The 57330-nt window shown below is 63.6% G+C and carries 45 protein-coding genes and 4 pseudogenes (1 of these 49 only partly in view); 28 read left to right on the forward strand and 21 right to left on the reverse strand.

Features of this window, described 5'->3' with window-relative positions; translation table 11 throughout:
• From ABMD26_RS14750 to ABMD26_RS14765, 4 genes and pseudogenes are all read right to left on the reverse strand, one after another.
• Positions 1 to 606 carry the start of a 5-oxoprolinase subunit B/C family protein gene (locus tag ABMD26_RS14750; RefSeq protein ID WP_354310436.1) on the reverse strand. Its footprint begins 1014 nt before the window's first position, so only the first 606 of its 1620 coding nucleotides appear in the window; its start codon is at positions 604 to 606; its stop codon lies off the left edge, out of view.
• A gap of 9 nt (positions 607 to 615) precedes the next feature.
• Positions 616 to 1422, reverse strand: coding sequence for a putative hydro-lyase (locus ABMD26_RS14755; protein ID WP_354310438.1), 807 nt, complete (start codon positions 1420 to 1422; stop codon positions 616 to 618).
• Positions 1419 to 2189, reverse strand: a complete 771-nt coding sequence (locus tag ABMD26_RS14760) for a LamB/YcsF family protein (protein ID WP_354310441.1) — start codon at positions 2187 to 2189, stop codon at positions 1419 to 1421. The genes ABMD26_RS14755 and ABMD26_RS14760 overlap by 4 nt, the downstream gene beginning before the upstream one ends.
• Before the next feature lie 28 nt (positions 2190 to 2217).
• Positions 2218 to 3451, reverse strand: a pseudogene (locus ABMD26_RS14765) (NRAMP family divalent metal transporter).
• 270 nt (positions 3452 to 3721) lie between these two features.
• On the opposite strand from ABMD26_RS14765, the gene ABMD26_RS14770 reads away from it, so the two are divergent.
• The 4 genes and pseudogenes from ABMD26_RS14770 (at position 3722) to ABMD26_RS14785 (ending at position 6827) form a co-directional block, all read left to right on the forward strand.
• The gene (locus ABMD26_RS14770) at positions 3722 to 4387 is read left to right on the forward strand and encodes a GntR family transcriptional regulator (RefSeq protein ID WP_049860897.1); all 666 of its coding nucleotides are present in this window, start codon (positions 3722 to 3724) and stop codon (positions 4385 to 4387) included.
• Positions 4388 to 4540: 153 nt separating this feature from the next.
• Complete coding sequence (locus ABMD26_RS14775) at positions 4541 to 5101, forward strand: GNAT family N-acetyltransferase (RefSeq protein ID WP_354310443.1); 561 nt, start codon at positions 4541 to 4543, stop codon at positions 5099 to 5101.
• Between the two features lie 271 nt (positions 5102 to 5372).
• Positions 5373 to 6242, forward strand: coding sequence for an acyl-CoA thioesterase II (gene tesB / locus ABMD26_RS14780; protein WP_090360449.1), 870 nt, complete (start codon positions 5373 to 5375; stop codon positions 6240 to 6242).
• Positions 6239 to 6827 (forward strand): annotated as a pseudogene (locus ABMD26_RS14785) (HAD family hydrolase). The gene tesB and the pseudogene ABMD26_RS14785 overlap by 4 nt, the downstream one beginning before the upstream one ends.
• A gap of 77 nt (positions 6828 to 6904) precedes the next feature.
• On the opposite strand, the gene ypfJ reads toward ABMD26_RS14785, so the two are convergent.
• Complete coding sequence (ypfJ, locus tag ABMD26_RS14790) at positions 6905 to 7792, reverse strand: KPN_02809 family neutral zinc metallopeptidase (RefSeq protein WP_049860901.1); 888 nt, start codon at positions 7790 to 7792, stop codon at positions 6905 to 6907.
• Between the two features lie 143 nt (positions 7793 to 7935).
• On the opposite strand from ypfJ, the gene pcaH reads away from it, so the two are divergent.
• Together pcaH and pcaG are read left to right on the forward strand one after the other, a co-directional pair.
• Positions 7936 to 8655: a protocatechuate 3,4-dioxygenase subunit beta gene (gene pcaH / locus ABMD26_RS14795; RefSeq protein WP_043192756.1), complete on the forward strand. Its 720-nt coding sequence runs from the start codon at positions 7936 to 7938 to the stop codon at positions 8653 to 8655.
• A 12-nt stretch (positions 8656 to 8667) separates the two neighbouring features.
• The gene (gene pcaG / locus ABMD26_RS14800) at positions 8668 to 9273 is read left to right on the forward strand and encodes a protocatechuate 3,4-dioxygenase subunit alpha (protein ID WP_049860902.1); all 606 of its coding nucleotides are present in this window, start codon (positions 8668 to 8670) and stop codon (positions 9271 to 9273) included.
• 116 nt (positions 9274 to 9389) lie between these two features.
• Here the strand turns inward: pcaG and ABMD26_RS14805 are convergent, their stop codons facing one another.
• Both ABMD26_RS14805 and ABMD26_RS14810 read right to left on the reverse strand, forming a co-directional pair.
• Entirely contained in the window at positions 9390 to 10214 is an 825-nt protein-coding gene (locus ABMD26_RS14805) for an aldo/keto reductase (protein WP_049860903.1), read from the reverse strand.
• Positions 10215 to 10238: 24 nt separating this feature from the next.
• Positions 10239 to 11960, reverse strand: coding sequence for an FAD-dependent oxidoreductase (locus ABMD26_RS14810; protein WP_354310447.1), 1722 nt, complete (start codon positions 11958 to 11960; stop codon positions 10239 to 10241).
• A 139-nt stretch (positions 11961 to 12099) separates the two neighbouring features.
• Here ABMD26_RS14810 and ABMD26_RS14815 point away from each other — a divergent pair, with 139 nt between their 5' ends.
• From ABMD26_RS14815 to ABMD26_RS14825, 3 genes are all read left to right on the forward strand, one after another.
• The gene (locus ABMD26_RS14815; protein WP_354310450.1) at positions 12100 to 12876 is read left to right on the forward strand and encodes an IclR family transcriptional regulator; all 777 of its coding nucleotides are present in this window, start codon (positions 12100 to 12102) and stop codon (positions 12874 to 12876) included.
• A 126-nt stretch (positions 12877 to 13002) separates the two neighbouring features.
• Positions 13003 to 14064 (forward strand): Gfo/Idh/MocA family protein, encoded by a 1062-nt coding sequence (locus tag ABMD26_RS14820; protein ID WP_354310452.1) that lies wholly within the window; start codon positions 13003 to 13005, stop codon positions 14062 to 14064.
• A 54-nt stretch (positions 14065 to 14118) separates the two neighbouring features.
• Complete coding sequence (locus tag ABMD26_RS14825; RefSeq protein ID WP_354310454.1) at positions 14119 to 14934, forward strand: sugar phosphate isomerase/epimerase family protein; 816 nt, start codon at positions 14119 to 14121, stop codon at positions 14932 to 14934.
• Positions 14935 to 15070: 136 nt separating this feature from the next.
• On the opposite strand, the gene ABMD26_RS14830 is transcribed toward ABMD26_RS14825, so the two are convergent.
• The gene (locus tag ABMD26_RS14830; RefSeq protein ID WP_049860908.1) at positions 15071 to 16411 is read right to left on the reverse strand and encodes an MFS transporter; all 1341 of its coding nucleotides are present in this window, start codon (positions 16409 to 16411) and stop codon (positions 15071 to 15073) included.
• Between the two features lie 556 nt (positions 16412 to 16967).
• On the opposite strand from ABMD26_RS14830, the pseudogene quiC reads away from it, so the two are divergent.
• Positions 16968 to 18880, forward strand: a pseudogene (quiC, locus tag ABMD26_RS14835) (3-dehydroshikimate dehydratase QuiC).
• A 94-nt stretch (positions 18881 to 18974) separates the two neighbouring features.
• On the forward strand, positions 18975 to 19646 hold the full coding sequence (locus ABMD26_RS14840) for a TetR/AcrR family transcriptional regulator (protein WP_049860910.1): 672 nt from the start codon (positions 18975 to 18977) through the stop codon (positions 19644 to 19646).
• Between the two features lie 376 nt (positions 19647 to 20022).
• Here ABMD26_RS14840 and ABMD26_RS14845 read toward each other — a convergent pair whose 3' ends face one another.
• The 4 genes from ABMD26_RS14845 to ABMD26_RS14860 form a co-directional block, all read right to left on the reverse strand.
• Positions 20023 to 20874 (reverse strand): shikimate dehydrogenase, encoded by an 852-nt coding sequence (locus tag ABMD26_RS14845; RefSeq protein WP_049860911.1) that lies wholly within the window; start codon positions 20872 to 20874, stop codon positions 20023 to 20025.
• A 68-nt stretch (positions 20875 to 20942) separates the two neighbouring features.
• On the reverse strand, positions 20943 to 22316 hold the full coding sequence (locus ABMD26_RS14850; protein ID WP_354310457.1) for an MFS transporter: 1374 nt from the start codon (positions 22314 to 22316) through the stop codon (positions 20943 to 20945).
• A 219-nt stretch (positions 22317 to 22535) separates the two neighbouring features.
• Entirely contained in the window at positions 22536 to 23621 is a 1086-nt protein-coding gene (gene trmA, locus ABMD26_RS14855) for a tRNA (uridine(54)-C5)-methyltransferase TrmA (RefSeq protein WP_320498375.1), read from the reverse strand.
• Complete coding sequence (locus tag ABMD26_RS14860) at positions 23618 to 24910, reverse strand: NCS2 family permease (RefSeq protein WP_049860914.1); 1293 nt, start codon at positions 24908 to 24910, stop codon at positions 23618 to 23620. Before ABMD26_RS14860 ends, trmA begins: the two co-directional genes overlap by 4 nt.
• A 237-nt stretch (positions 24911 to 25147) precedes the next feature.
• On the opposite strand from ABMD26_RS14860, the gene ABMD26_RS14865 reads away from it, so the two are divergent.
• From ABMD26_RS14865 to ABMD26_RS14890, 6 genes are all read left to right on the forward strand, one after another.
• Positions 25148 to 25666, forward strand: coding sequence for a (2Fe-2S)-binding protein (locus ABMD26_RS14865; protein ID WP_049860915.1), 519 nt, complete (start codon positions 25148 to 25150; stop codon positions 25664 to 25666).
• A complete protein-coding gene (locus ABMD26_RS14870; RefSeq protein WP_049860916.1) occupies positions 25663 to 26652 on the forward strand; it encodes an FAD binding domain-containing protein in 990 nt (329 codons plus the stop codon). The genes ABMD26_RS14865 and ABMD26_RS14870 overlap by 4 nt, the downstream gene beginning before the upstream one ends.
• A complete protein-coding gene (locus ABMD26_RS14875; protein ID WP_354310461.1) occupies positions 26649 to 28838 on the forward strand; it encodes a xanthine dehydrogenase family protein molybdopterin-binding subunit in 2190 nt (729 codons plus the stop codon). Before ABMD26_RS14870 ends, ABMD26_RS14875 begins: the two co-directional genes overlap by 4 nt.
• A 330-nt stretch (positions 28839 to 29168) precedes the next feature.
• Complete coding sequence (locus tag ABMD26_RS14880; protein ID WP_090360407.1) at positions 29169 to 30605, forward strand: cytochrome ubiquinol oxidase subunit I; 1437 nt, start codon at positions 29169 to 29171, stop codon at positions 30603 to 30605.
• Between the two features lie 2 nt (positions 30606 to 30607).
• Positions 30608 to 31615 carry a cytochrome d ubiquinol oxidase subunit II gene (gene cydB, locus ABMD26_RS14885; protein ID WP_056844062.1) on the forward strand — a complete coding sequence of 336 codons (1008 nt, stop codon included), beginning with the start codon at positions 30608 to 30610 and terminating at the stop codon, positions 31613 to 31615.
• Between the two features lie 52 nt (positions 31616 to 31667).
• Positions 31668 to 31829, forward strand: a complete 162-nt coding sequence (locus ABMD26_RS14890) for a DUF2474 domain-containing protein (RefSeq protein WP_084139847.1) — start codon at positions 31668 to 31670, stop codon at positions 31827 to 31829.
• 85 nt (positions 31830 to 31914) lie between these two features.
• Here ABMD26_RS14890 and ABMD26_RS14895 read toward each other — a convergent pair whose 3' ends face one another.
• On the reverse strand, positions 31915 to 33039 hold the full coding sequence (locus ABMD26_RS14895) for a methyltransferase (protein WP_354310464.1): 1125 nt from the start codon (positions 33037 to 33039) through the stop codon (positions 31915 to 31917).
• Between the two features lie 307 nt (positions 33040 to 33346).
• On the opposite strand from ABMD26_RS14895, the gene ABMD26_RS14900 reads away from it, so the two are divergent.
• Positions 33347 to 34123 carry a ferredoxin--NADP reductase gene (locus ABMD26_RS14900; protein WP_134723737.1) on the forward strand — a complete coding sequence of 259 codons (777 nt, stop codon included), beginning with the start codon at positions 33347 to 33349 and terminating at the stop codon, positions 34121 to 34123.
• 159 nt (positions 34124 to 34282) lie between these two features.
• Here ABMD26_RS14900 and mscL read toward each other — a convergent pair whose 3' ends face one another.
• Positions 34283 to 34735, reverse strand: a complete 453-nt coding sequence (gene mscL / locus ABMD26_RS14905) for a large-conductance mechanosensitive channel protein MscL (protein ID WP_090360398.1) — start codon at positions 34733 to 34735, stop codon at positions 34283 to 34285.
• A gap of 211 nt (positions 34736 to 34946) precedes the next feature.
• Here mscL and radA point away from each other — a divergent pair, with 211 nt between their 5' ends.
• From radA to ABMD26_RS14920, 3 genes are all read left to right on the forward strand, one after another.
• Positions 34947 to 36314, forward strand: a complete 1368-nt coding sequence (gene radA, locus ABMD26_RS14910; protein ID WP_049860923.1) for a DNA repair protein RadA — start codon at positions 34947 to 34949, stop codon at positions 36312 to 36314.
• A 138-nt stretch (positions 36315 to 36452) separates the two neighbouring features.
• Positions 36453 to 37688: a M20/M25/M40 family metallo-hydrolase gene (locus tag ABMD26_RS14915; protein WP_122742601.1), complete on the forward strand. Its 1236-nt coding sequence runs from the start codon at positions 36453 to 36455 to the stop codon at positions 37686 to 37688.
• Positions 37689 to 37794: 106 nt separating this feature from the next.
• On the forward strand, positions 37795 to 38487 hold the full coding sequence (locus tag ABMD26_RS14920; protein WP_049860925.1) for an HAD-IA family hydrolase: 693 nt from the start codon (positions 37795 to 37797) through the stop codon (positions 38485 to 38487).
• A gap of 51 nt (positions 38488 to 38538) precedes the next feature.
• Here the strand turns inward: ABMD26_RS14920 and ABMD26_RS14925 are convergent, their stop codons facing one another.
• Complete coding sequence (locus ABMD26_RS14925; RefSeq protein ID WP_354310469.1) at positions 38539 to 38907, reverse strand: PilZ domain-containing protein; 369 nt, start codon at positions 38905 to 38907, stop codon at positions 38539 to 38541.
• Positions 38908 to 38947: 40 nt separating this feature from the next.
• Positions 38948 to 39409: a methyltransferase family protein gene (locus ABMD26_RS14930; RefSeq protein WP_122742599.1), complete on the reverse strand. Its 462-nt coding sequence runs from the start codon at positions 39407 to 39409 to the stop codon at positions 38948 to 38950.
• 173 nt (positions 39410 to 39582) lie between these two features.
• Between ABMD26_RS14930 and ABMD26_RS14935 the strand changes: the two genes are divergently transcribed.
• From ABMD26_RS14935 to yjiA, 3 genes are all read left to right on the forward strand, one after another.
• Positions 39583 to 41649 (forward strand): carbon starvation CstA family protein, encoded by a 2067-nt coding sequence (locus ABMD26_RS14935; protein WP_056844070.1) that lies wholly within the window; start codon positions 39583 to 39585, stop codon positions 41647 to 41649.
• A gap of 18 nt (positions 41650 to 41667) precedes the next feature.
• Entirely contained in the window at positions 41668 to 41865 is a 198-nt protein-coding gene (locus ABMD26_RS14940) for a YbdD/YjiX family protein (protein ID WP_043192786.1), read from the forward strand.
• A gap of 146 nt (positions 41866 to 42011) precedes the next feature.
• Positions 42012 to 42971: a GTPase gene (gene yjiA / locus ABMD26_RS14945; protein ID WP_354310473.1), complete on the forward strand. Its 960-nt coding sequence runs from the start codon at positions 42012 to 42014 to the stop codon at positions 42969 to 42971.
• Positions 42972 to 43346: 375 nt separating this feature from the next.
• On the opposite strand, the gene glyA is transcribed toward yjiA, so the two are convergent.
• Together glyA and ABMD26_RS14955 are read right to left on the reverse strand one after the other, a co-directional pair.
• On the reverse strand, positions 43347 to 44600 hold the full coding sequence (glyA, locus tag ABMD26_RS14950; protein WP_043192788.1) for a serine hydroxymethyltransferase: 1254 nt from the start codon (positions 44598 to 44600) through the stop codon (positions 43347 to 43349).
• A 234-nt stretch (positions 44601 to 44834) separates the two neighbouring features.
• Positions 44835 to 47453: pseudogene (locus ABMD26_RS14955) on the reverse strand (sensor domain-containing protein); the annotation flags it as partial.
• 1180 nt (positions 47454 to 48633) lie between these two features.
• On the opposite strand from ABMD26_RS14955, the gene ettA reads away from it, so the two are divergent.
• Complete coding sequence (gene ettA, locus ABMD26_RS14960) at positions 48634 to 50298, forward strand: energy-dependent translational throttle protein EttA (protein WP_049860932.1); 1665 nt, start codon at positions 48634 to 48636, stop codon at positions 50296 to 50298.
• 65 nt (positions 50299 to 50363) lie between these two features.
• On the opposite strand, the gene ABMD26_RS14965 is transcribed toward ettA, so the two are convergent.
• The 3 genes from ABMD26_RS14965 to ABMD26_RS14975 all read right to left on the reverse strand — a co-directional run bounded on the left by ABMD26_RS14965 (position 50364) and on the right by ABMD26_RS14975 (position 53481).
• Complete coding sequence (locus tag ABMD26_RS14965; protein WP_049860933.1) at positions 50364 to 50861, reverse strand: GreA/GreB family elongation factor; 498 nt, start codon at positions 50859 to 50861, stop codon at positions 50364 to 50366.
• A 207-nt stretch (positions 50862 to 51068) separates the two neighbouring features.
• Positions 51069 to 52922: an Lnb N-terminal periplasmic domain-containing protein gene (locus tag ABMD26_RS14970; RefSeq protein ID WP_320523123.1), complete on the reverse strand. Its 1854-nt coding sequence runs from the start codon at positions 52920 to 52922 to the stop codon at positions 51069 to 51071.
• A 70-nt stretch (positions 52923 to 52992) separates the two neighbouring features.
• The gene (locus ABMD26_RS14975) at positions 52993 to 53481 is read right to left on the reverse strand and encodes a DUF3015 domain-containing protein (RefSeq protein WP_049860935.1); all 489 of its coding nucleotides are present in this window, start codon (positions 53479 to 53481) and stop codon (positions 52993 to 52995) included.
• Between the two features lie 225 nt (positions 53482 to 53706).
• Here ABMD26_RS14975 and ABMD26_RS14980 point away from each other — a divergent pair, with 225 nt between their 5' ends.
• The 3 genes from ABMD26_RS14980 to ABMD26_RS14990 all read left to right on the forward strand — a co-directional run bounded on the left by ABMD26_RS14980 (position 53707) and on the right by ABMD26_RS14990 (position 57231).
• On the forward strand, positions 53707 to 56148 hold the full coding sequence (locus tag ABMD26_RS14980) for a Lon protease family protein (RefSeq protein ID WP_134723731.1): 2442 nt from the start codon (positions 53707 to 53709) through the stop codon (positions 56146 to 56148).
• A gap of 151 nt (positions 56149 to 56299) precedes the next feature.
• Complete coding sequence (locus tag ABMD26_RS14985) at positions 56300 to 56638, forward strand: PA4575 family protein (RefSeq protein ID WP_354310478.1); 339 nt, start codon at positions 56300 to 56302, stop codon at positions 56636 to 56638.
• A gap of 104 nt (positions 56639 to 56742) precedes the next feature.
• A complete protein-coding gene (locus tag ABMD26_RS14990; protein WP_056844077.1) occupies positions 56743 to 57231 on the forward strand; it encodes a TIGR00645 family protein in 489 nt (162 codons plus the stop codon).
• The last annotated feature ends 99 nt before the right edge of the window (positions 57232 to 57330 follow it).

A 57330-nucleotide genomic window follows, 5' to 3' on the forward strand; every position in this document is an offset into this window, starting at 1 on the left:
CCCGGCATCGACGAAACGCACCTTGTAACCGGGCCGCAACAGCGCCGGTTCGGCGCGCTCCAGGTCCCACATCTGCAACGGCGTAACGCCGATGATCTGCCAGCCACCGGGGCTGGCCTTGGGGTAGATGCCACTGAATTCACCTGCCAGCGCCACGGCGCCCGCAGGGATGCGCGTGCGCGGCGTCTTCCGGCGCGGCACCTGGAATCCGGCACCGCCGGTCAGGTAGCCGAATCCCGGGGCGAAGCCACAGAAGGCGACGCTGTAGTCCTCGGCGGTGTGGCGTCGGATCACTTCCTCGCGGCTGATCTGCAACAGTGCGGCCACCTCGTCCAGGTCTTCGCCGTTGTAGTGCACCGGGATCTCCACCCGCCGCTGCTCGACGGCACGGCGCTGGCTGGCATCGCGCCGGGCGAGGTGATCGACCAGCGTCTGCCGAGTGATGGCGCTGGGGCGGAACTGGATCAGCAGCGTCCGCGCGGCCGGAATGATTTCCTCCACGCCGGCGATCGGCTCGGCGCTCAAGGCGTCGAACAGGGCCAGGGTCTGCTCGAGGTCGTCGAGCTCGACCATCAGGGTGTCCAGGTTGACCGGTAGAAAACGCACGGCAATCTCCTAGACGTGGTACGTGCTGTCAGGCACGTCGGTGATGAACATATGGCCCGGCGAATGGGTGATGGCGAACGGCACACCCGAGGCCATGACCGCTGCCTGGGGCGTGACCCCACAGGCCCAGAACACCGGTACTTCGCCCGGTTCGATGCGCACGGCGTCGCCGAAATCGGGACGGGCCAGGTCGGCGATGCCCAGCAGCGCCGGGTCGCCCACGTGCACCGGCGCGCCATGCACCGAGGGATAGCGGGCGGTGATGGTGCAGGCTTCCGCCACACGGTCGGCGCGGATCGGGCGCATGGACACTACCATGTCACCGCGCAGCCGCCCGGCGGGGCGGCAGGCACGGTTGCTCAGGTACATCGGCACGTTGCTGCCATCGGCGATGTGCCGGACTTCGATGCCCGCTTCCTGCAGCGCGGTTTCGAAGGTGAAGCTGCAACCGATGAGAAAGGTCACCATGTCCTCGTGCTCGGCCCAGGCGTGGCGGGCGTCGCTGATCTCTTCGACCAATTGGCCGTTGCGCCAGACACGGTACAGCGGGAGGTCGGTGCGCAGGTCTGCGCCCTCGGCCAGTACGGTGTGCGGACTGCCGGCATCGGTGACGTCGAGGATCGGACAGGCTTTCGGATTGCGCTGGGCGTACAGCAGAAAATCGTAGGCCCAGTCGCGGGGCAGGGCGATCAGGTTGGCCTGGGTCATGCCTGGGGCGATGCCAGCGGAAGGCGCTACCCGCCCGCCGCGGTAGTCGGCGCGGGCTGCCCGAGCGGCCTCGATGGCGCTCTTCGCTGCGCGTTCGAGTGCGCTCATGGTCGGCCTCCGGCAAACGGCTGCAGTTGCATGTTCGCCTGCTCCAGCACGCGCCGCAGTTCGCGGGCCATGGCCACGGCGGCCGGGCTGTCGCCGTGCACGCAGATGGAATCGGCCTGGATGCGGGTGATGCTGCCGTCGATGGCCTCCAGGGTGCCTTCCTCGACCAGGCGCAGCATGCGTTGGCCGATGAGTTGCGGATCGTGCAGCACGGCACCGGGCTCGCGACGCGACACCAAGGTGCCTTCAGGCGTGTAGGCGCGATCGGCGAAGGCTTCGGCGACGCACGTCAGGCCTTCTTCACGGGCCAGTTCGATCAGGCTCGAACCGGCCAGGGCCACCAGTACCAGGCCAGGGTCGACCGCGCGGATCGCGGCGATCACGGCCAGCCCCTGGCGGCGATCGTGGGCGATGGTGTTGTACAGCGCGCCATGGGGCTTGACGTAGCTGACGCAGGTGCCCGCGGCCTGGGCCAGGCCCTGCAGCGCGCCGATCTGGTAGATGACGTCGGCGGTCAGCTCGTCGCTGGCCACGTCCATGTTGCGGCGACCGAAACCGACCTTGTCCGGGTAGGACACATGGGCGCCGATGCTGACCTGCCTGGCCGCAGCCGCCTGGAGGGTGCGCAGGATGCCGGCCGGATCGCCCGCATGGAAGCCGCAGGCGACGTTGGCGCTGGTCACGATGTCGAGCATGGCGTCGTCGTCGCCCATGCTCCAGGCGCCGAAGCTTTCACCCAGGTCGCTGTTGATATCTATGCTTGGCATTGGAGAGGTTCCTTGTGCGTTGTCCGGCTCATACGACAGAGAGGAAGGCGAAGATCGGCCCGACCGACTTGATCGCCATGTACCAGGTGAGCAGGCAGGTCAATACGCCCAGCACCAGCAGCCAGCGAGGGTAATGGTAGCCGTCCATGAGGTCGGACCGGCGCCATCCGACGTAGATAAAGATACTCAGCCCGATGGGCAGGATCAGACCGTTGAAACCGCCGGCGAAGAGCAGCAATGCGGCAGGTGGCGTACCCATCAGGACAAAGACGAGCAGCGACACGCCGATGAAAATGGTGGTGGCGCGGTTGCGCGCCTTCTCGCTGATGTTGGGCGAGAACACGGTGATGAACGAGATCGAGGTGTATGCCGCGCCGATTACGCTCGTAATGGCAGCCGCCCACAGGATCAAGCCGAAAATACGCAGGCCGAATTCACCTGCGGTGGCCTGAAAAGCCTGAGCCGCCGGATTGGCACCCTGGCCCGAGATGTCGATGACCACGCCACTGGCAACCACCCCGAGAATGGCGAGAAACAGGATGTAGCGCATCAGGCCGGTCACCAGGATGCCGCTCAGGGCAGCCTTGTTCACCGCCTGCAGGTTCTCGATCCCCGTAGTGCCACGGTCCAGCAGACGATGCGCACCGGCGTAGGTGATGTAACCACCTACCGTGCCGCCGACGATGGTGGTGATGATGGCAAAATCCACCGTCTCGGGCAGGATGGTCTGGTACAGCGCCTGACCCAGCGGCGGGTTCGAGGCAAAGGCAACGAACAGGGTCATGCCGATCATCACCAGGCCCAGCACGACGATGATACGGTCCACTGCCAGGCCAGCGCGGTGAGACATGAAGATACCGATGGCCAGCAACGCGCTCAGGGCGCCGCCCCATTTCGGATCCAGCCCGAGCAGCGCATTCAGGCCCAGCCCGGCCCCGGCAATGTTGCCGACGTTGAACACCACGCCGCCGAAAATGACCAGAACCGCCAGCAGGTAGCCGCTGCCTGGAATCGCTTTGTTGGCTACGTCGGCCGCCCGCATGCGCGTCAGTGTGACGATACGCCAGATATTCAACTGGACCACGAAGTCGATGAGGATCGAAGCCAGGATGCCGAACGCGAACGCCGCGCCGCATCTTGGCCGTGAAGGTCGCGGTCTGGGTAATGAAGCCTGGGCCGATGGCCGAAGTGGCCATCATGAAGATCGCGGCAATCAGGGAAGAGCGACGCGCCTTGGTGAAGTCCTTGGCGGTCTGTGTCACGGCTGTGTGTGTCACGGCATCGTTCCTGCGATGGGGGATGCAGGTGGTAGAGCAATCAGCATGCCAACACCCTGATAAAAGGCCAAGAGTGTTGATCTGCATGAGATGGATTGTTCAACAATGAATGCAGGCATGACCCACAATGTGCACCACTTTGTAACGCTTCCGGATGTCGCTGTTACTTAATGATGCACCGAGGCCGCACGGGTCTTGCCTGCGACCGGCCTGTGATGGAACATCGCCGGGACTCTTTTCGACCCTGGACCGAACATGAACGACACCTCGCTGTGCCCCCCTCGTTCGCTGGGTGAATCCATCACCCAGGAGATTCGCAGAATGCTGGTGGAAGGCGAGTTGGTTCCCGGCCAGCGCCTGTCCGAAGCCGCGCTGGCGGAAACCCTGCAGATCTCGCGCAACACCTTGCGCGAGGCCTTCAGGGGCCTGACCCGTGAGGGTTTGCTCAAGCACGAGCCGAACCGTGGGGTGACCGTGGCGGTGCCGGACATGGCCTCGATCATCGACATCTACCGGGTCCGCCGTTTCATCGAGTGCCAGGCCCTTGCCCAGGGCTATCCGCTGCACCCAGGCACCGTGCGCATGCGCGAAGCGGTCGCCATGGGCCAGCAGGCCAGCGAGGCGAAGGACTGGAAAGCCGTGGGCACGGCCAACATGATGTTCCACAAGGCGGTGGTGGAGTTGGCCGACAGCCCTCGATTGGAGGCGTTCTACGCGCAAATCTCGGCGGAGTTGCGATTGGCCTTCGGCCTGCTCGATGACCCGCGGTTTCTGCACATGCCCTACCTGGACATGAACGGCTCCATCCTGCACTGCCTGGAAGAGGGGCGTGCCGAGGAGGCCACGCAGTTGCTCGAAGCGTACCTGGTACGCTCGGAACGCACCGTGCTCGCGGCCTACGAGCGCAGCACCCGACGATAGCTTGCAGCGGGGTAGCACGTCCGCTCGCAAGTCTGGATACGCCGTTGGTCTTGCCGTGAAAACTCCCTTGTGACCTCGCGTTCGAAATGTGCGGGAAGGTGCCTGCGAGCTCGGAATCGAACCGGGGCGGGCGGTATCGGCAAGGAATCAGCAATGAAAGAGATCCTCCAACTTGAAAGTGCGCGACTGATCCTGCGTCAGTGGCGTGACAGCGATTTGCCCGCGTTCGCCGACCTGTGCGCCGATCCGCGGGTCATGCGTTACTTTCCTGAAACCCTGGGGCGTTTGCAGAGCGCCGAAGTGATCGGTCGCGCACGCGGTCATTTCGCCGAATTGGGCTATGGCCTGTGGGCGCTGGAGCGCAAGGACAGCGGGCAGTTCATCGGCTTCACCGGCTTGGGGCAGGTGGGCTTCGATGCCCCCTTCGCTCCGGCCACCGAGATCGGCTGGCGCCTGGCCTATGAGCACTGGGGCCTGGGTTTCGCCAGCGAAGCGGCCTGGACCTGCCTGGCTTGCGCCTTCGACAGGCTGGGGCTGGAAGAGGTCGTGGCGTTCACCGCGGTGGCGAATGCGTCGTCGGAAAAGGTGATGCAGTCCATCGGCATGCAGCGCGACCTCGACGGCGACTTCGACCACCCCAACCTGCCAGGGCACGAGTTGCAGCGGCACATGCTGTACCGCATCACCCAGGCCCAGTGGCAGCACAACCGGTAGGAGCGGCCAGTGGCCGCGAAGGGCGCGCTGCGGTGTGCCAGATATACCGCGTTGCCCTTTCGCGGCCGATGACCGCTCCTACAGATCGGCGCTGTGCTCGTGTAGGAGCGGCCAGTGGCCGCGAAGGACGCGCTGCGGTGTGCCAGGTGTACCGTGTCGCGTTTTCGCGGCCGATGACCGCTCCTGCAGGTGTTCGCGGCGTGGCTGTCCGCTATCATTGCGCCCATTTGGTTCTGCCTATTTGGGTAATGCCTGTGCCGAGGAGTTTTGAATGAGCCATGTGTTGGACGATCTGGTCGAGCTGTTGAGCCTGGAACCCATCGAAGAAAACCTGTTTCGCGGCCGCAGCCAGGACCTGGGCTTTCGGCAGCTGTTCGGCGGCCAGGTACTCGGCCAGTCACTGTCGGCTGCCAGCCAGACGGTCGAGCCCGATCGCCACGTGCACTCCCTGCATGGCTACTTCCTGCGCCCCGGCGATGCGCAATTACCCGTGGTGTACATGGTCGACAGGGTGCGTGACGGGGGCAGCTTCAGCACCCGCCGGGTCACGGCGGTGCAAAAGGGCCAGCCCATCTTCACCGGTACCACCTCGTTCCAGTACGACGAAGAGGGCTTCGCCCACCAGAGCGCGATGCCTGACGTGGTCGGCCCGGAAAACCTGCCCACCGAGCTTGAGCTGATGCAGCAGGTCGCCCATCTGATCCCTGCGCACATGCGCGACAAGTTGCTGTGCGCCAAACCCATCGAGATGCGTCCGGTGGCCGAGCGTGACCCGTACAATCCATCGCCGACCGACCCGATCAAGTACATCTGGTTTCGCGCCGACGGTGCCTTGGCGCAGACCCCGGCCTTGCATAAGTACGTCATGGCCTACGCCTCCGACTTCAATCTGCTGACCACCTCGCTGCTGCCCCACGGCAAATCGGTCTGGCATCGCGACATGCAGATCGCCAGCCTCGACCATTCGCTGTGGTTCCATGGCAACCTGGTCGCCGACGACTGGCTGCTGTATGCCCTGGACAGTCCCTGGGCGGGCAACGCACGGGGCTTTGCCCGCGGCAGCGTGTACAACCGCGCCGGCCAATTGGTGGCGTCCTCGGCCCAGGAAGGTCTGATCCGTCATCGGCAGGACTGGTCATGAGCCTGGTCCACGTCCGTCACTGGGTGTTCGATCTGGACGGCACCCTGACCGTGGCCGTGCACGACTTCGCCGCCATTCGCCCGCCATCTGCAGATTCCGCCCGAGGCCGACATTCTCGGCCATCTGGCTGCCTTGCCGGCCCATGAGTCGAAAGCCAAGCACGCCTGGTTGCTCGAACACGAGCGCGCCCTGGCCGTGGCCTCGACGGCGGCGCCTGGAGCGGTGGAACTGGTGCGTGAGCTGGCCGGTCGTGGTCATCGCCTGGGGATTCTCACCCGCAATGCGCGGGAGCTGGCGCATATCAGCCTGCAAGCAATCGGCATCGCCGACTGTTTCCAGCCGGACGATGTGCTGGGCCGCGACGAAGCCGCGCACAAGCCAGACCCGGCCGGTCTGCTGCACCTGGCCGGCGCCTGGCGCGTGCGCCATCCGGACATGGTCATGGTAGGCGATCATCAAATGGATCTGCAGGCAGGCCGAGCGGCCGGTACCGCCACGGTGCTGGTGAACCAGCCGGAGAACCTCTGGCCGGAACTGGCGGACTGGCATGCGCTGGACTGCACGCACCTGCGCAACCTGATCTGAATCGCCCGCCACCCGCGTTGGCGGGTGGCGAGCGTCAATACGTTCAGGGGCTCTGGAAAATCAGAAGCTCTTGAAAATCAGAGACTCTTGGCGCCGAACGTATCGCACTGGTCGATTTGACCCTGAGCAAACCCGGCCTTGAACCAGCGCACGCGCTGCGCCGAGGTGCCGTGGGTGAACGAGTCCGGCACCACACGGCCCTGGCCCTGCTGTTGCAGGCGGTCGTCACCGATGGCGTTGGCCGCGTTCAGGGCTTCTTCGATGTCACCCGGCTCCAGCCAGTTCAGACGCTTCTGCCCGTTGAACGCCCAGACCCCGGCGAAGCAGTCGGCCTGCAGTTCCTGACGCACCAGCAAGCCGTTGGCGCCTTCCATGCGCTGACCACTCTGGCGCGCCTGCTGAACCTGGTCCGACACGCCCAGCAAGGTCTGCACGTGATGGCCCACTTCGTGCGCGATCACATAGGCCTGGGCGAAATCGCCTGCGGCGCCGAAACGCTGCGACATCTCGCGGAAGAACGCCATGTCCAGGTACACCTGCTGGTCGGCCGGGCAGTAGAACGGTCCGCTGGCCGCCGTGGCGTGGCCGCAGGCCGACTGCACTTGGCCGCTGAACAGCACCAGTTTCGGCTCTTTGTAAGTCTGCCCGCCTTGCTGGAAGATCTGCTTCCAGGTGTCCTCGGTGTCGCCCAGTACCGTGCTGACGAATTCGGCCTGCTCGTCATTGGCCGGTGGCGCCTTGCGTTGGCTGGTGTCCACCGGCGCCGCCTGCTGGCTCTGGCCGGTCAGTTCGCCGAGAATCTGCATGGGGTCCTGGCCGGTCAGCAGGCCGAAGCCGACGATCAGCACCACTGCGGTCAGGCTCAGGCCCTTGCCGCCCATGCGCATCCCGCCGCCGCCACTGCCGCCACCGTCACCGCGGGCATCCACGACGTTATCGCTGCGTCGGCCTTTCTTCCATAACATGGCAAAATCCTCATTCGATTCATGCATAACCATTCGGGTATGCCTGTGACCGTGTTTTTCAATATTCGTTGTCGACCATTTCCTTGAGACTAGTCCGAAGCCTGGAAACAGGTCCTCTATAAATCGAATAACAGGAGAACGGCATGTCTTCCCAAGACAGCAGTCGCTTCATCATCCGTGATCGCAACTGGCACCCCAAAGCCCTGACGCCGGACTACAAGACCTCGACCATGCGCTCGCCCCGCCAGGCGCTGGTGAGCATTCCGCAGTCGGCCAGTGAAAGCACCGGCCCCAACTTCGCCCACCTCAAGTTCGGCGAGTTCGACAACGACCTGCTGCTCAACTACAACCATGGCGGCTTGCCGATCGGCGAGCGGATCATCCTGGCCGGGCGCGTCTGCGACCAGTTCGGCAAGCCCATTCCCAATACCCTGGTGGAAATGTGGCAGGCCAATGCCGGTGGCCGTTATCGGCACAAGAACGACCGCTACCTGGCGCCCCTGGACCCCAACTTCGGTGGCGTCGGCCGTACGCTGACCGACAGCGAGGGCTACTACAGTTTCCGCACCATCAAGCCGGGGCCGTACCCATGGCGCAACGGGCCGAACGACTGGCGCCCGGCCCACGTGCATTTCTCCATCAGTGGCCCGTCGATCGCCACCAAGTTGATCACCCAGCTGTATTTCGAAGGCGACCCGCTGATTCCGATGTGCCCCATCGTCAAGTCGATCAACGACCCCGAGGCGGTGCAGAGCCTGATCGCCAGGCTGGACATGGCCAACGCCAATCCGATGGATTGCCTGGCCTACCGTTTCGACATCGTGCTGCGCGGCCAGCGCAAGACTCACTTCGAAAACCGCTGAGGGGGAACCGACATGCCTATCGAACTGCTCAAAGAAACCCCTTCACAAACGGCCGGACCTTATGTCCACATCGGCCTGGCCCTGGCGGCAGCCGGCATCGAGCCGCGCGAGCATGAAATCTGGAACCAGATGGCCAAGCCCGAAGCGCCGGGCGAGCACATCCTGCTGCTGGGCAATGTCTACGACGGCAACGGTCACCTGGTGCGCGACTCGTTTCTGGAGCTGTGGCAGGCCGACGATCAGGGCCACTACCACATCGATTTCGACCAGGACAAACCCTTCAACAGCTTCGGCCGCACCGCCACCACCTTCGACGCCGGTGAATGGACCGTGCAGACGATCAAGCCGGGCGTGGTGAACAACGCCGCCGGTGTGCCGATGGCGCCGCACATCAACATCAGCCTGTTCGCCCGTGGGGTGAACATTCACCTGCACACGCGACTGTATTTCAGCGACGAGGCCGAAGCCAATGCCAAGGACCCGGTGCTGAACCTGATCGAACAGCCGGCGCGGCGCGAGACGCTGGTGGCGACTCGCTGCGAGGTGGATGGCAAGCTGGCCTACCGCTTCGATATGCGCATTCAGGGGGAAGGGGAGACGGTGTTTTTCGATTTCTGATCCAGATACTGCGGTGCTCCCCTTCGCGGGCAGAGCCCGCTCCCACAGGTCTCCGCTGAACCCTTGTGGGAGCGGGCTCTGCCCGCGAAGGGGTCACTACGGTCCAGCGTCCCACCTCAATCCCACTCAGGCGCAAAATCCGGGCTCACCAACCGCTGATCCTTGGGCAGCGCCGCAATGATCCGGCGATCTTCATCGTCCAACTGCACCTTCAGCGCATCCAGGTTGCTTTGCTGGTTGGCCTTGCTGGCCGCCTTCGGGATCGCGGCGACATTGTCCTGATCCAGCAACCACTTCAACGCCACCTGGGTCGGCAGCACGCCATGCTTCTTGGCAATCGCCTGTAGCTCGGGAATCTGCGACACCTTGTTGCGCACCAGCGGGCTGTAGGCGGTCAGCGCCATGTCGTGCTGGCGGGCGTAGTCGAGCAGGGCGCTTTGGTCCAAGGTCACATGATATTCAACCTGGATGGCCGCCAACGGCGCGTTCAACTCCTCGACCACATGGCGCAGCAGTGGCAGGGGGAAGTTGGCCACGCCGATGTTCAACGCACGGCCGTCCTGCTTGAACGACACCAGGGTCTCGATGGCCGCTTTCACATCCCAGCCCTCCTGGCCGGGCCAATGGATCAGGAACAGGTCGATGTAGTCGCTTTGCAGCGCGTTCAGACTGTTCTGGAACGATTCGCGCATGGCGTCGGGCGCCAGCTTGTCCCACCAGACCTTGCTGGTGACATGAATGTCGCCGCGTGGCACGCCGGATTCGGTCAGGCCGCGGCCCACGGCGGCTTCGTTGTTGTAGCCGGCAGCGGTGTCGATGTGCCGGTAGCCCAGTTCCAGTGCCTGGATCACGGCCGAGGTGCATTCCTCGTCGAGCATCGGCCAGGTGCCCAGGCCCAGTTTCGGCATCTTCAACTGTTGGGCGTTGGTGATGAGTTGCATGTCGATCTCCTTCTCTACTGGCGGTTATTCGTCGTGTGTCGCTCCGGCCATGTGTCGCGCGGCAATGTAGCCGAAGGTGGCGGCAGGGCCCAGGTTGATGCCTCCGGCCGGGTAATGGCCGCCCATGATGCTGGCCATGTCGCTGCCGGCGGCGTACAGCCCGGCAATCGGCAGGCCCTGGCGATCGAGCACCTGTGCGTGCTCATTGGTCTTGAGCCCGGCGAAGGTGCCGAAGCTGCCTGCTTCAACCTTGACCGCATAGAAGGGCCCCTGTTCGATCGGCGCCACGCACGGATTGGGTTTGTGCAGGGCATCACCCTGCTTGCGGTTGTAGGCGCTGCCGCCGCGGCCGAATGCCGGGTCCTGCCCCAGCCGCGCGTGCCGGTTGAAGTCGTCCACCGTGCGGCGCAGCCCTTGCGGGTCGATCCCGCAGGCGCTGGCCAGCGCTTCCAGCGTGTTGCCGACTTTCAGGTAGCCGCTATCCAGATGCGGTTTGATCGGCAGGGGAAAAGGCCGTGAGATGCCCAGTCCGTAGCGGCGCTGGAAGCGATGACTGCAGATCAGCCAGGAGGCGACTTCGCTGCCGGGCGCATGCTCGACCATCGCCTTGACGTAATCGTAGTAGCCGTCCGCCTCGTTGACGAAGCGCTTGCCGTTGGCCAGCACGCCGATGATGCCGGGCTTGGCGCGTTCGATGATGTGCGGGAAATGGCCGACGCTGCCATCGGGGTAGGGCACGCGCGACACCGGGCACCAGGCCGCGGCCGAAGCCAGTTCGCTGGCCACTTCGCCGCCGGCCGTTTCGCCCAGGCGCAGGCCGTCGCCTTCGACGCCCTGCGGTGGCAGGGCCAGGTGTTCGTGGCCGGTGGGTGTTCGCGCAAACAGCGTCCGCCGTCGCTCGATATCGTTGGCGAAACCGCCGGTGGCCAGCATCACGGCCTTGCGTGCGTGGATCACGACCTCGCCCCTGGCCGTCTCGACCACGGCACCGCAGACCCGCGAACCTTGCATCGACAGCCGTCGAACCGGCGCCGACTCCCACAGCAGTACGCCCAGGTCGTTGGCCGACTTGGCCAGTCGCGCCACCAGCGCTACACCGTTGCGCAGTTGCATGGCGCGTCCGTGCCAGGCCAGGTCGAACAGATGCCGGCCCACTCGCTGGCTGACGTGCAGCAGCGAACGCCATGACCGGGTCAGCGTAAGAAAGGCGCTCAGGTCGGCCCCTGCCATGATCGGCATGCCTAGGAAGGAGGTTTCGCGCATCGTTGTGCGCAGGCGCTTGAGCAGCTTCGTGCCCAGTTGGCGTGCGTCGTAGGGCGCAGCGATGACCGAGCGGCCACCGGTGCCGGCGCCCGGCGTGTCGCCATGGATGTCGGCGATGGCATTGCCATCGGCAAACTGCAGGCGGGTGTGTTTCTCGAAGAACGCGACCATCTGCGGGGCGGCTTCGAGAAAGGCGTCGACCCGCGCCGGTTCGAAGTGCACCCCCAGTTCATGTTGCAGGTAGGTGCGCGGCAGGGCTGGATCTTCATCGATACCGGCGCGCCGTGCCAGCGGGTTGCGCGGCACCCACATCCAGCCACCCGACCAGGCGGTTGCGCCGCCGAAGGTGCTGTCCTTTTCCACCACGATCACGCGCAGCCCGTGGTAGGCGGCGGTGACGGCAGTGGCCAGGCCCGCGGCTCCCGAGCCGATCACCAGCACGTCGCACTCCACCGGGGTCGTTACGCAGTCGGGCGCAGGCATGGGATGAATCTCCAAGGAGCAGGTGGGTTGAATTATGATTTTATAGAACCTGGTTCCATATTCTATGGATTGCCGACCGGATCGCCAAGTGTAGAATCGGCGAAATTTTTTCATTCGTTCCAACTTCAAGAGACCCATCATGGCCGGCAGTCAGATCGAACGGGCGCTCAGCCTGCTTGAGAGCCTTACCAACGAGCCTCGCGGCCAAGCCCTGCAAACCCTCGCCGAGCAGTTGGGCATGCCCAAGAGTGCAGCCCATCGCATGCTGTCCGAACTGGGCCGGCTGGGGTATGTGCGGCAGAACGCCGAGACCTTGCGCTATCACTTGTCGACCAAGCTGGTCGCGCTGGGCTTTCAGTACCTGTCGGGCAGCGGCGCCGACATCGTTCAGCCGATCCTCGACCGGCTGGCCCAGGACACCGGCGAGCTGGTGCGCCTCGGCGTGATCGAAGGCGACCGGCAAACCTGGATCGCCAAATCCCAGGGCGCCCGTTCCGGCCTGCGCTACGACCCGGAAATGGGTCGCGATGCGCCCCTGTTCTACACCGCCTCCGGGCATGCCTGGCTGGCCACCCTCAGTGATGCCAAGGCATTGGCCTTGGTGGAGCAGCAAGGCATTGCCAGCCGTGACGATTTCGGACCGAACGCGCCGCGTTCCAACGCCGATCTGCTCGAACGCCTGCGGGTGGCTCGCGAGGCCGGTTATGCCTGGGTGGTCGAAAGTTCGGCGTTGGGCACGTCGGCCCTGGCTGCCGTGATCCGGCATCCGCGCGACGCTCATGTGGTGGGTGTACTGAGCGTCGCCGGGCCCAGCGCGCGCCTGTCCGAAGCGCGCATGCATGAATTGGCCGCGGGTTTGTTGGCTGCTGCGCAGGAGTTGTCTCAGGTCAGCGTGGCGTCGGAGCTGTTCAGCTGAGTATAGAAACAAGGGGTGCCATCGCGATCCGTGAAGTCGCCTGCATGATTGCGTTCTTGGTGGCTTGAAATATTCCGGAACTTCGTTCTAAATATTTGGAGAAAACAAAAATCAAGGATCTGCATCGTGACTTCCCCTCTGCGAATCGCCCTGATCGGTGCTGGCAACATGGGCCGCCAGCATTACCAGCACCTGCAACAGATGGACGGCGCCCAGCTCTGCGCCATCGCCGACCCAGGCCCTCAGGCAGCCGCCTTTGCCGCTGAATGCGCGGTGCCGCATTTCGCCGATCATCAACAGATGCTGGCGCAGGTGGCGCCCGAGGCCGTCATCGTCGCCAACCCCAATGCCCAGCATGTGCGTACGGCTCTGGACTGTCTGGCGGCTGGGGTCTCCGTGTTGCTGGAAAAGCCGGTGGGGGTCGATCTGGACGAAGTGGCCGAGCTGGTGGCCGCCAGCTCGGCCAGCGGTGTGCCGGTCCTGGTCGGTCATCACCGGCGGCACAACCCGATGATCAGCCGCGCCCGACACGTGGTGCAAAGCGGTGTGCTGGGTCGGCTGACCACAGTGACGGCGCTGTGGCAGTTGCAGAAGCCCGGCAGTTACTTCGACATCGCCTGGCGTCGCGAGCCGGGGGCGGGGATGCTGCTGACCAATCTGATTCATGACCTGGATCTGCTGCGCTACCTGTGCGGCGAAGTCCGCCAGGTGCAGGCCTTCGGCAGCAATGGCATTCGCGGCTTCGGCAACGAAGACAGTGTGGCGGTGTTGCTGCAGTTCGAAAACGGTGCGCTGGGCACCTTGACCGGTTCCGATGGGGTTGCCGCGCCCTGGAGCTGGGAGCTCGGCTCGGGCGAGAACCCGGTCTACCCACGCCAGGCCGATCAGCCGTGCTACCTGCTGGCAGGCACGGCCGGTGCGCTGAGCGTGCCGCAACTGACGCGTTGGCATTACACCGAACCGGGCGCGGGCTGGCATGAACCCTTGCAGCAGGTGCAGGAGACCTTCGCCCCTGCTGAAGCGTTGCGCGTGCAGCTTGAGCATTTCATCGAGGTCGCGCGCGGGCAGGTCGAACCGCTGGTGAGTGTGGTGGATGCTGCGCGAACCCTGGCGTTGGTCGACGCCATCGGGGACGCGATGCGCACCGGGCGCGCCTGTGCACCCCGCGCGTTGGGCCAGGCCGGTTAGTTGGCTGAAACGCTCTCACCTTGACCGACACTTTCAAGCCCCAAGGAACCGCCCATGACCCACCGCATCCTGTCTCTGGCCGCCTTGACCGTGCTCGAGCTTTCGCCTCCCGAGATGGTCGAGGTCGCTGCCCGCGCCGGCTACAGCCACGTTGGCCTGCGCACCGAACCGGCCACGGTCGAGGAGCATCACTATCCGTTGCTGCGCGACAAGGCGCTGCAACGCCAGACGGCTGCTCGTTTGCGCGATACCGGCATCAAGGTGCTGGACATCGAAATCCTGCGGCTCAAACCGCTGACGCGCGTGGCGGATTTCGAAGCTCATCTGGCGTTGGGCGCCGAGTTCGGTGCCAGCGAATTGCTGGTGGCGGGTAATGATCCAGACGTGCAGCGAGCCAGCGACAACCTGGCCCAGCTGTGCGACCTTGCGCGGCCCTATGGCATCCATCCGCACCTGGAGTTCATGCCTTGGACCGACTGCCCGGATCTGGCCAGCGCGAGGGTGATGCTCGACAAGGCCGGTCGCGACAATGCCTGCATCCTGGTCGATGCCTTTCATTTCGACCGCTCCAAATCGCGACTTGAAGACCTGCACACGCTGCCACCGCAACGCTTGCGCTATGCCCAGCTGTGCGACGTGGCCGGTCCGCGTCCCGATGACATGGCCGAGATCCTGCGCCAGGCGCGCCAGGAGCGCCGTTTTCCGGGAGACGGTGATTGCGACCTGGTTGGCTTGTTGCGCGCGCTGCCCGAGGATGTGCCGCTGAGCCTGGAGATACCCACGGCGCGGCTGTTGGAGCAGGGGGTGAGCGCTTATGAGAGGGCCCGGATGGCCCTCGAGAAAACCCAGGCTTTACTGGCTGAGATCTAGGGTGATGCCACTGGCCTCTTCGCGGGCAGAGGGCTCGCTGCCCGCCCCGCTCCCACAGATTGCCCTAATGTCACTTGAGGCACCTGTGGGAGCGGGCTCTGCCCGCGAATAGCCCCACCGCGAACCCCTGCCTGGCTCAAGCCCCCTGCGGCACCTTGCGCGGTGCCATCAGGTACAACCACACCAAAGCAATGAAATACATCGCCGGAATGATCGTGAACAACACCGTGTAGTTGTTGTTCGTTACGGTCAGGATATAGCCCACCACCTGGGTCATGAACATCCCGCCGACCGCCGCGCACATGCCGCCGAAGCCGAACACCGTGCTCATCATGTGCTTGGGCGTGTAGTCCATCACCACGCTCCAGATGTTCGCCGTCCACGCCTGATGCGCGGCAATGGCCAGCGAAATCGCCGCCACCGCCACCCACAGGTTGGCCGCGCCAGCAGCAAATACCACGCTGATGATCGCCAGCGCAAACACGAGCATCGACAGCAGCCGCGCCTTGACCGGTTGCATGCCGCGCCCGATCAGGAACGAGGACAGCACGCCGCCGCCCACACTGCCGACGTCGGCACTCAGGTAAATGATGATCAGCGGGATGCCCATCTGGGTGACGTTGATACCCAATTGGTATTGCTGGTTGAGGAACGGCGGCAGCCAGTACAGGTAGAACCAGAACACCGGGGCCGTCATCATGAAGGCCCCGGCAAACGCCCAGGTGCCGCGCATGGTCATGATCTTCCAGAACGGTACGCCCGGTTGCTCTGGGGCTTCCTGATCCTGGATGTATTCGAGCTCGCTGGCCTTGACTCGTGGATGCTGGTCCGGATCGAAGTACTTGATGCCCCAGAACACCGCCCAGGCCAGCCCCAGCAGGGCGATGGTGAGAAACGCCGCCTGCCAGCCCCAGACACTGAGAATCAACGGCAGCATCATCGGGGTCAGCAGCGCGCCGACGTTGGTCCCGGCATTGAAGATGCCGGTGGCCACTGCGCGCTCCTTGGCCGGGAACCACAGCCGGGTGGTCTTCACACACGCGGGGTAGTTGGCGGCTTCGGTCAGGCCGAGGATGAACCGGCAGACCATGAAGCCCACCGCCGAGGTCGCCAGGCCGTGGGCACCGGTGGCCAGGCTCCAGAGCAACACCGCACAGAAGAACACACGCTTGACGCCGATCCGATCGATCAGGCGGCCTTGCAGCAGGAAGCCGATGGCATAGCCGACCTGGAACCAGAAGTTGATGTTGGCGTAGTCCATCGCCGTCCAGCTCATTTCCTTGGCCAGAATCGGCTGCATCACGCCCAGTGCGGCGCGATCGATGTAGTTCAAGGTTGTCGCGAAGAACACCAGGGCGAGCATGCCCCAGCGAGTCTTGCCGACGGCGGCGCCGGCCTTGACCATGTCCCTGAAGCCGACTTTGGTCTCAGGCGCTTGTTGGGCGCGGGGCAGGGCGGAGCTGTGGGGTTGTGTCATCGTTGGGACCATCCGTACAGGCGCGGTGGTTTCGACCACCGCCGAACTTCGACTGAGCGTGAGGCAGTCTGATACAGGGCATGCACGGTATCAGAGACATTGCCGTCAGGGAGCACTCGGTGGCGTCAAACGCGTGCGTATTGACTGGCTTCGACGCTGCTGGGAAAGGTCACAGGTACGGGATTGATGTGAAATCGGATGGGCATGAGTGATTACCTGAGTTCTTGAAATTCTTATGGGGTGTTGGCCGCCACGGCGGGCGGTCTGCGCCGGGTCGATTGCAATCTGCGTCTCGACCAGCTTCACTGTCGGGACCGATGGTGCGCACACCGCCTGGGCTAATCAATCGATGCACACGGTAAGTGGTCGATAATCGCACGCAAAACTAACCAGTTGGTACGTGCTCGGGTAGAGTGGCAAACTGATACAACCCCCTTTTTTCATCACGGTTCTGCCTGCCCTCAGGCGCTGGGCGGAACCGCAGAAAAGGCGCGTAGTCGAGGCCTCGGCGCAAGCCCTCGTAGCGCTTTTTCGTAGAGCCTTATTGGAGCGTGCCATGCAGCGTTCGATCGCCACCGTATCCTTGAGCGGTACCCTGCCGGAAAAACTCGAAGCCATTGCCGCCGCCGGCTTCGATGGCGTGGAAATCTTCGAGAATGATCTGCTGTACTACGACGGCAGTCCGCGTGAAGTGCGCCAGATGTGCGCCGACCTGGGCATCGCCATCACCCTGTTCCAACCGTTCCGTGACTTCGAAGGTGGCAACCGCTCGCGCATGGCGCGCAACTTCGACCGCGCCGAGCACAAGTTCGACCTGATGCAGGAACTGGGCACCGACCTGGTGCTGGTGTGCAGCAACACCGCCGCCGACTCGCTGGGCGAGCAGCAGATCCTCGTCGACGATCTGCGCGAGCTGGGCGAACGCGCCGGCAAGCGTGGCTTGCGCATTGGCTATGAAGCCTTGGCGTGGGGCCGTCACGTGAATACCTATCAGCAGGTCTGGGACATCGTCCGGCAGGCCGATCACCCTGCGCTGGGTGTGTTGCTCGACAGTTTCCACACGCTGTCGCTCAAGGGCGACCCGCGCGCCATCGCCGACATTCCCGGCGACAAGATCTTCTTCGTGCAGATGGCCGATGCGCCCATCCTGGCCATGGACGTACTGGAATGGAGTCGGCATTTCCGCTGCTTCCCAGGGCAGGGCGAGTTCGACCTGCCGGGCTTCCTCGCACCGATCATCAAGACCGGCTACACCGGCCCGTTGTCGCTGGAAATCTTCAACGACGGCTTCCGCGCCGCGCCGCCTCGGGCCAATGCCGCCGATGGTCTGCGCTCGCTGCTGTACCTGGAGGAAAAGACCCGCAAGCTGCTTGAACAGGAAGCAACGCCGGTGGCGAACCTGGACATCCTCTTCGCGCCGCCTGCTGCAGATGACTACAAAGGCATCGAATTTCTCGAATTCGCGGTCGACGAAGCCTTGGGGGCCAAGCTCAGCCACTGGCTGCAGCAACTGGGCTTCGCCAAGGCCGGCCAGCATCGTTCCAAGAACGTCAGCCTGCTGCGTCAGGGCGATATCAACCTGATCCTAAATGCCGAACCCTATTCCTTCGCCCACAACTTCTTCGAATCCCACGGCCCATCGCTGTGTGCGACCGCGTTGCGGGTCAAGGACAGCGCCAAGTCACTGGAACGCGCAGTGGCTTACAAGGCCCAGCCGTTCCGCGGCCTGGTCGGGCCCAACGAGCGTCAGCTGGCGGCCGTGCGGGCGCTGGATGGCAGCCTGATCTACCTGGTGGACGAGGCCAGCGACGGGCCGACCATCTACGAGAGCGACTTCAGCCTCAGCCCATCGCCAGCGACGCCGGGCATGCTCAAGTCCATCGACCACATGGCCATGGCCATTCCGCCGGACACCCTCGACAGCTGGGTGCTGTTCTACAAGACCGTGCTCGATTTCAAGGCCGACGACGAAGTGGTGCTGCCCGACCCCTATGGCCTGGTGAAAAGCCGTGCGGTGCGCAGCCAGTGCAGTTCGATCCGCCTGCCGCTGAACATTTCGGAAAACCGCAACACGGCGATTTCCCATGCGCTGTCGACCTATCGCGGTTCGGGCGTGCACCACATCGCCTTCGATTGCGACGACATTTTCGCAGCCGTCAGCAAGGCCAAGGAGGCCGGGGTGGCGCTGCTGGACATCCCGCTCAACTATTACGATGACCTCGGTGCGCGGTTCGATTTCGACGACGAATTCCTCAGCGAGCTGGCGTACTACAACGTGCTGTACGACCGTGACGCCAACGGCGGTGAGCTGTTCCATGTCTATACCGAGCCGTTCGAGGAGCGCTTCTTCTTCGAAGTGCTGCAGCGTCGCGGCGGTTATGCCGGCTATGGCGCTGCCAACGTTGCAGTGCGCGCCTGTCGGCCATGGCCAAGGCGCGCGCCGGTGGCATACGCCACGCCAAGCTCTGATCGGGTGCCCGCCGCGCAGGTGCGCGGCGGGCTTTGCTTGCGTGCGCGGCGCGCCGCATAATGCCCGCTGACCAACGACGGCCGTGAGCCCAGCATGACTACAATCTCAGAGGCCGACGCGCACGCTGCCGACGTTCCTCGCAAGCCCCGCAAGAACAACCCCGAGAAGACCCGCGAGAACATCCTGCAGGCGGCCATCACCGAGTTCGTCGAGCAGGGCCTGGCGGGCGCCCGCGTCGATGCCATCGCCGAGCGTACGCACACCTCCAAGCGCATGATCTACTACTACTTCAGCAGCAAGGAGCAGCTTTACCTGGAGGTGCTGGAAAAGCTCTATGGGGATATTCGCGGCACCGAGGCCAAGTTGCATCTGGACGAGCTGACGCCGGTGGAAGGCATTCGCCGGCTGGTGGAGTTCAGCTTCGATCACCACGATCGCAACGAGGATTTCGTGCGTATCGTGTGCAACGAAAACATGCACAAGGGCGAGTACGTCAAGAAGTCCACGAGCATTCGCGAGTTGAACAAGACCGTGCTTCTGGCACTGGCCGACCTGTTGCGGCGCGGCACCGAGCAGGGCGTGTTCCGTCCGGGGCTGGATGCCATGGACGTGCATTTGATGATCAGTTCGTTCTGCTTCTACCGGGTGTCCAACAAGCACACCTTCGGCCAGTTGTTTCAGGTGGATTTCAACGAAGCCACGTTGAAGCTGCACCATCGCGAAATGCTCTGCGAATCACTCCTGCGCTTCATCCAGGCCCCGTAGCAGCCACAGACGCCGCATCCACCGCCGACGCGGCTCGCGCCGCTGCTACAGACACGCCGCGATCCCCTGTGGGAGCGGGCTCTGCCCGCGAAGGGCGCGCTACGGTACAACAGGTAGACCGCACCCACCGCCGACGCGGCTCGCGCCGCTGCTGCAAACACCGCGATCCCCTGTAGCAGCGGCGCAAGCCGCGTCCGGCCGCACCGCGTTGTGCCTGACACACCGCACCGGCACCGACCGCCGACGCGGCTTGCGCCACCCCCCTGTAGCAGCGGCGCAAGCCGCGTCCGGCCGCACCGCGTTGTGCCTGACACACCGCATCCACCGCCGACGCGGCTTGCGCCGCTGCTACACGGGTCGTGATTCGGGTCTGGGCTTATCCGTTCATTTCGGCGAAATGCGCCATCATGCGTTCGGCATCGGCTTGCCGGCCGCTGAACAGCTCGAAGGCCTTCACGGCCTGGAACACGGCCATGGTGCCGCCGTCCAGCGTGCGGCAACCCAGGGCGCGGGCTTCGCGCAGCAATTCGGTCTCGAGCGGAAAATAGACGATCTCGGCCACCCACAGCGCCGGGCGCAAGGCCGACTTGGGCACCGGCATGCCCGGCAGCTTGGCCATGCCCATCGGTGTGGTGTTGACCAGGCCATCGGCCTCGGCCAAGGCCGTCAGCAGGTCGCTGCCCGCCTGTGCCGGCTGCCCCGGAAAATGCTGGTTGAGGTTGTCGGCCAGGGCCTGCGCCCGCGCCGGCTCGACATCGAAGATGCTCAACTGCTGCACGCCTTCGAGCAGCAACGCATGGGCCACCGCCGCACCGGCACCGCCGGCACCCATCTGCACCACACGGTCGCGCTTGGCCTCGTGCATGCCGCGGCGGAAACCTTCGGCGAACCCCAGGCAATCGGTGTTGTGGCCGACCCGTTTGCCATCCTTGAGCACCACGGTGTTCACGGCGCCGATTCCAGACGCCTCCGGCGACAGCTCATCGAGCAGGGGAATGATCGCCTGCTTGGCCGGAAAGGTGATGTTGAGGCCGGTGAAGCTCATGCGTTGAGCCGCAGTGAGCAGCTCTTCGAGGGCACCGTTGTCGAGCTTCAGTGCATCCAGGTCGATCAACCGGTAGACATACCCCAAGCCCTGCGCCGCGCCTTCGCGCTCGTGCATGGCCGGGGTGCGGGACTGCTGGATACCGGCGCCGATCAGGCCCGCCAGGACGTTTTTACCGCTCATCGAGTGACTCCATTATTTTTGTTGGGTGCGATGCGGGTAAATTGTACTAACCGGTTAATTACGTCAAATCATTTTGTCGGCGTCGTCTGCTTGCCATGGCCCGACACGGCAGCGCCTGCATTGCGGGGCAATTGCCAGAGGTCGAACATCGATACCAAGGTCAGCATCCCCACCAGCACGAACGCCATGTGATAGCTGGCCAGGGATTCGCCGTTCACGCCCAGCACCGATTCGCTCAGGCGCAGGAAGATCACCGCCAACGCCACGCCCAGGCCGAAAGCCAACTGCTGAGTCATGCTGAACAGCGTGTTGGCCGAAGACATCAGCGGCTGCGGCATGTCGGCGAAGGCGACGCTGCTGTAGGCGGTGAACCCCATCGAACGAGCCATGCCCGACACCAACAGCACCGGCAGGATCACCGCCAGTGGCGTGGCCGAGGTCATTGCCGCGCAGGCGAAGGTAGTGCCCGCAAGTACCAGGCTGCTGCCGATCAGCGTGGTCCGGAAACCCCAGCGACGCAGCACCCAAGAGGTCATGGGCTTCATCCCGATGTTGCCGGCGAACAGCGTGAGCACCAGCAGGCCGGCGGTGAAGGCGTCATGACCGAACCCCAACTGGAACATCAGCGGCAGCAGGAAAGGGTGTGCGCTGACCATGGCGCGAAACAGCGAGCCGCCGTTGAAGGTTATCCGGTAGGTAGGGATCTTCAGGGCGTCCAGTTTCAACAGGGGCGTGGGGTGACGGGTGAAGTGACGGTACATCGCCCACAGCAGGAGGGCACTGGTGGCCAGCATCAGGTAGCCGTACCCGCTGCGTGGAGCCTGACCTATGAAATCGAGGCCGAACAGCAGGCCCACGCACGCCAGGGCACAGAGTACAAAACCCACTGTGTCGAAGGGGCGGTGGGGATGTACGCCCCGGCCCTCGGGCATCAGCTTGTAGGCACACACCAGAGCGATCAGGCCCAACGGCAGGTTGAGCAGGAAGATCCAGTGCCATGACGCATAGGTGGCCAGGAAGCCCCCCACCGGCGGACCCAGCACCGGCGCCACCAGTCCGGGCCAGGTGATGAAGGCGATGGCAGTGAGCAGGTCAGACTTCTCGGTATTGCGCAGGACTGCCAGACGCCCCACCGGCACCATCATGGCCCCACCGATGCCCTGCAGCACCCGCGCGGCGGTGAACTGCCAGAGCTCCTGCGAGGCTGCGCACAGTACCGAGGCCAAGGTGAACAGCGCCAGCGCTGCCATGAACACGCGACGATGCCCCCAGCGATCGGCCACCCAGCCACTGCCGGGAATGAAGATCGCCAGGGTCATGACGTAGGCGGTGATGCCGATGTTCAGGTCCACTGCGGTGGCCTGGAAGGATCTGGCCATGTCCGGCAGGGCAGTGACGATCACCGTGGCGTCCAGGTTTTCCATGAAGAACGCCGCGGCCACCAGAAGACGCCATCAAGCGTGAGCGCGAAGCGGACAGAGGGCCGTTGGCAGCGTTGTTCAAGCCGGTCTCCATGACAGTGGTAACTTCTTGTTACCTCTGTTCTACCACAGGCACGTCCGCCGTTGCAGCCACGCAAGCCGCGTCAGGGGGCTGCGTGGGTTGCCTGACAGGATGCGTGACCGTCTCGCGTGGTTCGGCCCGTCAGTGCAGCACGGCGGTCAACGGCGTACCAGCAAGACCCCTGATTCCATGTGATGGGTGTACGGAAACTGATCGAACAGGGCGCACTTGGCCACCCGATGGGTATCGTGCAATTGCTCGATGTTGGCCGCCAACGTCTCCGGATTACAGGAGATGTACAGGATGTTGTCGAAACGTCGGGTCAGCTCGCAGGTGTCCACGTCCATGCCGGCCCGTGGCGGATCGACGAACACGCTGCCGAAGTCATAGGCCTTGAGATCGATACCCTGCAGACGACGGAACGGACGCACTTCGTTGAGCGCCTCGGTCAGCTCTTCGGCCGACAAGCGCACCAGGGTCACGTTGTCGACGCCGTTGTCATCGAGGTTGTGCAAGGCGGCGGCGACCGATGTCTTGCTGATTTCCGTGGCCAGCACCTTGCGCACCTGCGTGGCCAGCGGCAGGGTGAAGTTGCCGTTGCCGCAGTACAGCTCCAGCAGATCGTCGTCGCGCGGGCCCAGGGCCTCGTACGCCCAGTTGAGCATCTTCTGGTTGACCGTGCCGTTGGGCTGGGTGAACGCACCTTCGGGCTGGCGATAGCGGAACGTACGACCGGCCACCTCGAGCGCCTCGACCGCATAGTCGCGGCCGATGACCACACGCTTGCCCTTGGAACGACCGATGATGCTCACACCCAGGTCGCTCGCCAGTTGCTCGGCAGCGCGCTGCCAGTGCTCGTCCAGCGGGCGGTGATAGCACAGCGTTACCATCGCGTCGCCGTCCAGTGTGGTCAGAAACTCCACCTGGAACAGCTTGTTGCTCAGCGCCGCATCGGCCTGCCAGGCGGCCTTCAGGCGCGGCATCAGCTCGTTGATGCGCGCGCTTGCGATGGGAAAGCTGTCGATCAGGATCGGCACATGCTTCTCGCCGGGCGCGAACATCGCGTAGTGCCGCTGGCCATCCTCGCGCCACAGGCGAAATTCTGCGCGCAGCCGGTAGTGCTCGCGGGGCGAATCGAACACAGCCGGTTCCGGCGCATCGAACGGCGCCAGCAACGCGCGCAGGCGCGCTACCTTTTCATCCAGCTGCTGGGTGTAGGAGGAGGGGTCGAGAACAGCACTCATGGATACCAGCCCAGTTTCACAACGAACAGAATGGAGAGGATCACCAGCGCCGAGTTCAAGTCGCGGGCACGGCCCGCCAGCAGCTTGATCAAGGTCCAGGCGATGAAGCCGAAGGCGATGCCGTTGGCGATCGAATAGGTCAGCGGCATGGCCAGCGCGGTGACCACCACCGGGGCGGCTTCGGTGATGTCGTCCCACTCGATTTCAGCCAGGCCCGACGCCATCAATACCGCCACGAAGAACAACGCCGGTGCCGTGGCATAGGCCGGCACGCTGCCCGCCAGTGGGGCAAAGAACAGTGCCAGCAGAAACAGCACCGCGACCACGATGGCGGTCAGGCCGGTACGGCCCCCCGCGCTGACGCCCGCTGCCGACTCGATGTAGCTGGTGGTGGTGGAAGTACCCAGCAGCGAACCGGCCATGGCCGCCGTGCTGTCAGCGATCAGCGCCCGACCCATCTTCGGCATGTGGCCGTCCTTGCCCATCAGGCCGGCGCGCTTGGCCACGCCGATCAAGGTCCCGGAGTTATCGAACAGGTCGACGAAGAGGAAGGCGAAAATCACGCTGAGCAGGCCGATGTCCAAGGCCCCGGCGATGTCCAGCTGCATGAAGGTCGGCGCCAGCGATGGTGGCATCGACACCAGCCCGTTGAATGGGCTGAAGCCCAGCAGGATCGACGCGGTGGTCACCACCAGAATGCCGATCAGCACCGCCCCGCGGACCTTGCGCGCCTCCAGGGCGACGATCAGGAAAAAGCCCAGGATCGCCAGCACCGCACCGGGCTTGGTCAGGTCGCCCATGCCCACCACGGTGGCCGGATTGCCGACCACGATCCCGGCGCCTTGCAGCGCGATCAGCGCCAGGAACAGGCCGATGCCCGCAGCGATGGCCGAACGCAATGGCAGGGGGATGCTGTTGACGATCCACTCGCGGATCCGAAAGATCGACAGCAGGAAAAAGCACACCGCCGAGATGAACACCGCGCCCAGCGCCACCTGCCAGGTGTGGCCCATGTGCAGCACGACGGTGTAGGTGAAGAAGGCGTTCAGGCCCATCCCCGGCGCCAGGGCGATCGGGTAGTTGGCGATCAGGCCCATGACCGTCGAGCCGATGGCCGCGGCCAGGCAGGTGGCGACGAAGACCGCGCCCTTGTCCATGCCGGTTTCGCCCAGGATGCTGGGGTTGACGAACAGGATGTAGGCCATCGCCAGAAAGGTCGTGACCCCGGCGAGTATTTCCGTGCGCACGTTGGTGTTGTGCGCCTTGAGTTGAAACAGCCTTTCCAGCATGCCCGCTCCCTGTGGCGCGTTTTGCGCCGTTACCGTTGTTGTCGAGTGTTGTCGTGTCGACCCTGATAGCAAAGCACATCCGGGCGGTAAAAAAAGCCGCGCATCATACCAGCACGGTCGCGGGGAAACACTCATCAGCTCGTCTGAACGAATGACCGGCGTGCCAAGTCGTACCTGCAAACGACGCGACATGAAAAATGCCGCGCACGCAAGCTGAACCACCGTGAGGTCGACCCGATGAGCACCCTTTCTTCCAGCGCTGGCGCGCAGCCGTACGCCAGCCACAGCATTTCTCTGCAACTCAATGGCCAGTCGCGCCAGCTCGATGTATTGCCCTGGACCACCCTGCTGGATCTGCTGCGCGAACAGCTCGATCTGGTCGGCAGCAAAAAAGGCTGCGACCACGGTCAGTGCGGCGCCTGCACCGTGCTGCTCAATGGCAAGCGGGTCAACGCCTGCCTGACCCTGGCCGTGATGTGCGACGGCGCCGAGCTGACCACCATCGAAGGCCTGGCGCAGGGTGATCAACTGCATCCGGTCCAGGCCGCGTTCATCAAGCACGATGCCTTCCAGTGCGGTTACTGCACGCCGGGGCAGATCTGCTCGGCCGTTGGCCTGATCAACGAAGGCCGCGCCGACTCCAGCGCCGACATCAAGGAATTGATGAGCGGCAACCTGTGCCGTTGCGGCGCCTACAGCAACATCCGCGCGGCCATCGAAGAAGTGGTCGAAGTGCAGGGAGGGGAGCGCTCATGAATCCGTTTACCTACGCCAAGCCTGCCGGTGTCGACGAAGCCGTACGCCTGGCCGGTCCTCGCTCGCGCTTCATCGCCGGTGGTACCAACCTGCTCGACCTGATGAAAGAAAACGTCCTGCAGCCCGAGCAGCTCATCGACATCACCGGGCTGCCCCTGCGCGAAGTCGAGGAAACCGCCGAGGGCGGCGTGCGCATCGGCGCCCTGGTCAGCAATGCCGACCTGGCCTGGCACCCGTTGATCGAGCAGCGTTACCCGTTGCTCAGCCAGGCGATCCTGGCCGGTGCTTCGCCGCAGCTGCGCAACATGGCCAGCACCGGCGGCAACCTGCTGCAGCGCACGCGCTGCTACTACTTCTACGATTCGAAGATGCCGTGCAACAAACGCGAGCCCGGCACCGGTTGCCCGGCCAAGGACGGCTTGAATCGCATCCACGCCATCCTGGGCGCCAGCGAGCAGTGCGTCGCCACCCATCCTTCGGACATGTGTGTGGCCCTGGCAGCGCTGGCTGCCGTGGTCCATGTGCAGGGTCCGAACGGCGCGCGCACCATCGAATTCGCCGACTTTCATCGCCTGCCCGCGGACGCGCCCGAGCGCGACAACCAACTGGCCGATGACGAACTGATCACCGCGGTTGAACTGCCCGCCGCCGGTTTCACCGCCCACAGCCAGTACCTGAAGATCCGCGATCGGGCGTCTTACGCTTTCGCGCTGGTATCGGTTGCCGCAGCGCTGGAGCTGGATGGCGAGACCATTCGCGACGCCCGCCTGGCGCTGGGCGGTGTCGCCCACAAGCCGTGGCGCGATGAAGCTGTGGAGCGCCTGCTGATCGGCCAGCCCGCCACTGCCGAGACCTTCGGCAAAGCTGCCGACGCCCTGTTGCAGGACGCTCGCGGTCTGCAACACAACACCTTCAAGATCAAGCTGGCCCGCCGCGCGATAGTCCGTGCCCTGAGCGACGCCGCCAAAGGGGAGATGCAGCGATGAGCACACTTGGCAAACCCATGGACCGCGTCGACGGTCTGCTCAAGGTGACCGGTCAGGCGCGCTACGCTGGCGAGTTTCCTGAAGATGGCCTGCTGTTTGGCAGTGTGGTCTCCAGCACCATCGCCAACGGCCGCGTGCTGTCCATCGATGCGTCCAAGGCTCTGGCATTGCCGGGCGTGGTGGCCGTGATCGACCACACCAACCGCCCGAAGCTGGCCAGCTACGACGAAAAATACGAAGACGACGATGCCGCCGACGGCTCGCCGTTTCGCCCGCTGTACAACGACAACGTGCTCTACAGCGGCCAGCCGCTGGCGCTGGTCGTCGCGGAAAACCTGGAACTGGCGCGCCATGCGGGCGCTCTGGTCCAGATCGAATACGCCCAGGAACCTCACCAGACCGACCTGCGCGCACAACTATCCGCCGCCAAGCCGGCGCCGGCTGAACTGCCCGAACCGCGCGGCGATTTTGCCAGGCAATACGCTGCCGCCCCGATCACCGTCGACGCCACCTACGACACGCCGGTCGAGCACCACAACCCGATGGAGCCCCATGCCAGCACCGCGCTGTATCAGGCCGACGGCAGCCTGGTGATCCACGACAAGACCCAGAGCACGCAGAACTGCCAGACCTATCTGTCCAACGTGTTCGGCCTGGACAAGGACAGGATCCGCGTCATGGCTGCTTTCGTCGGCGGCGCCTTCGGCTCCGGCCTGCGTCCGCAGTACCAGCTGCCGCTGGCCGTGATGGCCGCCCTGCACCTCAAGCGCTCGGTACGCGTGACCCTGACCCGTCAGCAGATGTTCACCTTCGGCTACCGTCCGCGCACCGTGCAGCAGCTGCAACTGGCCTGCAACGCCGACGGCAAGCTGCAGGCAGTCGGCCACACCGCGACCGGTCAGACCTCGCGTTTCGAAGACTTCTCCGAGCACGTCGTGGAGTGGAGCGGCATGCTCTACCACTGCGATAACGTCAAACTGACCTACAACCTGGTGCCCTTGGACGTGTTCACGCCCCTGGACATGCGCGCTCCCGGCGCAGCCCTGGGCATGATCGGCCTGGAATGCGCGATGGACGAGCTGGCCGTGGCGGCCAAGATCGACCCCGTGCAACTGCGCCTGGTCAACTTCTCCGACACCAACCAGAACGAAGGCAAGCCGTATTCCAGCAAGGAACTCAAGGCCTGCTACCAGCAGGGCGCCGAACGTTTCGGCTGGAGCCAGCGCACGGTCGAGCCACGCAGCATGCGCCGCGACAACCAGTTGGTGGGCATGGGCATGGCCGGTGGGGTCTGGGAGGCCATGCAGATGCCGGCCAGCGCCAAGGCCAAAATCGACAAGCAAGGCAAGCTGGTGGTCAGCAGCGCGACCACTGACATCGGCACCGGCACCTATACAGTGATGACCCAGATCGCTGCGGCAGCGGCCGGTGTCGCCGCGCAGGACGTGGAGTTCAAACTGGGCGACTCGTCGCTGCCCACCGCGCCACTGCAAGGTGGCTCGTTCACCGTGTCGTCGGTGGGGACCGCCGTGCAGCAGGCCTGCGAAGCGCTCAAAGCCAAGCTGATCCACGCCGCCAGCCAGGTGCAGCCGGCCTTCGCCGAGGCAGACCCCGCACAGGTGTTCATCGAGGACGGCGAGCTGCGCTGCCCGGGCCATCACGTGTCGCTGCAGAACCTGAGCGGCATCGACGGTATGGATACCTTCGAAGCCCAGGTCGATGCCGAGCCGGACAAGAAGCGTGAAGGCTACGCCACGGCCACGCATTCGGCGGTCTTCGTCGAAGTGGAAGTGGACGAAGACCTGGGCACCATCCGCGTCACCCGCGTGGTGAGTGCCGTGGCCGCCGGTCGCGTGGTGAACCCGAAGATGGCCCGCAGCCAGATCCTCGGCGGCGTGGTCTGGGGCCTGGGCATGGCCCTGCAGGAAGAAACCCAGACCGACCATAACCTGGGCCGCTTCATGAACCACAGCCTGGCTGAGTACCACATTCCGGTGAATGCCGACATCAACGACATCGACGTGATCTTCGTCGACGAGCCCGACAACATCGTCAACGCCCTGGGTTCCAAGGGTGTCGGCGAGATCGGCATCGTCGGTGTCGCGGCCGCCGTGGCCAACGCCATCTACCACGCCACCGGCAAGCGTGTCCGCGAGTTCCCCATCACCTTGGACAAGGTGCTCTGAAAGCTCGATTCCGGCCGGTGCGCACTGCACCGGCCGGTGTTTTCGGGTAACAGATGAGCTGCGCAAACCCCATACCAGACGAAAGTAAACCGGGTGCGACATCCGGTCGTGCGGCACTAAACCACACAGCCCGATCGCACAAACAGGGCTACTCTTTGACGGTATCTTGATCCATGTCAACGCCTCGTCCGGCGCGGCATGGCGGCCAAACGGCCACAATCCCTGCGTCGTGGAACCAAGCAGAACGAAGTCATCAGACCGCGCTTCCCTCGCAGGGGTCGCTGGCATGGGCTGCCCGCCCGCGCCGGTTCACCTGATAGAGGAAGCCCCATGTTCGGTTTAGAGGCAATCGATCTCGCCCGAATGCAGTTTGCGTTTACGGTCTCGTTCCACATTCTGTTTCCTGCCATCACCATCGGTCTGGCCAGCTACCTGGCCGTGCTCGAAGGCATGTGGCTGAAAACCCGTGACGACACCTACCGCGACCTGTATCACTTCTGGTCGAAGATATTCGCAGTCAACTTCGGCATGGGCGTGGTCTCCGGCCTGGTCATGGCGTACCAGTTCGGCACCAACTGGAGTCGCTTCTCCGACTTCGCCGGCGCCGTCACCGGCCCGTTGCTCACCTACGAAGTACTGACCGCATTCTTCCTGGAAGCGGGCTTCCTGGGCGTCATGCTGTTCGGCTGGAACCGCGTGGGCCGCGGCCTGCACTTCTTCTCGACGGTCATGGTGGCGATCGGCACCTTGATCTCGACGTTCTGGATCCTGGCGTCCAACAGCTGGATGCAGACCCCTCAGGGCCACGAGATCATCGACGGTCGAGTGATCCCGGTCGACTGGTTCGCGGTGGTCTTCAACCCCTCGTTCCCGTTCCGCCTGGCGCACATGTCCATCGCCGCCTTCGTCGCCACGGCGTTCTTCGTCGGTGCCTCGGCCGCCTGGCATCTGCTGCGCGGGCGCAACACACCGGCCATCCGCCGGATGTTCTCCATGGCCATGTGGATGGCGTTGATCGTCGCCCCGGTGCAAGCCTTCGTCGGCGACATGCACGGCCTGAACACCCTCGAGCACCAGCCCGCCAAGATCGCCGCGATCGAAGGCCACTGGGAAAACAAGGGTGACGAAGCCACCCCGCTGATCCTCTTTGGCTGGCCCGACATGGAAGCAGAGAAAACCCGCTTCGCGGTCGAGATTCCCTACCTGGGCAGCCTGATCCTGACCCACAGCCTGGACAAGCAGGTGCCTGCGCTCAAATCCTTTCCCAAGGAAGACCGGCCCAATTCGACCATCGTCTTCTGGTCGTTCCGGGTCATGGCCGGCCTGGGCATGCTGATGATCTTCGTCGGTCTGTGGAGCGTATGGCTGCGCAAGAAAGACGCGCTGTTCACCTGCCGTCCATTCCTCTACCTGACCCTGTGGATGGGGCCATCGGGCCTGATCGCCCTGCTGGCGGGCTGGTTCACCACCGAGATCGGCCGTCAGCCGTGGGTGGTCTACGGCCTGATGCGCACCGCCGATGCTTCCTCCAACCACAGCGTCACGCAGATGAGCATCACCCTGGTGATGTTCGTCGTGGTGTACTTCTCGCTGTTCGGCGTGGGCCTGGGCTACATGATGCGCCTGGTGCGCAAGGGTCCCAAGGCACACGAAGAAACAATCAACACCGGCGGTCCTGGTACCCAGCGCACCCCTGCACGTCCTCTGTCCGCAGCCCATGAAGGCACGGAAGAAGGCCAAACCGACACCTTGAGCAAGGGGCACTAAGCATGGGTATCGATCTTCCATTCATCTGGGCCGTGATCATCATCTTCGGCATCATGATGTACGTGATCATGGACGGCTTCGACCTGGGCATCGGCATCCTGTTTCCCTTCATGAAGGATGAAGGCGACCGCGATGTCATGATGAACACCGTGGCACCAGTCTGGGACGGCAACGAAACCTGGCTGGTACTGGGCGGTGCGGCGCTGTTCGGCGCGTTCCCGCTGGCCTACTCGGTGGTGTTGTCGGCCCTGTACCTGCCGCTGATTCTGATGCTGATGGGTCTGATCTTCCGCGGCGTGGCGTTCGAGTTCCGCTTCAAGGCGACCGCAGCCAAGCGCCACGTGTGGGACAAGGCGTTCATCGGCGGCTCGCTGACAGCGACCTTCTTCCAGGGCGTGGCGCTTGGCGCGTACATCGACGGTATTCCCGTAGTCGGCCGCAACTACGCCGGGGGCGGCCTGGACTGGCTGACGCCGTTCAGCCTGTTCTGTGGCCTGGCGCTGATCGTGGCCTACGCCTTGCTCGGCTGCACCTGGCTGATCATGAAGACCGAAGGCAGCCTGCAGCAGGCCATGCACAAGCTGGCACCGCCACTGACCTACGGGCTGTTGATCGTCACCGGTATCGTCAGCATCTGGACACCCCTGGCCCATGGCGACATCGCCACGCGCTGGTTCAGCACGCCGAACCTGTTCTACTTCCTGCCGGTGCCGATCCTGGTACTGGCCACGGTGGTCGGGTTGCTGCGTTCGGTGAAGCGCAACGCGCACTACACGCCGTTCCTGCTGACCCTGCTGCTGGTGTTCCTGGGTTACAGCGGGCTGGGCATCAGCCTGTGGCCGAACATCATCCCACCGTCGATCTCGATCTGGGACGCGTCGTCGCCGCCACAGAGCCAGGGCTTCATCCTGGTGGGCACGCTGTTCATCATCCCGATCATCCTGGTGTACACCTTCTGGAGCTACTACGTGTTCCGCGGCAAGGTCACCCACGAAGACGGCTACCACTAGTCCAACCGCCGCTGCCCAGGCTGCAAGGCCTGGGTCGGGCAGGAGTAGAAGCATGAGCGAGAAACCGATCGTTACGCACAGCGAAGAGAAAAAGCCCTTGTGGAAACGCTTGGGCTGGCTGGTGGTGATCTATGCCGGCAGCGTCGTCGCGCTGGGCGTGTTTGCCATGTTGATCCGCCTGTTCATGACGGCGGCCGGGATGAAATCCCACTGAATCCCATCAGTGCTGCTCTGGCAGTGCTTTTTTTACAGCCCTCCTTGCGAGGGCTTTTTTTTGCTCTTCAAACGCACCGTTGCGCTCACTTGCGCGCGCGTAGCACCACGAACTTGGGCGTGGCAGCCACCTGTTCGACGCCGCGGAACAGCCTGGCCAGCTTGCTGTGATAACCCAGGTGGCGATTGCCGACGATGTACAGGTCGCCGCCGGTGACCAGCGCCTCGCGCGCCTGCTGGAACATGCGCCAGGCGAGGAAGTCACCCACCACCTGCTGCTGGTGGAACGGCGGATTGCACAGCACCACGTCCAGCGACTGCGGCGCCTGGCCGGCAAGGCCATCACCGGCGCGCACCTCGACCTGACGCGCGCCCAGGGCCGCCTGCCAGTTCTCCTGCGCCGATTGCACGGCCATGAACGACTCGTCTACCAGCGTGTAGCTGGCCTGCGGATTGGCCAGGGCGCTGGCGATGGCCAGTACGCCGTTGCCGCAGCCCAGGTCGGCGACCCGCGCTGCGCCGAGGTTGCGCGGCAGGTGTGGGAGGAACGCGCGGGTACCGATGTCCAGCCCTTCGCGGCAGAACACGTTGGCGTGGTTGATCAGCGTCAGCCTGGGGTCGTCCAGCTGATAGCGGGTCGGGTAGGGCGATACCGGCGCGGGCTTGCCTTCGTCAGTGGCGATCAACAGCCGAGCCTTCTTGACCGCCAGTGACGGTCGCATCGTGCCGATGTATTTCTCCAGCAGATCACCTGCAGCGTGAGGCAAGTGCTTGACCATGCCGGCAGCGACCACCTCGGCACCGGGCGCCAGGTGGCCGTGCAGGCGGATCAGCTGTTCTTCGAGCAGGGCCAGGGTCTTGGGTACACGCACCAGCACGCGGTCGAACGGACCCTGCACCGGCGCGCTCGCGGGGGTGAATGCGATGCTGTCGAATGGCAGGCCATTGCGGGTCAGGTTCTTCTCCAGACCCAACGCGCCGAGGAATGAATCGCCACTGCTGACCACCTGCACCGAGCCTTGCAGACTGATGGCCAGCGCACCGAAGCTGTCGTTGAGAATCAGCACGCGTGCCTGGGCGGGCAGGGGATGCTCGGCCATGTGCGCCAGCAGGTACTCGTCTGCCGCATCGAACGCCTGCAACGGCTCGTTGGGTTGATCGGGCTGGCGGATCAGGTCGAGCTCAGCGAAAGGCGAAGTCAGTACAGGCATGGCAGAAGGCACGAAGCGGCAATAAAGGCGCGATTCTACCCGATCGCTCACCCGACCGCGCCCCGAACGCCCACCCTTTGCCACTATGGAAGCGCGCTTCGTGGAAGCTGGCTCTGTGAGAATGGACTCTGTGGGAGCGGGCTCTGCCCGCGAATGGCGCACCGCGCAGTGTCAGACCCACCCAGCAAGACCTCAGCGAGCAGATGACTCGCCGCCCCCCTGACCCCACAGGTGGCCACACAAACCAACGGTGTTTATCTGCGGCGGTTTGCGGGAAAATACCGGCACTTGAGCCCCGGAGCGCCCCATGACTGCCAGCGCAGAAAAATTCACCCGCCAGACCATCCTCGAGGTCCAGCCGCTGACCCCCAGCCTGTTCACCCTGCGCACCACCCGCGACGCCGGTTTCCGCTTCGTCGCCGGCCAGTTCGCCCGCCTGGGGGTGACCAAGGCCGATGGCAGCGTGGTGTGGCGCGCCTATTCGATGGCGTCCTCGCCCTTCGATGAGTTTCTCGAATTCTTCTCCATCGTCGTGCCGGGCGGCGAGTTCACCAGTGAACTGAGCCGGTTGCGCCCGGGAGACGAGCTGCTGGTGGAAAAGCTGGCAACGGGTTATCTGACCTTGGATCGCTTCGTCGACGGCCGTGACCTGTGGATGCTGGCGACCGGCACCGGCGTGGCCCCTTTCGTGTCGATTCTGCAGGACTTTCCCGTGTGGGAGAAATTCGAGCACATCAAGCTCGTATACAGCGCGCGGGAAGGTCAGGAGTTGGCGTATCGAGAGTTGATCGCTGGCCTGGAACAGCGGGACTACCTGGCCGAGTTTGCCGGCAAGCTGCAGTTCATCCCGATCGTGACCCGGGAGCAGGTGCCGGGCACGTTGCATGGCCGTATCACCGATCTCATTCAGAATGGCGAGCTGGAAAAAACTGCAGGGTTGGAACTGGTGCCCGAGCATTCACGGGTGATGATCTGCGGCAACCCCCAGATGATCGACGACACCCGCCAACTGCTCAAGGGCCGTGACATGAACCTGAGCCTGAGCCGCCGCCCCGGCCAGGTCGCCGTCGAGAACTACTGGTAGCAGTCATCTCGTAGGAGCGGTCTGTGGCCGCGAAAGCCTCGCCGAGCTCAGGTCTACCTGACTCACCGCATTGGCCCTTCGCGGCCACAGACCGCTCCTACAATGTGAGTGTGGTTCTTCTGTAGGAGCGGTCATCGACCGCGAAAGCTTAACGCGGTATCAGATCTGCGGACCAGGCGTCGGTGCAGTGGTCACCACGGTGCCTTTGCCATTCTGCTCTTTGAGCAGGTCACGGATTTCGCTCAGCAGCACTTCTTCCTTGGAAGGTGCAGCAGGCGCCGCAGGTTTCTTCTCTTCCTGATGACGCAGGCGGTTGATGGCCTTCACGCCCATGAAGATGGCAAATGCCACGATGATGAAATCGACGACTGTCTGGATGAACTTGCCATAGGCCAATACCACCGCCGGCGCATCACCGACCGCCGCACGCAGCGTGATGGCCAGGTCGCTGAAGTCCACGCCACCGATCAGCAGCCCGAGCGGCGGCATGATCACATCGCCCACGAAGGATGAAACGATCTTGCCGAAGGCTGCACCGATGATGATACCAACGGCCATGTCGACTACATTGCCCTTGACCGCAAAGGCCTTGAATTCACTTAGCACGCTCATGAGGTTATTCCTTATTACAGATGAGGTTGGTCAACGCAGTCCAAGTCAGCGTATTGCTTCATTTTCCACGCCTGCTGCAAGGGACACAGCTGCGCCCGAGAAGTTTTGTCAAAGTACAGACTAGCCGCTTTTCCGCGCTGCAAGGGCTTGATTTACCCACTATTACAGCGCGCTCGATTATCATGAACGCACTTTTCGAACAGGAATTTTCATGGCCAAGGCAAAGCGCATGTACGGCTGCACCGAGTGCGGTGCCACGTTCCCCAAATGGGCCGGCCAATGCGGCGAATGCGGTGCCTGGAACACCCTGGTGGAAACGGTCATCGAAAGCGGCGCCGCCGCACCGCCCAGCGGCCGCACCGGCTGGGCAGGGCAGCAGGCCCAGCTCAAGACCCTGGCCGAAGTCAGCATCGAGGAGATCCCGCGCTTCTCGACCGCCTCGGCCGAACTGGACCGCGTGCTCGGTGGCGGTCTGGTCGATGGCTCGGTGGTGCTGATCGGCGGCGATCCGGGCATCGGCAAGTCGACCATCCTCCTGCAGACCCTGTGCAACATCGCCACGCGCATGCCTGCGCTTTACGTCACCGGCGAAGAGTCGCAGCAACAGGTCGCCATGCGTGCGCGGCGGCTGGGGTTGCCCCAGGACAAGCTCAAGGTGATGACCGAGACCTGTATCGAAACCATCATCGCCACCGCCAAGGTCGAACAGCCCAAGGTCATGGTGATCGACTCGATCCAGACCATCTTCACCGAAAACCTGCAGTCCGCGCCCGGGGGCGTGTCCCAGGTGCGTGAAAGCGCAGCGCTGCTGGTGCGCTACGCCAAGCAGAGCGGCACGGCCATCTTCCTGGTCGGCCACGTGACCAAGGAAGGCGCCCTGGCGGGCCCTCGCGTACTCGAGCACATGGTCGACACCGTGCTCTATTTCGAAGGTGAATCCGATGGCCGCCTCCGCTTGCTGCGCGCCGTGAAGAACCGCTTCGGCGCGGTCAACGAGCTGGGCGTGTTCGGCATGACCGACAAGGGCCTCAAGGAAGTCTCCAACCCGTCGGCGATCTTTCTGACCCGAGCCCAGGAAGAAGTCCCCGGCAGTGTGGTCATGGCTACGTGGGAAGGCACTCGGCCAATGCTGGTGGAAGTGCAGGCCCTGGTCGACGACAGCCACCTGTCCAACCCACGGCGAGTCACCCTGGGCCTGGACCAGAACCGTCTGGCCATGCTGCTGGCGGTGCTGCATCGGCACGGCGGCATCCCCACCCACGACCAAGACGTGTTCCTCAACGTGGTCGGCGGCGTGAAAGTGCTGGAAACCGCCTCCGACCTGGCGCTGCTGGCGGCGATCATGTCCAGCCTGCGCAACCGCCCGCTGCCCCACGACCTGCTGGTGTTCGGCGAAGTCGGTCTGTCGGGCGAGGTGCGCCCGGTCCCCAGTGGTCAGGAGCGGCTCAAGGAAGCGGCCAAGCACGGCTTCAAGCGCGCCATCGTGCCCAAGGCCAACGCCCCCAAGGAGGCCCCACCGGGCCTGCAGATCATCGCCGTGACCCGCCTCGAGCAGGCGCTGGATGCCTTGTTCGAGTAGCACGAACCCCACAGTAGGCTAAGGTTGTTGGGTGTCACCGCCTTACTGTGGGAGCGGGTTTACTGTGGGAGCGGGCTCTGCCCGCGAATAGGTCCGCCCCGCCCCCAAAAAACTGCACCTGCCCGAGGCTTCCGACCCATGCCTGTTCGACCCTCACGCATCACCGCAATCGCTGCAGCCTGCCTGTTCTCCCTGTCGACCCACGCCGCCGAGCTACCCGCCGCCGACCTCTACAAACAAGCCCAGGCCGAACAACCCAGCTACCTGGAAACGGTCAAGGAGCTGGTTTCGGTCGACACCGGTACCGGCCAGGAAAAAGGCCTGGCGACGATCAGTGCACTGCTGGTCAAGCGTCTCAAGGAACTGGGCGCCACGGTCCAGACCACCCCGGCCACGCCGTCGGTAGGCGACAACATCGTCGGCACCTTCAAGGGCACCGGCAGCAAGAATTTCCTGCTCATGGTCCACTACGACACCGTGTTCGGCCCCGGCACTGCGGCCAAGCGCCCGTTCCGCACCGACCAGGAGCGTGCCTACGGCCCAGGTGTGGCCGATGCCAAGGGCGGGGTGGCGATGATCCTGCACGCGCTGAAACTACTCAAGGCCCAGGGATTCGACGGCTACGGCACCCTCACCGTGCTGTTCAACCCGGACGAGGAAATGGGCTCGGCCGGCTCGAAAAAAATCATCGCCGAACTGGCCGCTCAACACGACTACGTCTTTTCCTACGAACCACCGAACAAGGACGCCGTCACCACCGCCACCAACGGCATCAACGGGCTGTTCCTGGAGGTCAAGGGTCGCTCGTCCCACGCCGGCTCCGCGCCCGAAGACGGGCGCAATGCGCTCACCGAACTGGCTCACCAGCTGGTCCAGCTCAAGGACCTGGGTGATCCCGACAAGGGCACCACGGTGAACTGGACCATGGCCAAGGCGGGTGAGAAGCGCAACATCATCCCCGCCATCGCCACGGCCGAAGCCGACATGCGCTACTCGGACATCGAGGAAACCGACCGCGTGCTTGCGCAAGGCCAGCGCCTGATCCGCAAGCAGCTGATCGACGACACCCAGGTCAGCCTGCGTCTGGAAAAAGGCCGGCCGCCCCTGGCCAAGAACAGCGGCTCCGAGCAGTTGGCTGGGGTCGCGCAGAAGGCCTATGCGGCGATCGACAAGTCCATCGAACCGATCGCCATGCGCTTCGGGACCGACGCCGGCTATGCCTATGTGCCGGGCAGCGACAAGCCTGCGGTACTGGAAACCATGGGCGTGGTGGGCGCGGGCCTGCACGCCGATGACGAATACATCGAGCTGAGCAGCATTGCGCCGCGGCTGTACCTGACGTTGTCGATGATTCGCACCCTGTCGGCGCCGTGAGCTACCGCAGCGCCGACGCTTGGTTGAGGCGTCGGCGCTGCGACTTGCTCAACCCCCGACCGCACCCGTACTCTGGGGCCTTCTCAACGACCACGGAGCACGCCCTATGAACACTGCAGTAACGGGCATGGGCCCCGTCAAGGCCGTCATCTTCGATATGGATGGCCTGCTTCTGAACACCGAGGGCATCTATACCGAAGTCACGCAGATGATTGCCGAGCGGTACGGCAAGGTCTTCGACTGGAGCATCAAGCAGAACACCATCGGCCTGGGCGCCAACGACCTGTCGACCTATATCGTCGAAACCCTGGGCCTGCCCCTGACGCCCGCCGAATTCATGGAAGCGCGCGCACCGCTGATGGCCGAGCGCTTTCCCCACGCGCAGGCCATGGCCGGCGCCGAGGCACTGGTGCGGCACTTGAAGGCACACAATATTCCGATCGCTGTGGGCACCAGTTCGTCCCGTGGGCATTTCGCGATGAAAACCACGTTGCACGAAGAGTGGTTCGCGCTGTTCGACACCATCGTCACCGCCGATGACCCGGAAGTGGGCGCGGCCAAGCCGGCGCCGGATATCTTTCTGGTCGCGGCCAAGCGTCTGGGCGTGGAGCCCAAGGACTGCCTGGTGTTCGAGGACTCACCCTTCGGCGTCACCGCCGCCAAGGCCGCTGGCATGTTCGCCATCGCCGTCCCCGATGCCGCCATGGCCCCGGAGCGCTACCACCACGCCGACGATCGGCTGCAAAGCCTGCTGGGCTTCGACCCCGCCCAATGGGGGCTGCCGGCCCACCTGGTGTAGCAATATTCGCCGTAGGAGCGGTCACCGGCCGCGAAGGCCTCGCCGCCGACCTCAAACCTCCAACAAAGCCCCCAGCTCGCGCTCCAGCTCCTCGGGGTCGCCCAGATTGAGTTCGATCAACCGGCGCAAATGGCTGATCGAATCCAGACCAATATGGGTGCACACGAACCCCAGCTGCCCATGGTCGTCATGGGCCAGCTTGACCTCCATCACCACATCTTCCTGTGACCCCAGTTTCACATCCACATTGAAGGGCTTGTCGGCCTCGCCCAGCCAGGGCGACGGCTTTTCGATCAACAGCCCCTTCAATGACAGGTCGAGCAGCTTCACCGGCCAGCGCTCGGTGCCTTGGCGCAGTTCGGTCTTGGCATCGAAGGCGATGCGCTTGAAGCGACGGCGTTCGGTATGGGGTTGCGTCATGATCGGGTCCTCGAGTTTTGCTGGACTATAGCGCAGTGGCTCAGAGCCAGCGGCGAACCCGTCGACAATACTGGCGATAAGTGTCGCCAAACAGCGCTTCGAGCTGAATTTCGTCGGGCCGGATCACCAGCCAGTTCATCAGGTACAGCAACACCGGCAGCAATAACCATGGCCACAGGCTGCCCATCAGCAGCGACAGCGCGACATAGGCCAGGGTGTCGCCCAGGTTGATCGGGTTGCGCGACAGCGCGAACGGTCCGTCGCGCTGCAGTTCCTGAGGCGCATCGAAGTTGCTGGTCGCGGTGTGCTGACGCTTGAAACGCAGCATGGCCCAGAACGACAGACCCTGACCGAGGATGATCAAGGCCGCCGCGGTCGCTGCGGTCCAGCTGTTGACCGGCAGTGCAATGGGCAGTGCATAGCTCAACGCCATGGCCACGGCGATGAATGCCAGATACAGCAATGGCGGGGGCAGGGCGGCGCGTGCGGGTGGCTTGGGCATGGGGCGGACTCGCAAGGGACACCTTTAGTGCGACCGGCACGGGCGCCTGGTGTTCCGGGCCATCATCGGGTCATGCGCTGCGCCGCTCTAGACCAACGTGGGGATGGCCTTCGGACAAAAAATCGCTAGACTCGATAAGGCTGACACTCATCCACTGAGCTGGAAACAATAATATGAAAAACAATAGCAGTGCGTTCCGCCACGTTCCGTGGCTGATCGTGGCGATCATTGGTGCCTGTGCCCTGGGCGTCGTTGCGCTTCGCCGCGGTGAAGCAATCAACGCGTTATGGATCGTCGTCGCGGCCGTGGCCATCTACCTGGTCGCCTACCGCTACTACAGCCTGTTCATCGCCAACCACGTCATGCAGCTCGACCCGCGCCGCGCCACGCCCGCCGTGCTCAACAACGACGGTCTGGACTACGTACCGACCAACAAGCACATCCTCTTCGGTCACCACTTCGCCGCCATCGCCGGCGCCGGACCCCTGGTCGGCCCGGTACTCGCCGCGCAGATGGGCTATCTGCCCGGAACGCTGTGGCTGATCGCCGGCGTGGTGCTGGCCGGTGCCGTGCAGGACTTCATGGTGCTGTTCCTGTCCACCCGCCGCAACGGCCGCTCGCTGGGCGACATGGTGCGCGAGGAAATGGGCCGGATCCCCGGCACCATCGCCCTGTTCGGTTGCTTCCTGATCATGATCATCATCCTCGCCGTGCTGGCGCTGATCGTGGTCAAGGCGCTCGCCGAAAGTCCGTGGGGCATCTTCACGGTCATGGCCACCATTCCCATTGCGATGTTCATGGGCGTGTACATGCGCTACATCCGCCCGGGCCGCATCGGTGAAATCTCCATCATCGGCGTGCTCCTGCTGCTGCTCTCGATCTGGCTGGGTGGTCAGGTGGCCGCCGATCCGGTCTGGGCCAAGGCCTTCACCTTCACCGGTGTGCAGATCGTCTGGATGCTGATCGGCTATGGTTTCGTTGCCGCCGTGCTGCCCGTGTGGCTGATCCTGGCCCCGCGCGACTACCTCTCCACCTTCCTCAAGATCGGCACCATCATCGCCCTGGCCATCGGCATTCTGGTGACCATGCCGGAGCTGAAGATGCCCGCGCTGACCCAGTTCACCGACGGCACCGGCCCGGTATGGAAGGGCGGTCTGTTCCCGTTCCTGTTCATCACCATCGCCTGTGGCGCGGTGTCCGGCTTCCACGCGCTGATCTCCTCGGGCACCACGCCCAAGCTGCTGGACAACGAAACCAACGCCCGCTACATCGGCTACGGCGGCATGCTGATGGAGTCGTTCGTGGCGATCATGGCCATGGTCGCCGCTTCGGTGATCGAGCCAGGCGTGTACTTCGCCATGAACAGCCCGGCCGCAGTGGTCGGTACCGATGTGGTCGCAGTGGCCACGGCGGTCAGCAGTTGGGGCTTCGCCATCACGCCGGAAGCGCTGCAGGCGGTTGCCCATGACATCGGCGAAACCACCATCCTGGCGCGCGCCGGTGGTGCGCCAACATTGGCCGTGGGTATCGCGCAGATCCTGCATTCGGTGCTGCCGGGTGAAAACACCATGGCCTTCTGGTACCACTTCGCGATCCTGTTCGAAGCGCTGTTCATCCTGACCGCCGTGGACGCGGGCACCCGTGCCGGCCGCTTCATGCTGCAGGACCTGCTCGGCTCGTTCGTCCCGGCGCTCAAGCGCACCGAGTCCTGGACCGCCAACGTCATCGCCACTGCCGGCTGCGTCGCGCTGTGGGGCTGGTTGCTGTACCAGGGCGTGATCGATCCGTTGGGCGGCATCAATACCTTGTGGCCGCTGTTTGGCATTTCCAACCAGATGCTCGCCGGTATCGCCCTGATGCTCGCCACCGTCGTGCTGATCAAGATGAAGCGCCAGCGCTACATCTGGGTCACCATGCTGCCGGCCGTCTGGCTGCTGATCTGCACCACCACCGCAGGCTTCATCAAGCTGTTCGACGCCAATCCGGCGGTCGGCTTCCTGGCCCTGGCCAACAAGTACAGCGCCGCTCTGGCCCAGGGCCAGGTGCTTGCGCCGGCCAAGAGCGTGGAGCAGATGCAGCACGTGATCTTCAATGCCTACACCAACGCAACCCTGACCGTACTGTTCCTGCTGGTGGTCTTCAGCATCCTGTTCTTCGCCTTGAAGGTCGGCGTCGCCGCCTGGGGCAAGAAGGAACGTACCGACAAGGAAGCACCGTTCCAGCCGTTCCCCAATGCGTGATGACCGAGGGCTGCCGCCATGTTCAACGACCTGAGCAAGTTGGGAAAATACCTGGGCCAGGCGGCACGTCTGATGGTGGGCATGCCGGACTACGACAATTACGTCGAGCACATGCAGACCAAGCACCCGGACAAGCCGATGATGGACTACGAGGCGTTCTTCCGCGAACGCCAGGAGGCCAGATACGGTGGCAAGGGTGGGCCCAAGTGCTGTTGAGGCATGCCATCTCGTAGAGATGTGTCTTGAGTGATCGCCCTTTCGCGGCCACTGGCCGCTCCTACACGTGATCGAATATCCCTGTAGGAGCGGCCAGTGGCCGCGAAGAGGCCATTTGCATTTAAATGATTGTGGAGCCAACAACCTTGTCCGAAGCCGCCCCCCCCATTCCCGTCACCATCCTCAGCGGCTTTCTCGGCGCCGGCAAGACCACCTTGCTGCGCCACATGCTCAAGGCCGAGCACGGCCTGAAGATCGCCGTGATCGAGAACGAATTCAGCGATACCGGCATCGACACCCAGCTGTTGGGCGACGAGCCCGTGCAGACCATGACCCTGGCCAACGGCTGCGTGTGCTGCACCATTCACACCGACCTGACCAAGGCGCTGTACCTGCTGTTGGAGCGTCTGGACAGCGGCGAAATCGCCTTCGATCGTCTGGTCATCGAATGCACCGGCCTGGCCGACCCGGCGCCGGTCGCCCAGACCTTCTTCATCGATGAAGAACTGCGCGAACGCTACATCCTGGACGGCATCCTGACGTTGGTGGACGCCGCCCACGCGGGTATCCACCTGGCCCAGACCATCGCCCAGGCACAGGTAGGTTTCGCCGACCGCCTGCTGATCAGCAAGACCGACCTGGTCGCGCCTTCGGTGTTCGACGAACTGAGCGAGCGCCTGACCCGCATCAACCGACGCGCGCCGATCCGTGTGGTCGAGCACGGTCGAATCGATCTGGCGGAGCTGCTCGATGTGCGTGGCTTCAATCTCAATGCCGGCCTGGCGTTGCGCCCGGTCAATCAGGGTCCCAGCGTGGACCGCATCGCCAGCCTGGTACTGCGCACCGACAAGCCGCTGGACATCGACCGCCTCAGTACCTTCATGAACGAACTGCTGGAAGAGCACGGCAAGCAACTGCTGCGCTACAAAGGCGTCTTGAGTATCGCGGGGGAGGATCGACGCCTGGTGTTCCAGGGCGTATTGAAGCTCTATGGCTTCGACTGGGACACCGAATGGGCCCCGGGGGAGGTACGCGAAAGCGTGATGGTCTTCATCGCCGATGATCTACCCGAAGCCAAGATCCGCGCCGGATTCGATCAGCTCTGAATCCCGCGTACCCGACACACCGCGGCAACGCCGGACGCGGCTCGCGCCGCTGCTACAGAGGGCGACGCTGGACGCGGCTACAAAATGATGCGATCCCTGTAGCAGCGGCGCAAGCCGCGTCGGCGGTCCCGCGCAGTATCTGACACAACGCGGTGCAACCAAACGCAAGCTTAACGCTCCCCCTGTAGCAGCGGCGCAAGCCGCGTCGGCGGTCCCCGCGAAATATCTGACACAACGCGGTGCAACCAAGCGCAAGCTTAACGCACCCCCTGTAGCAGCGGCGCAAGCCGCGTCGGCGGTCCCCGCGAAATATCTGACACAACGCGGTGACGCCCAACGCGGCCTGCGCCGCAGCCACAGGAATACCGCCAATCTTTACGCCGAATAAACCGGCAGCTTGGCGCAGATGGCCTGGACCTTCTGGCGCACGGCATCGATCACCGCTTCATTGTTCAGGTCAGCCAGGATGTCGCAGATCCAGCCGGCCAGTTCCTGGCACTCGGCTTCCTTGAAACCACGGGTGGTCACAGCCGGCGTACCAAAGCGCAGGCCGGAGGTGACGAACGGCGAGCGGGGGTCATTGGGCACCGAGTTCTTGTTGACGGTGATGAATGCCTTGCCCAGCGCCGCGTCTGCGTCCTTGCCGGAAATGTCCTGCTTGATCAGCGACAGCAGGAACAGATGGTTCTCGGTACCACCGGAAACCACGTCGAAACCACGGTCGATGAACACCTTGGCCATGGCCTGGGCGTTCTTCACGACCTGCTGCTGGTAGGTCTTGAACTCGGGCTGCAGCGCTTCCTTGAAGCACACGGCCTTGGCGGCAATGACGTGCTCCAGCGGGCCGCCCTGGGCACCTGGGAACACCGCCGAGTTGAGCTTCTTCTCGATCTCGGCATTGGCACGCGCCAGAATCAGGCCGCCACGAGGACCGCGCAGGGTCTTGTGGGTGGTGGTGGTGACCACGTCGGCGAACGGCACCGGGTTGGGGTACACGCCAGCGGCAACCAGGCCGGCCACGTGGGCCATGTCGACGAACAGGTAGGCACCGACCTTGTCGGCGATTTCACGGAAACGCGGGAAGTCGAGGATCTGCGAGTAGGCGGAAAAACCGGCCACGATCATCTTCGGCTTGTGCTCCAGCGCCAGGCGCTCGACTTCGTCGTAGTCGATCAGGCCCTGGGCATCGATGCCGTACTGGACGGCGTTGTACAGCTTGCCCGACGAAGAAACGCTGGCGCCGTGGGTCAGGTGACCGCCGTGGGCCAGGCTCATGCCCAGGATGGTATCGCCTGCCTGCAGCAGGGCCAGATAGACCGCGCTGTTGGCCTGGGAACCGGCGTGCGGCTGAACGTTGGCGTAGTCGGCGCCGAACAGCTCCTTGGCGCGGTCGATGGCCAGTTGCTCGATCACGTCGACGAACTCGCAGCCGCCGTAGTAGCGCTTGCCAGGATAGCCTTCGGCGTACTTGTTGGTCAGCACCGAGCCCTGGGCTTCCATCACAGCGGGACTGGTGTAGTTTTCCGAGGCAATCAGCTCGATGTGATCTTCCTGGCGCTGGGCTTCTTGCTCCATGGCGGCAAAGAGATCGGCATCGTACTTGGCGAGTGTCTGGCTACGGCTGAACATGGCGGTCCTCAGGGATCGGGATGTTGGGAAAGGCGAGCATTCTACCCCATCGGCTTTTGTCTGGCATATGAAAGGCAGTCATCGCGTGGACAAGCGGGCTTCATGTCTGGTTGTGCCCACTCATGCCGTAGGAGCGGTCATCGGCCGCGAAAGCCTCACCGCAGTCCACCTGACCCACCGCATCGACCCATCGCGGCCACAGACCGCTCCTGCGGGGTCAGATCCTGCGCGTAGTCACTGAAGCAGAAACAGCGCGTCGTTGCTGAACTGCGTCTCGAAGCGATGGGCCTGCATCGGGCGCCCGAACAGGTAGCCCTGAACCTCGTCGCAGCCATGCTCGCGCAGGAACTCCAATTGTTCATGGGTTTCCACGCCCTCGGCGATGACCGAAAGGTTCAAGCTGTGCGCCATGGCGATGATCGCCCGCGCAATCTGCGCATCCTGCTCGCCGGACGGCAGGCCATCGACGAAGGTGCGGTCGATCTTCAGCACGTCGATGGGGAACTGCTTCAGATAGTTGAGCGACGAATAGCCGGTGCCGAAATCGTCGACCGCAATGCTCAGGCCGAGATTCTTCAAGGTGTCGAGGATCATCATGGCTTCGTTGACCTCGCGCATCAGGATGCTCTCGGTCAGTTCCAGCTCCAGGCACGCCGGTGGCAGACCACTGATTTCCAGCATCCGGGCGATGCGATTGCCCAACTGACCATCGGCGAACTGCCGCGCAGAGATGTTCACCGAGATCTTGGGCACGCGCACCTTGGCCAGATGCCAGGCCTTGAGCTGGCGACAAGCCTCGGCCAGCACCCAGTCGCCCACATCCACCACCAGGCCGAGCTCTTCGAGCACCGGGATGAACTCGACCGGCGGCACCAGGCCACGGCGTGGGTGATTCCAGCGCAACAAGGCTTCGGCACCGGTCAGGCGTTTGCCGTCGCCGCTGAACTGCGGCTGGTAGTACAGCACGAACTCCTGTTGTTCCAGGGCGTGGCGCAAGTCGCTTTCCAGCTCCAGGCGCTCCAGCGCCGTGGCGTTCATATCGGCCTGGTAGAACTGGAAGTTGTTCTTGCCTCGCTCCTTGGCGTGATACATCGCGGTGTCGGCGTTCTTCATCAGTTGGCTCAGCTCGCCGCCGTCCTGAGGGCTCAAGGCGATGCCCACACTGGCGGTAACGAAGAACTCGCGGCCCTCCAGCACGAAGGGTTTGACCAGGCTGCCGAGAATCTGCTCCGCCACATGAATGGCCTGATTCAACGCCAGCTCGCGGGTGGCGCGCGGTTGCAGCAGCAGGGTGAACTCGTCGCCGCCCATGCGCGCCACCGTGTCGTCATCGTCGACGCAGCCCAGCAGGCGCGTGGCCATGTCCTTGAGCATACGGTCACCGGCGGCGTGGCCGAGGGAGTCGTTGATCGGCTTGAAGCGGTCGAGGTCGAGGAACATCAGCACCACCCACGATTGCTGGCGCTCGGCTTGCTGCAGGGCGTTGTACAGGCGGTCCTGGAACAGCGTGCGGTTGGGCAGGTGGGTCAGGGCATCGTAGTAGGCCAGGCGATGGATGCGCTGCTCACTGGCCTTGCGCTCGCTGATGTCGCTGAAGAAACACACGTAGCTGGCCAGGTCGCCTTCGTCGTCGAGTACCGCGGTGATGCCGACCCAGGCCGGGTAGTGCTCGCCGTTGCGACGCTTGAGCCAGACCTCACCTTCCCAGGTACCGCGCTGTTGCAGTTGCTTGAGCACGTAACGCAGGTGCGCTTCCTGCTGGTCATCCACGGTCAGCATGTTCGGCAACTGGTCCAGCACCTGGGCCACGGCATAACCGCTGACGCGGCTGAAGGCCTCGTTGGCCTGCACGATGTAGCCCGCCGGATCGGTGATCAGAATCGCCGACGTCGAATGCTCGAACACCGTGGCGGCCATGCGCAGGTCCTTTTCGGCGCGGCGTTGCTGGCTTACGTCGCGACCCACGCCCAGAATGCCTTCGAACGTCCCCTGGGTGTCCCAGATCAACACCAGGCGCAGCTCGATGGGAATCTTGCGACCGTCGTTGCGCAGGCAGTCGAACATGAACACCTGGGTCTTGAGGTCGCTGCGCAGAGCGGCCAGCTCGGCCGGCGCATGCAGCGCCTGGTGGACCTGGGTCAGCAGCGCGTTGATACCCGTCAGCTGTGCAGGATTGGCCAGCATGCCTTGCCAACCGTTCTGCATCACCCAGTCCGCGTCGAAGCCCAGCACCGTCTGCACCGAAGGGCTGACGTAGTTCAGCTCCATGCGGTTGTTGGTGGAAAAGATCACATCGCTGATGCTTTCGGCGAGCATGCGATGGCGTTTTTCGCTCTGGCGCAGCGATTCGCTCGCGGTCCTGTGGCTGGTGACGTCGGTGATACTGAGAATGACCGCGTGGTAGTCCTTGGCGTGTTCGGGAAAACGCACCGTCACCCACAGGTACTGATCGTGGCCCTGCTGGTTGTCCAGGCGGATCTCCAGCTCCAATTGCTGCTGACGCTCCAGCAGCGCCCCGATCAATTGATGGCCGATGCCAGTGGCCCGGTCCGACCAGCCCTCGATCAGCTTGCGCCACGCCTGATCGTTGGTGTGCACTTGCAGCACGCGCAGGGCAACGTGGTTCACTTCGGTGATGCGCAGTGCCTGCAACAGCTCCTGACGGGTTGCCGGATTGTCCTCCAGCCACCGGCCAAGATCGGTGCGCTCGTTCAGCCCCACCCGTTCGAACAACGCCAGCACACCTGACAGATCGAGCACGCACAGGGCCACGCCCGCGCCCTCGAAGATGTCCCGATAGCGCCGACGCTCCTCGTTGAGTTCGCGCTGACGGCGGCGCATGCTCAACAGCGCCAGCAAAGGCACCAGCGAGATCAACAAGCCCAGCAGGCATTTACCTATCAACGGCGGCAGCAACGCCAGCCGCGCTTCACGGGCGTCGAACAGGCTGCGCAACTGCCAGTCACTGTGGCTCAGCTGGGTGACCAGCACACTCTGGTTCAGCTCGGTGGTGCTCAGTTCGGAGGCGCTGATCGGGGCAGGGTCGGCGCGGTTGATGACGTGCTTGTCGACATGGTTTTCCAAGACCCAGCCAGGGTTCTGCCCACGCTCGACCTGATGAATGAGCCGACTGATGACGATCGGGCTCATGCGCAGCAGCCAGTAGCCATTGGTGTTCTCACCGGGCTGGCGGATCAACAGATAGACCAGGTCTGCCGTCGGGCTGTTGGTGTAGTAGTGGCTGTCGCCGTCCAGGCGACCGACCAGGGCGGTGATAAAGGCATCGTCGTTGGCTTCGAGCAAAGTGTCGGCGATGATTCGGGCATCGCCACTGAGCCAGGCCAGGCTTTGCAACTCGGGCACCGAGCGGCGTACGCGGGTGACGGTTTCGGCCCGCTCGCGAGCGCTGGGGAAAGGCTGGGTGGTGAGCAACTGGTTGAGCACGATCTGCGCATTGAGCGCCATGTTCAGATTGACGTGATCGGCCAGGTCCGCACTGTAGTCGATGCTGTGCTGGCGTCGGTCGGCCTGGGTACGCTGGAACTGGTCGAACAGCTGCCAGAACAGCAGCATCAGCAGCATCAATACCAGGAGCGCCAGCGCGCCCTTCAACGAGCCGTGCAGCGGAGTACCTGACCCTTGGACAGGCGGGCGCAAGGAGGACGGCTGATTGAGATTGGGCAAACTGAACATCCTGCGATATGACAGTCGTGGGCAGGCATAGGCGTGTACCCAGGCATGGGCACATGAATCATGCGTGTTACACCTCGCACTATAAGCTGTAGCGCCCAAATCCGGCTAGATTTCTGTAGCAGCGCAGCGCGCCGCGCAAGGCGTGCCCAGTCCATGTAGCAGCGGCGTAAGCCGCGTCAGCAGACGCCACCGTACCCCGCCGCGATCCACCACCCCTGCAGACCATCGCCCAGGCACGCACTGGTTTGCCCTGACTCCCGCATTCCGGTAGCTTTGAACACCTTGCGGGGGCCCAAGCTTCCATCCTCTATCTCGCACCTTCTTTATCCAGGTTCATTCCATGGCTCAATACGTCTACACCATGCATCGGCTGAGCAAAGTCGTTCCGCCGAAGCGGGAAATCCTCAAGAACATCTCGCTGTCCTTTTTCCCCGGCGCCAAGATCGGCGTGCTCGGCCTCAACGGCTCGGGCAAGTCCACCCTGCTCAAGATCATGGCCGGTGTCGACAAGGAGTTCGACGGCGAAGCCCGGCCGATGCCTGAGCTCAACGTCGGCTACCTGCCTCAGGAACCTCAGTTGGACCCGACCAAGACCGTGCGTGAAGTGGTCGAGGAAGCGGTCAGCGTGATCAAGGACGCCCAGGCTCGCCTGGACGAAGTCTACGCCGCCTACGCCGAGCCGGATGCCGACTTCGACAAGCTGGCCGCCGAACAGGCCAAGCTGGAAGCCATCCTGCAGGCCAGCGACGGTCATAACCTGGAGCGTCAGCTGGAAGTCGCCGCCGATGCCCTGCGCCTGCCGGCCTGGGATGCCAAGGTCGAGCACCTGTCCGGTGGCGAGAAGCGCCGCGTGGCCCTGTGCCGCCTGCTGCTGTCGGCCCCCGACATGCTGCTGCTCGACGAGCCGACCAACCACCTGGACGCCGACTCCGTGGCCTGGCTGGAGCACTTCCTGCACGACTTCCCCGGCACCGTGGTGGCGATCACCCACGACCGGTACTTCCTCGACAACGTCGCCGGCTGGATTCTCGAACTCGACCGCGGCGCCGGCATCCCCTACGAAGGCAACTACTCGGGTTGGCTCGAAGCCAAGTCCGATCGTCTGGCTCAGGAATCCAAGCAGCAGTCGGCCCATGAAAAGGCCATGAAGGAAGAGTTGGAATGGGTGCGCAAAGGCGCCAAGGCCCGCCAGTCCAAATCCAAGGCGCGTCTGCAGCGTTTCGAGGAAATGCAGTCCCAGGAATTCCAGAAGCGTTCGGAAACCAACGAGATCTACATCCCGGCCGGTCCGCGCCTGGGCGACAAGGTCATCGAATTCAAGAACGTCACCAAGGGCTACGGCGACCGCGTACTGATCGACAACCTGTCGTTCGCCATGCCCAAGGGCGCGATCGTCGGCGTCATCGGCGGTAACGGTGCAGGTAAATCGACCCTGTTCCGCATGCTCATGGGCAAGGAACAGCCGGATTCGGGCTCCATCGAAATCGGCGAAACCGTGCAACTGGCCTGTGTCGACCAGAGCCGCGACGACCTGGACGGCAGCAAGTCGGTGTTCCAGCAGATTTCCGACGGCTCCGACCAGATCCGCATCGGCAACTACGAAATCCCCTCACGCACCTATGTCGGTCGGTTCAACTTCAAGGGCGGCGACCAGCAGAAGTTCGTCAAGGACCTGTCCGGTGGTGAGCGCGGTCGCCTGCACCTGGCGCTGACCCTCAAGGAGGGTGGCAACGTCCTGCTGCTCGACGAACCGTCCAACGACCTCGACGTGGAAACCCTGCGCTCGCTGGAAGAAGCCTTGCTGGACTTCCCGGGCGCAGCCATCGTGATCTCTCACGATCGCTGGTTCCTGGACCGTGTGGCCACGCACATCCTGGCCTACGAGGATGACTCCCAAGCGGTGTTCTTCGAAGGCAACTACACCGAGTACGAGGCCGATCGCAAGAAACGCCTGGGTGAGGCGGCTGCTCAGCCGCACCGTGTTCGCCACAAGAAGCTGGCGTAAACGAAAATGGGGCCCTGAAAAGGGCCCCCATTTTTTTTGTTTGACGACTGTGGACGGTCAGGGGCTCACGGCCCTGTCTGAATGCTCGTGATTTCCACGGTCAGATCGCCCGCCGGACGTCGCCAGACGCGCTCTTCACCCACTTCCGCACCCAACAGTGCCCGACCCAGGGGCGAGGCCCAGTTGATCAGGCCAACGCCCGCATCCGCTTGATCCTCGCCTACCAGGCACACACGCTGCTCGACACCTTGATCGTCGGCAAAGGTAACCCAGCTGCCGATCTGCACTTTTGCCGTAGAGGTGATGGGTGCTACCACCTGGGCGTGCTGCAGGCGGTGCTGGTAGTAGCGCATGTCCCGTTCCAGATCGGCCATGCGCTGACGATCGGCGCGCTCGCCCATCGCCGTCTGCTCAGCCTGCAGGATCTGCACTTCAGTAACCCGCGCTTGCAGCTGGGCCAGCCCGCTGGCGGTCACGTAGTTGGGCTGGGTGCTGATCAGGCGTTCAACAGGTTGAGTCGCCTGAGCGGCAGCGTGGTCTTCATTGACGAATGCCCTGCTCATGATATTCCTCCCTTATGGGGCGGTATTGATCGCCCTGAGCGCAGGAGTACCGCGAATCCAAAGACAACCCATGGCCGCAGCCAGTTGTCGCAAGCCAGCATGACTCCTACAGTAACCACTGCTTGTAAAGGTTAGGCCGCAATATCCGGTCATAGTTGCATTCGCCACCGTCGCCTCGAACGCTTCCAGGCAGAGCCGAGCACTTGGCTAGTAGTGGTACCACTTGACCTCGAGCATGACCTCGTTGCGTGGCGAGCTCAGATGGCTGAAATCGCGTTGCGCGCTCAGGCGCAGCCCCAGGTTGCGGGACACTTCCCACTGCTGGTTCAGGCTCAGGCTGCGGCGCACCTCGCCGTTGGCGAAGTAGTCGCCCTTGCCTTCGAGGCTGAAGTTGCCCAGGGCGTTCTTCCACAGCACACCGCTGTTGAATCCCGCCGCTGGCGCGACGAACTGGGCAAAGTCGTTGTTGTGCTCCACCCGCACCGTGCCCAGGGCGAAGCCCAGCACCTGTTCGCTGAGCTGCCAGGTGCCACCGGCGCCGCCATTGACATGGGAGACCAGGTTCTCGTCACCGTGTTTGCCCAGCACCCGTTCCAGACCGCCGGTCACTTGCCAGGACAGCGGCTGCAACAGCTCGTTGCGCGGCGTCAGCGAGCGGATGGTGGCCAGATCCAGCTGCTGCACCTGCCATTTGTTGCCTTCGTACTGGCGCACTTTCAGGCCGAGAATCTCGATCTGCGCGCCGAGCGGAAAGCCTTCGGCGTTGTCATTGAGGTCGTGATAGGCCATGCGCAGGCCGTACTCGGCGAACGCGGTATCGCCGCGGGTGCCGACGCCTGCACTCCAGGTCCGCGACTGATGGCCGTCCTCGGGCAGGCCGGGCCGGTCGATGGCCAGCGGCGGCGGTGGATTGCGATTGATCGCGCGCAGCAGTTGAAAGCTGCGCTGAGTCCGCGCCGGATCGCGTTCCTGGCCGGTGGCCCGATAACGCTCCAGACGAAACGCGGCATCCTGGATCAATGCCTGGCGGTCCTTGCCCAAGGCCTGGAAGCCTTCGCTGTCGATCTGCGCCGTGTCGGCGGCAATCTTCTGCACCCATTGCTGCTCGCTGCTGTCCAGCGGCTTGGCGCGTTCGAGCAGCTCCCGCTCGCGGGAGGCGCGGTAATCGATCTTCTCGACCAGGCCGGCCGCCTTCACCGCTTTCACGGTGTCCGTGGGAATGGCGGTCAGGGGGAACTGCGAAGTCAGGTCCAGGCCCGGCCGGGCCACCTGGAGCAGTTCGAGCAGGCGATACGAGCAGTTTTCGTCAAAGAAGAAATAATCGAACTGCACCTGCTTGAGTTCCCACACGTGCTCGACCATGCGCCCGGTCTCTTCAGGTGTGAGGTTGAGCCGGTACTCCCACAGGTCGCGGTTTTCCAGGCTGCGGTACTCGGAAAGCTTTTCCTGGTAGGGCACCAGGGCGAACAAGCCCGGATAGCCCCCGGCCAACCCCTTCCAGGCATACAGAATGCTGTTGTCGCTGCCTTCGACGTAGGCGCCGAAATTGATCGCATAGCTGAGCAGGGCGGTGTTGTTGCTCTGCACATCGGCCTGATCGATGCGCAAAAGGGTGTGCCCGAACATCGAAGAAGGACTGTTCAAATACGCCGCCGGGAAGATCAGAACTGCACTGTGGGGCGCAACGTCCGAGAACCACTTGGTGAATTCGGCACACTCCACGGTCGGCAGGTCAGTCAGGCCCAGCTGTTGCCGCAGCCAGCGGGTGCGCGCAGGAAACACACACTGCGCATGCTTGTCGCCGCTGCCCGCAGGTGCATAGATCGCCTGCAACGTAGCCTGCAGTTCGGCGTCCGGATGATGCGCGCCGTCGTCGGCCAGAAAGAATTTGCGGTCATCGACATAGCTGCGCCAGCCGCCGAGCTTGCCGCGCTCGTAGTGGCCGACGGAAATCCAGTAGGGATCGTTCGCCAATTGTTGCAGACGCTGAGCGTCGATGTGCGGAGCGGCGTGCAGCGGGGCGCACACGCAGAGCGCCAGGGAGGCAAGGCGTTTGAGCATGGTCGGCAACTAGTTCGGCGAAATCGGAAAAGGGGGGATGCCCGCCCCGAAAGGAGCGGGCGGGTCGAGCTTAAGCCTGGGTGGCGTATTTGGCCAGACGTGGATCGTTTTTCAGAACGGCGATGGTGTTGCTGTGCACGTCTTCAGCGGTGGTGTCGGCGCTGCTGAAGATCTGCTGGAAGTGCTCGTGGGTGACCGACTGGAAGTAGGCACGGTCTTCGGGAGCGACGCCCAGAACCACGGCATAGGTGGTCAGTGCTTCGCCTTGGCCCTTGGCCATGTCTTCGGACAGCTCGTCCATCATGCCATTCATGGCAATCCAGGATTTACCGCCGTAGGTCAGTGCCGCGTTGGTCGAGCAACCGTTGGTGCCCGAGGTCATGCCGAAGGTGGCGTTGCCCGAAGTGCCGTTGGTGGTGGAAGCCAGGAAGTGCGCAGGCGTGCCGCGCTGGCCTTCGAACAACATGTTGCCCCAACCGCAATCCGGACCACCGGGCGCTTGCGCCATGGCGTTGATCGAGACGGCGGCGAACAGAGTACCCAGCAGAATCCGTTTCATAGCGTTGTTCTCTTTTTGATGTGCTTACTGAGGGTCTAATGCCTGGCGAACCAGGACGGGTCGGTTATTGGGCCGACCGCGTAACTTGGAGTTTAGGCAAGCATTGCAGTTCCGCACGAAATGACTAACTTGCAGCGTTGGCCGGCAAGCCCCGGTGCAGCTTGCGCCGCCGCCACAGAAGCGCCCAGAATGACAGCATCTGTCCCGCCGAAGTAAGGATGCCCGATGCCCGATTCTGTAGCTGCCAGCCTGCGTCTTGCGCCCGAGGCACTGACCCGCCCGTTTTCAGCTGAACAGTTCAACTTCACCACCACCAACGACCTGGAGCCCTTTCGCGGCGTGCTGGGTCAGGAACGCGCCGTCGAGGCCTTGCAGTTCGGTGTCGCCATGCCGCGCCCCGGCTACAACGTATTCGTCATGGGCGAGCCCGGCACCGGCCGCTTCTCGTTCGTCAAACGCTACCTCAAGGCCGAAGGCAAGCGCCTGCAGACCCCGGCCGACTGGGTCTACGTCAACAACTTCGACGAGCCGCGCGAACCCCGCGCCCTCGAACTGCCGCCCGGCAGCGCCGGCGCGTTCATCGGCGACATCGGTGCGCTCATCGACAACCTGCTGGCGACCTTTCCGGCGGTGTTCGAGCACCCGTCCTACCAGCAACGCAAGAGCGCCATCGACCGTGCGTTCAATCAGCGCTATGACCGCGCCCTGGATGTGATCGAAAAGCTGTCGCTGGAAAAGGACATCGCCCTGTATCGCGACAGCAGCAACATCGCCTTTACCCCGATGCTCGACGGCAAGGCCCTGGACGAAGCCGAATTCGCCCAGTTGCCCGAAGCTGACCGCGAGCGTTTTCACACCGATATTTCCAATCTGGAAGAGCGTCTCAACGAAGAACTGGCCAGCCTGCCGCAGTGGAAGCGCGAGTCGAGCAACCAGTTGCGTCAGCTCAACGAAGAGACCATCACCCTGGCCCTGCAACCGCTGCTGGCGCCGTTGTCGGAAAAGTATGCCGAGAACGCCGCCGTGTGCGGCTACCTGCAGGCCATCCAGGTCAACCTGCTCAAGACCGTGGTCGAGCAGTTGGTCGATGACAGCAAGGCCGACGCCCAGGCCCGCAAGCTGCTGGAAGAACAGTACAGCCCCAGCCTGGTCGTCGGTCATCACCAGAGCGGTGGCGCGCCGGTGGTGTTCGAACCGCACCCCACCTACGACAACCTGTTCGGCCGGATCGAATACAGCACCGATCAGGGCGCGCTCTACACCACCTACAAGCAGCTGCGCCCCGGCGCGCTGCACCGTGCCAACGGTGGCTTCCTGATCCTGGAAGCCGAAAAGATGCTGGGTGAGCCCTTCGTCTGGGATGCGCTCAAGCGCGCCCTGCAATCGCGCAAGCTGAAGATGGAGTCGCCACTGGGCGAGTTCGGGCGCCTGGCCACCGTCACGCTCACACCGCAGATGATTCCCTTGCAGGTGAAAGTCATCATCATCGGCGCTCGTCAGCTGTATTACGCGCTGCAGGACCACGATCCCGACTTCCAGGAGATGTTCCGCGTCCTGGTCGACTTCGATGAAGACATCCCCATGGTCGACGAGAGCCTTGAGCAGTTCGCCCAACTGCTCAAGACCCGCACCTCGGAGGAGGGCATGGCGCCGCTGACCGGTGACGCCGTCGCGCGCCTGGCCACCTACAGCGCTCGCCTGGCGGAAAACCAGGGGCGTCTGTCGGCACGCATCGGTGACCTGTTCCAGCTGGTCAGCGAGGCAGACTTCATCCGCCACCTGGCCAACGAAGAGCGCACCGACGCCGGTCACATCGAGCGCGCGCTCAAGGCCAAGGCGACCCGCACCGGTCGGGTCTCGGCGCGGATCCTCGATGACATGCTGGCGGGCATCATCCTGATCGACACCAGCGGCGCGGCAGTCGGCAAGTGCAATGGCCTGACCGTACTGGAAGTGGGCGATTCGGCGTTCGGTGTCCCGGCGCGGATTTCGGCCACGGTGTACCCAGGTGGCAGCGGCATCGTCGACATCGAACGCGAGGTCAACCTGGGCCAGCCGATTCACTCCAAGGGCGTGATGATCCTCACCGGCTACCTGGGCAGCCGCTATGCGCAGGAGTTTCCCCTGGCCATTTCTGCCAGCATCGCCTTGGAGCAGTCCTACGGGTACGTGGATGGCGACAGCGCGTCTCTGGGCGAGGCCTGCACCTTGATCTCGGCGCTTTCGAAAATGCCGCTCAAGCAGTGCTTCGCGATCACCGGCTCGATCAACCAGTTCGGCGAAGTGCAGGCCGTGGGAGGCGTCAACGAGAAGATCGAGGGCTTCTTCCGTCTGTGCGAGGCCCGTGGCCTGACCGGCGAGCAGGGCGCGATCATTCCCCAGGCCAACGTGGCCACCTTGATGCTCGACGAAAAAGTCCTGCAGGCGGTGCGTGACGGCAAGTTCCATGTCTACGCCGTGCGCCAGGCCGACGAGGCGCTGAGCCTGCTGGCGGGCGAGCCTGCCGGTGAGCCCGACGAGAACGGCGCGTTCCCCGAGGGCAGCATCAACGCCCGTGTGGTGGAGCGGCTGCGAGTCATCGCGGAAATGATCAGCGAAGAAGACCTCAAGGAAGCCGAAAAGGAACAGGCGCTGGAAGAACTGGTCGAGGTCCGGCCGACGGTGTAGATCCCGGCTGAATTACGTTGCAGCTGGCGGGCCGAGCCACCCGTCAGCTGAACCAGGGCCAGCGGTCAATCCCTTCTATGCTCCAATCATGACCCCTCGCGAGCCGCGCCTGGCTCTACGGGGCAATGGTGTATGCCAGAGGAGGGTGGCCATGGCCCGCAGCCTGAGCCTCAACCGTCAATGCCTGGGCCTGATGACCCGGATCGAATGCAGCGTTCGCCCGCTGGCAGGAGACAACGGACTGTGGACCCTGTTGTTCGCTGCCGGGATGGCGGGTGAGCAACCCAGCGCACTCAAGGCACAGGGACCTTTCCACGGTCGGCTGGCCGCCGAGGCGGTGCTGGAGGCCATCGTCGACAGCCTTACCCTGCACGGTTACCGCCTCAGTGACGACCCACAGATGTGGGCCGTGCACCTGCAACGCCAGTTGCGCGCACTCAATGGGCAATGTGGCACGCCGAGCGTTCGCTACCGGCTCCCTGAACACTGATCTGCCTGCATTGCACACGGCTGCGACACACCGTCGCACGTCGTGCTTTGTCCTGCGCGTGGCTATAATCGGCTCCAATTTCCACCACCACCCTGTGAGCCTCAATGGAACGCTTCATCGAAAAAACCATGTACGCCTCGCGCTGGTTGCTGGCGCCGATCTACGTCGGCCTGTCGCTGGGACTGCTGGCGCTGGCCCTTAAATTCTTCCAGGAAATCTTCCACGTCCTGCCCAACATCTTCGCCATGGCTGAATCCGAAGTGATTCTGGTGCTGCTCTCGCTCATCGACATGGCGCTGGTGGGCGGTCTGCTGGTGATGGTGATGATTTCCGGCTATGAGAACTTCGTTTCGCAGCTGGACATCGAAGATGGCGTAGAGAAGCTCAGCTGGCTGGGCAAGATGGATTCCTCTTCCCTGAAGATGAAGGTAGCTGCCTCGATCGTGGCCATTTCCTCCATCCACCTGTTGCGCGTGTTCATGGATGCCAAGAACATCGAGCCGCAGTACCTGATGTGGTACGTGATCATCCACATGACCTTCGTCGTCTCGGCTTTCGCCATGGGCTATCTGGACAAGCTGACCAAGCACTGAGGCCACCTGTGCCGCGTGCTGGCACAGCCCGCGCTGCTGAAGTGCGGGCACGCAGTGTGCTAGTCTGCTCGCCCTTTTATCCGGGCGCGCCCTTCATCC

Origin of the sequence: Pseudomonas sp. PvP001, from assembly GCF_040546375.1 — a bacterium.
Lineage (GTDB): Bacteria > Pseudomonadota > Gammaproteobacteria > Pseudomonadales > Pseudomonadaceae > Aquipseudomonas > Aquipseudomonas coleopterorum.

What these genes read in the sequence shown, in the direction of transcription:
- ABMD26_RS14825 (WP_354310454.1), top strand. Translation starts at nt 14,119, where the DNA reads ATGACCCACCGCATCCTGTCTCTGGCCGCCTTGACCGTGCTCGAGCTT.
- ABMD26_RS14845 (WP_049860911.1), bottom strand. Translation starts at nt 20,874, where the DNA reads ATGAGCGGTAAAAACGTCCTGGCGGGCCTGATCGGCGCCGGTATCCAG.
- ABMD26_RS14915 (WP_122742601.1), top strand. Translation starts at nt 36,453, where the DNA reads ATGCCTGTTCGACCCTCACGCATCACCGCAATCGCTGCAGCCTGCCTG.
- ABMD26_RS14870 (WP_049860916.1), top strand. Translation starts at nt 25,663, where the DNA reads ATGAATCCGTTTACCTACGCCAAGCCTGCCGGTGTCGACGAAGCCGTA.
- ABMD26_RS14830 (WP_049860908.1), bottom strand. Translation starts at nt 16,411, where the DNA reads ATGACACAACCCCACAGCTCCGCCCTGCCCCGCGCCCAACAAGCGCCT.
- ettA (WP_049860932.1), top strand. Translation starts at nt 48,634, where the DNA reads ATGGCTCAATACGTCTACACCATGCATCGGCTGAGCAAAGTCGTTCCG.
- ABMD26_RS14920 (WP_049860925.1), top strand. Translation starts at nt 37,795, where the DNA reads ATGAACACTGCAGTAACGGGCATGGGCCCCGTCAAGGCCGTCATCTTC.
- tesB (WP_090360449.1), top strand. Translation starts at nt 5,373, where the DNA reads ATGAGCCATGTGTTGGACGATCTGGTCGAGCTGTTGAGCCTGGAACCC.
- pcaH (WP_043192756.1), top strand. Translation starts at nt 7,936, where the DNA reads ATGTCTTCCCAAGACAGCAGTCGCTTCATCATCCGTGATCGCAACTGG.
- ABMD26_RS14925 (WP_354310469.1), bottom strand. Translation starts at nt 38,907, where the DNA reads ATGACGCAACCCCATACCGAACGCCGTCGCTTCAAGCGCATCGCCTTC.
- cydB (WP_056844062.1), top strand. Translation starts at nt 30,608, where the DNA reads ATGGGTATCGATCTTCCATTCATCTGGGCCGTGATCATCATCTTCGGC.
- ABMD26_RS14970 (WP_320523123.1), bottom strand. Translation starts at nt 52,922, where the DNA reads ATGCTCAAACGCCTTGCCTCCCTGGCGCTCTGCGTGTGCGCCCCGCTG.
- ABMD26_RS14985 (WP_354310478.1), top strand. Translation starts at nt 56,300, where the DNA reads ATGGCCCGCAGCCTGAGCCTCAACCGTCAATGCCTGGGCCTGATGACC.
- ABMD26_RS14965 (WP_049860933.1), bottom strand. Translation starts at nt 50,861, where the DNA reads ATGAGCAGGGCATTCGTCAATGAAGACCACGCTGCCGCTCAGGCGACT.
- ABMD26_RS14880 (WP_090360407.1), top strand. Translation starts at nt 29,169, where the DNA reads ATGTTCGGTTTAGAGGCAATCGATCTCGCCCGAATGCAGTTTGCGTTT.
- ABMD26_RS14770 (WP_049860897.1), top strand. Translation starts at nt 3,722, where the DNA reads ATGAACGACACCTCGCTGTGCCCCCCTCGTTCGCTGGGTGAATCCATC.
- mscL (WP_090360398.1), bottom strand. Translation starts at nt 34,735, where the DNA reads ATGAGCGTGCTAAGTGAATTCAAGGCCTTTGCGGTCAAGGGCAATGTA.
- ABMD26_RS14860 (WP_049860914.1), bottom strand. Translation starts at nt 24,910, where the DNA reads ATGCTGGAAAGGCTGTTTCAACTCAAGGCGCACAACACCAACGTGCGC.
- trmA (WP_320498375.1), bottom strand. Translation starts at nt 23,621, where the DNA reads ATGAGTGCTGTTCTCGACCCCTCCTCCTACACCCAGCAGCTGGATGAA.
- ABMD26_RS14940 (WP_043192786.1), top strand. Translation starts at nt 41,668, where the DNA reads ATGTTCAACGACCTGAGCAAGTTGGGAAAATACCTGGGCCAGGCGGCA.
- ABMD26_RS14935 (WP_056844070.1), top strand. Translation starts at nt 39,583, where the DNA reads ATGAAAAACAATAGCAGTGCGTTCCGCCACGTTCCGTGGCTGATCGTG.
- ABMD26_RS14895 (WP_354310464.1), bottom strand. Translation starts at nt 33,039, where the DNA reads ATGCCTGTACTGACTTCGCCTTTCGCTGAGCTCGACCTGATCCGCCAG.
- ABMD26_RS14930 (WP_122742599.1), bottom strand. Translation starts at nt 39,409, where the DNA reads ATGCCCAAGCCACCCGCACGCGCCGCCCTGCCCCCGCCATTGCTGTAT.
- pcaG (WP_049860902.1), top strand. Translation starts at nt 8,668, where the DNA reads ATGCCTATCGAACTGCTCAAAGAAACCCCTTCACAAACGGCCGGACCT.
- ABMD26_RS14975 (WP_049860935.1), bottom strand. Translation starts at nt 53,481, where the DNA reads ATGAAACGGATTCTGCTGGGTACTCTGTTCGCCGCCGTCTCGATCAAC.
- ABMD26_RS14900 (WP_134723737.1), top strand. Translation starts at nt 33,347, where the DNA reads ATGACTGCCAGCGCAGAAAAATTCACCCGCCAGACCATCCTCGAGGTC.
- ABMD26_RS14990 (WP_056844077.1), top strand. Translation starts at nt 56,743, where the DNA reads ATGGAACGCTTCATCGAAAAAACCATGTACGCCTCGCGCTGGTTGCTG.
- ABMD26_RS14865 (WP_049860915.1), top strand. Translation starts at nt 25,148, where the DNA reads ATGAGCACCCTTTCTTCCAGCGCTGGCGCGCAGCCGTACGCCAGCCAC.
- glyA (WP_043192788.1), bottom strand. Translation starts at nt 44,600, where the DNA reads ATGTTCAGCCGTAGCCAGACACTCGCCAAGTACGATGCCGATCTCTTT.
- ABMD26_RS14875 (WP_354310461.1), top strand. Translation starts at nt 26,649, where the DNA reads ATGAGCACACTTGGCAAACCCATGGACCGCGTCGACGGTCTGCTCAAG.
- ABMD26_RS14810 (WP_354310447.1), bottom strand. Translation starts at nt 11,960, where the DNA reads ATGCCTGCGCCCGACTGCGTAACGACCCCGGTGGAGTGCGACGTGCTG.
- ABMD26_RS14815 (WP_354310450.1), top strand. Translation starts at nt 12,100, where the DNA reads ATGGCCGGCAGTCAGATCGAACGGGCGCTCAGCCTGCTTGAGAGCCTT.
- ypfJ (WP_049860901.1), bottom strand. Translation starts at nt 7,792, where the DNA reads ATGTTATGGAAGAAAGGCCGACGCAGCGATAACGTCGTGGATGCCCGC.
- ABMD26_RS14755 (WP_354310438.1), bottom strand. Translation starts at nt 1,422, where the DNA reads ATGAGCGCACTCGAACGCGCAGCGAAGAGCGCCATCGAGGCCGCTCGG.
- ABMD26_RS14775 (WP_354310443.1), top strand. Translation starts at nt 4,541, where the DNA reads ATGAAAGAGATCCTCCAACTTGAAAGTGCGCGACTGATCCTGCGTCAG.
- ABMD26_RS14760 (WP_354310441.1), bottom strand. Translation starts at nt 2,189, where the DNA reads ATGCCAAGCATAGATATCAACAGCGACCTGGGTGAAAGCTTCGGCGCC.
- ABMD26_RS14840 (WP_049860910.1), top strand. Translation starts at nt 18,975, where the DNA reads ATGACTACAATCTCAGAGGCCGACGCGCACGCTGCCGACGTTCCTCGC.
- ABMD26_RS14890 (WP_084139847.1), top strand. Translation starts at nt 31,668, where the DNA reads ATGAGCGAGAAACCGATCGTTACGCACAGCGAAGAGAAAAAGCCCTTG.
- ABMD26_RS14805 (WP_049860903.1), bottom strand. Translation starts at nt 10,214, where the DNA reads ATGCAACTCATCACCAACGCCCAACAGTTGAAGATGCCGAAACTGGGC.
- radA (WP_049860923.1), top strand. Translation starts at nt 34,947, where the DNA reads ATGGCCAAGGCAAAGCGCATGTACGGCTGCACCGAGTGCGGTGCCACG.
- ABMD26_RS14980 (WP_134723731.1), top strand. Translation starts at nt 53,707, where the DNA reads ATGCCCGATTCTGTAGCTGCCAGCCTGCGTCTTGCGCCCGAGGCACTG.